Raw genomic sequence first — 57,037 nt, 5'->3', positions numbered from 1 at the left:
TCTTGGTCCCGAAACTGCCGGGTTGTACGTCGAGGCAACAACGACGGCTTCAAGATAGCCGACCTTGAGGATGCTTCCTACAATCGCATGCCCGGCCTCATGGATGCAGATCACTCGCCGATGAGCTCCCTCGATAGGGATAGGAACGGATAGCTCTGAAAGAAAGTCTCGGGCAGAGACAGGCTTTCCCCGCTTGCGTGCAGATCTGTGGGCCACCCTGACAAGCCGAGAAAGGTCAGCTCCGGTGAACCCCTTGGTCAACTTGGCGATCTCCCCAATGGTGGACTTCCGTAGCGCTGTGCCGACGAACGTCTTGAGAATTCCGATGCGCTCGTCTCGGGACGGTAAGCCGATAACAAACTGGGAGCTCAGGCGCCCTGCCCTGAGCAGCGCAGGATCGATCCTGGAAGGGTCGTTGCAGGCTCCGATGACGACGACACCCTCCAGACGGCTCGATCCGTCGATGCATTCGAGCAAGGCGTTTACGACCTCGGTCGAATAGTGGGCATGACGACTATCGAATTTGGACCGGTCTCCGATGGAGTCGAACTCGTCGATGAGCATGACGCAGGGCGCATTCTTGGCCGCCGTTTTGAAATCCGCGCGCATAGCCTTCAATAGATCACCAAGATGTCCTTTGGACTGCCATTGAGCGAGCGATGTCGGCAGGTAATGCGCCTTGCAGGTGGTGGACAATGCAGACGCGAACAAAGTCTTTCCGGTTCCCGGCGGACCGCTGAGCAGCATTCCCGTATCGATGTCGCTCCACCTGATCCGTCTCGACCGCCAGGCTTCGATGTCTTCCGCAAGGTCGAGCCCCCACGTCTTCGCGTCGCCATATCCGTACAGGTCTTCGAGATGGAGCACCGCGGGATCCGCAACCTCCGGGATCGTGGACGCTCTAACTGCAGCCAATTTCGCCAGAGCGGCTTCTGGAGACCTTCCCGGACGAAGCGCAGCGAACATGTCGTCTGCTGGAAAGGAAAGGAGGTCCTCGGCCTCGTGAGCCGTCGTCGCGAAACCGTTCCTTGCCCTCAAGGCCGCAGACAGATGCCGCGCGGAAATCATGCCGACCGGCACGACGTTATCGGCGGCGGCCAATAGAAAAGACGGTAGCTCACTGTCAGACCGGAGAACCACCACGAGCGACTTGTCCTCGAAGAGCTTTGTTCGCACTTTCAGATAGTCAACGGTGCCGCGCGGTCCGTCGTCGACGCTGGCGACATTGAACCGATCCTCGGCAAGGACGACTCGCTCCAGAGCCGTAGAAACGTGATCCAGTGAAAGTTCCGGGTGCAGGCTGAATACGGTCGTGCGATGTCGACGCTCGCCTAGAAGTCCGGCCCTCCGTGCCGCCTCCCGCATCAGAAAGATGTAGACGTAGTCTTTCAGCGTCGGATGAAAGTCGCGCCATCTCATAGCGAGGCTCTCCGCTCAAACGCTCGCAACGTCGTTCGCGCTCCGATGAGATCGTCGTCCATGTCGATCGAGATGTGCCGGCCGAGGACGAGCGATGCGATGCCAGGCATCGGCTGGATCTCCCGGAAAATCGAAAACGCCTCTGCCACGGTCATCGAGCCGCACTCCTCGAGCGCGGCGAGAACTCGTACTCGATCGCCGAGTGGCGCACGGTGTCGTCCGTATCGCAGGAGATCGCGCGCGTTACGAAGACGATTGCTGGTCCCGAAAGAGGCAGGGGAAACCGTCTGGTGATTCAAGTTCAATGCTGAAGCGGCGGCTGTCACATGCGTAAGATCGTTGTCGGAGACATCGACAAAGCATCCACGACCGTCCTCGTAGCAGACCAGGAAATCGGGAACATGGAAGCCCTGCGGCGTCGGCAGCTCGGCGGGAGTGCAAATCCAGGAAGCCACATCATCATCGAAATCGAGAAGGCATGCATAATCACGCGAAGCCTGGGTTCGAAAACGAGGCTGGCCGTCGTTTCGGACGGTCGCTGTGGGATGAAAGACCAAGGCCGACGTTCGCTCGTGAGCGAGTTCGAGTGCGCCCAACGACATTGAATGCGATCTGCTCATGACGAATACCTCACACATAATGATCGGTGCCGCCTGAAAGGCGGCTTCGAGGTCATTTCGTCTGGGGTATTCGGAGAGACTGGGTCATCGTGAACGAATAGTGAACATCCGAACGGACGTCAAGTGTGTATAATGTCGAGGTTAGAATTTTGCTACAATGATGTTCCAATCCGGCTTAGAGGCTTTTGCGGGTATGAGAAGCGGGTTAGGCCGGCAGAAGGTCGCAGCACGTCTTGCAGAGTATTTGTACCTCGGAAACGCTTGATGATTGATCGGTCCCTTGTGACGAAGGCACTGGCCTGTCCCCATCGGGTGATCCGGCCTTCATGTTATCGCGTGCTGGATCTGGCCGCTTCCTCGGGGTTGATGCCGATCCATTCTGATGCGGCCACATGGTAGCTTCGGGTGCTGGTGAAAAAAACGAAGGATTCAATTTTAGCCGTTTCCTTTTTGGGACAGCAATTCGCTGCGGTGTATGAGCCGTCGCAGGCACACGGAGCACTGTCTGATATGAAGGCCGCCACCGCTGAGATAGACGAGCGCACAGCCGCGCTGAGAAAGGCGATCCGAGCAGAGCAAACTGCGATCACGACCAGCCATCTCAATTTGGTGAGCATCGCGAGCGAGCTACGGGCTGTCCTTCCCGAAGACGACGTACGCAGCTTCTTGTCGATCGAATGCCTTGTTCCATGCGAGGACGTCCAAGGGATCTTCGATCTTGTAGAACTCGCTCGTGACCATGGGGACGCACTCAAACGCACAGCGACGTCGGTGTCTGCGATGAATGCACTGGCGGGGGCCTCGCCACAGACGCGCCAACTTGCCCTGATGCGCATCAATCTCGGACATATTGTTACAGCAGTTGACATCCGATCCATCGAGCGGCGCGCGCGCAAAGCAGAGCTATCCCTGGACGATTCGGCCGATCGACGTCGCCTAGCGTCGCTTCGGTGCGCTGCAAGAGCTACCGCTCCCCGTCAGATCGAAGCTCTGGGCGATCTGGTCTCTGACCTTATCATCTTGATTGACGAGTTCGTTGAGAGAGATATGCCAGATCCCCCTATGGCGGACGACGAGGTTGTCGATTTTAGTAGAGTTAGCATGCGGTTCCGCACCTCGTTTGATGTTATCCGGACACAAGCCAAAGGCCTGCTCGGCGAATTCGAGCGCATCTACGGAACTGACCATGCCGCGCCGGAAATGTGGAAACGTGCCGGACAGTTAAGTAATCGACGAGCTCTCGCCCGAGCCTACGAATCCTTGAAGCGCTTCGCCGCCGGACGTTTCGCCGATCGTGGAGGCATGTCGTTCGAGCTCGGTTATCCTTGGCGCACCGATCTCCGCGACGCGTTGTTTCATATTGCGCGTGCCGGGTTCGAGGTGACGGAGAGAGAACGCAGTGATATGGAGCTTCGGGTTCTTGAACTCTGCGCGGGCGCCGGCGGTCAGGCCATCGGTCTCCACGCGGCAGGGTTCGTTCCGACCATGCTCTACGAAAACAACAGGAACGCTGCCGCGACTCTTCGGAAGAACTGGAACTGGCCAGTCACGACGAAGAACATAAAAGGAATACCGATCGCCCGGTTTGCGTCGTCTCGCGGAATCGATCTCGTGGCAGGCGGCCTACCTTGCCAGCCCTTTTCACAGTCCGGCGACATGAACGGGCCTGACGACGGACGAAACCTGTTCGACAAGGCGGTCGAAGTTGTTCGGGCGGCCCGTCCTCGGGCATTCTTCTTCGAGAACGTGACTGGTTTTACGGGTGTCCGTTTCGGAGCATACAGGGCATCCTTGTTCAGACGTTTCAAGGCGAGCGGCTACGACGTTCAGCTACATACCATCGATGCGGCTCGGTTCGGTGTTCCTCAGAAGCGCCAGCGCGTCGTCATGGTAGGATTCCGTAGCAGCGCAGCAGCGCGAGCGTTTCAAATGCCAGTTCTTGACAAGCCCCTGGAGGTTACCATGGGTGATGCTCTCGGCGACATTCTGTTTCCCTACAGGTCGGGTGCCGGCCAAGCGACGACACCCTACGATAGCTGGGCAGACGCATGGCTCGACGTCCATGGGAAGAAGCTTGCCCCCACGGTGACCGGATCACCGTGGAACGCTCGTAATAGAATCAAGAAGCAGTGGGCCGCGTGTGGAATAGACACCAGGGAGCAGCATGAAATACAGCCGACTCCGGAGGAAACAGCCGCCGGAGCTCTGCCCCGCTTTACTCCTGAGGTCGCGAAGCGTCTTCAAGGATTTCCTGACCAGTGGGAGATTACCGGAGACTTAAGGTCGAAGTTCACCCAGTTGGGGAACGCTTTCCCGCCTCGCGCCGCTACGGCCGTCGCGGCTGCGATCCGATCCGCGCTGACAGGAGAGCAGATCGACCTGCTGTCGCTTCTCGAGCACCCACCGATGCCTTTGAGCGAGATCGGCGTGAAGAAATCGAGGCCGGCTATAGACCTGAATGCCTACACTCTCGCAGGGATTCGAAACTTGCGAGCGGATCCAGAAACTCCGTCCTATGAGCTCGAATATATCAAGAAAGTAGAGCGGCGTCTTCGTGACCGGGCTAGGAGAGCCGCGGTAGCCAAAAACAGACTTCTTCAAACCTGACGGCTACAGGTGCCTCAGACCCCCCTGTGGCCGGCGATGATCTAGTATGGCATCCCACACACCGGAGTAGTCTTCGTATTCTATCGTAGCGACGAGCTCCTCGTTTACTGTCAGATAGGCCGGCCACGGGTCTTCGTCCGAGAACAACAACTCGAACCTGTTGTCGTCTGCATCCGTAAAGGAATAGCTCTCCTCCATCGTGACCTCGTCGCGGGCTGCTATGATCTCCACGCCCGGCAAATCCCTAGTCGTCATGCAGACAGACTCGTAGGATATGGCGAAGAACTCCCCTTCAGCTATCTTGGGAAGGTTGCTCTCCTTTGGGCATAGCGGCAGTCTCTTGATCTGCCGCAGTATTCCTTTCGCGGTGCGTTCACGAGATCCGCGTTCGAAAATGGTCTCATCGTCGAAGCCCCAGAACCGCCAGCCGTTCGTTCCGACCTGGTGGACAGGCATGGTCGTGAAGCTATACGTGACCTCGTGCCAAGTCGCGGACGCCCTTCCAGAACGTTTAGGGCCGTCGACAGTAATCGATATGGGAAGACCCATGCCATCACTGGCCAGAAGTGTGAAATCAAGCGTGTCACCTCCGACTTTCACGCCACGCATTCGGAGGCCCCGCCGCTTCATCTCCGCTCCGAACTCGTTCTTGAAGTCAAGCATGATCTGTCGGTAGTAACCCATGGCGTCCTCCCTGGCTCGTCAGGGCATTCTGCTGTGCGGTCCTGCAATGCACAAAAGTCATTTCGAAGGATTCAGATTCCCACTTCAAGAAATGTTGACAATATACTCAAACTACTCCGCACTCATGCCATCTACAATTTTATTAAAATCAAGTAGACTCTAGCATGCTGATGTGTATAGATTGCATGACCATCCAAGGGGTAAGAACCGTCATGCAGACGATCATAATAGCTGTAAGGCTCATCCTGCATCCCTGAACCTACTGCTCAGGCTGAAACCCGACTTTTTCGAGGTTTGCCGACAGCGATCAGATCAAAACAGGGCGTTCACTCCAAGCGACATCGGTACCGCGTGCAAGCTATGTCGTCGTTGACGATGCTTGGCGAAAACCCCCCAAAACAAAAAAATACGACAGGGGGACCTGCGCGGTTACTATTTATAGTCTAAGTGGAATGCCGTGAACGTTAGGAGTACGCGCATGGCTCGCATCCAACATCAACTCAGGATCGGATCTACGACGTGCTTAACGGGCGTTGGAAGATCTTATCGCCTGCTATCCTGCGCAATAGCCTGACGGCTATCATCTAATTCCACCCCCAGTACGCAACTGCCACGCTACGGCCACAAGGCCGGGGATGGCGGACCTATGCCGACAATCAGGATCAGCAATACGGCATGCCCACTTCCTGCAGTACCCGTTAGAGGGCGCTCCCTCAACCAAAACTGAGACTTCGAATAGCGACCAAGGCACCGACGGGCATCTGCTCGAGGATCGGCTCCGTGCGTCCTAAGATCCAGAAAGGACTGACTATGACTTCATATCCGATGCCGCTGCTTGAAGACACCCTCGATCCACCCGTACTTCGTGAAATCATGCGGCTTCAGGCAGGCAAGACCGCATGTGCCGAAGCGGGATACCCGTCAACCGAGCTCGAATTCGTACCGCCGGGCGACCTCGTGGAAATCATGGCGCTGGGGCTTGGCTGGGAAGGAAATTCGGCGGCGCCGCACAGCCGCCATCTGGACTGGGACGGGCCGGGCACCGATTCAGACGGCTACTTCTACGAACCCTTTGCGCTACGCCATGTGCCGCCGAAACCAACGTCCCCCAGTTGGTCTGACCTACCGATCGTGAAGCGGCGCATTCTGTTGCCCGCTCTCGAAAGCACGGACCGTTGGTATCTTCGCGGGATGGACGACGGATGCTGAGAAAACACATGTCCCTGCAGTCGACTAGGAACACCTTTACCTGTTCCCGACGCCTAGCACGCGGGCCTCCCTGAGCCCCGTCCCCGATCTGATTTCTGAATCATCCAACGCGGCGCGAACGCTCGCCGCCGCGCCAGCAAACCTGTGCCTTTGACATGCCTGACAAGGAGACACCATGAGCAATCGAGATCCCATCTTTATGGACGGTCCTCTTTACCGCCGCCCGCAGCGAACTGTTCGCCGCGACCCAACGCTTCTAAGCCCGCGTGAAGTCGACTTCGCACATGCTTTTGCATCAGCGCGCTGGGGCTTTGGTGGCAGCACTCCGAAAGCCGCTTATCGCGGTTACCGCCAGGCATTGGCCGCGCGGAACAGGCAGCGTCCCAAAGCAAAACTCCGGCTCCTGCCCTTCAAGTTTTTCCTTCATGAGATCCATGGCCGTTCGGGCTCTGTGGCCTCTTGCGGCGGGCAGCATCTTGATGGGTTCCCGGAGGGCCAACGATAATGACGCGCATCCGCCAGGTCATCCGCTACCTCAGCGAACTCGAACGAGGATTCGACCGCACCCTCCTCCCGCTGCCGGCCGAGACCAACTTCCTAAAAGCCGACGGTCCTCTTTCCGGCCGATACCATACGTTCACGGTCGATGGAGATGACGAGGACGACTATGCGGGTCTCGTAGACCTCCCACAGGTCTGGCAGCCGACCTTGGAGCCGACGCCGAGCCGTTGGTATCCGGCGCGAACCAAAGGCCACTCGCGAGGCACCATCACAAGTCCGAAGACGCGCAAGGCGATCACGTTCTCGAGTACCTACGAGATGAACCTCGCCTACATGCTCTGCTCTTCCCGGCAAATCTCGCTCGTCGAAGACCAGCCCTCGGCGGTCCCTGTCATCCAGGAGGATGGTACGGAGAAGCATACCATCGACTACCGAACGACAATGGTGGACTCCGGCAACCGGATCGTTGTCGCCGTTCGCCCGACCTGGCTGCTCGACAAGGACGGCCTCCCGTACACGATCGACAGCATCAACCGGCATTCGCTCGACGGTTACGCCGATGAGGCGATCATCCTAACCGAGAGGGAGATCACCAACGATCGCGGATGGAACGGCAAAAGCATTCTGCGTGCCCTGCGGCACGCCGACATCGATGACAATGACAGGCTCCGCAACTACGCGTCGAAATTTCACGGAACGGTGTGCCTCGGCAGCCTGACCTCGATCTTCAACGACAAGGCGAAAGCAGAGAACGCTGTCTGGTGTCTTGTCCATGACGAGATCCTTCTTCCAGTGCGCCCGGACCTCAAGCTCATCGATGCGCCGTTCGTTCGCTTCAAGCACAATCATTGAAAGGCAGAACATGTCCGAAAACCTTAGAACTGCGCTCGCTCTTCAGCATGCTCCAGTATCACATGGAATGGTCCGCCTTCCCGAACACGCCAAGGTAACCGACCTGGGGATCGAGTACACCGTCCTCTCCTGCGACATCAACGGCGCAGTCCTGCGGCGGATGGACGAGACTAATGCCACCGTCGGTTTCACGCAGGCCGAGCTCAAACAATGCCTGGGACGACCTGCCAATCCGATGACCGTCGAGTTCGGCTTCTACTCGCAGAAGAAGGCCAAGCTGCGTCTCACAGGTTCTGCCAGCCTCAGCTCGCTTCGCCCTGCGGACCAGGAGGATGTCATTCGAAAGGAGTTCTTTGTCCGGAAGTATCTCCAACTGGAGGCCGACTACCGGGAGCGCCGTAGACGGGCCCGTATCGACGGCCTGCCCGCACCTCCGGCAGTCAGTACGTCGCGCGAAGCCCTGCTCCGGCTTGTTCCGACGATCGCACAGCAATGGCGCGACCTTCAGCTCCGCACGCAAGGGCGACCGACCGCCACCTATCGGTCAAGGGCGAAGGTGGCACTCTTCGAACCCAAACCCTCGACCCTCAAAGGGTGGATCAAGACCATGAGGGAGAACGACTTCGATCCAGTCTGCCTGAAGAATAGCTACAAACGCGACCGACCCGAGCATTTCACGCCGGACGAATTTCACTATCTGAACGAAGCGATCAAGGAGGCGTGCTCCACGACAAGGCCTAACCTTGCTGCCATCCACATGACGATGACGGAGAAGATGGAGGCGGCAAACAGGCTTCGTGGACCAGATGACCAACTTCGCATTCCTGTAGAAGAGACCCTCAGGAACCGCTACAACACGCTCCCGGACATGTGGCGCGAGCTCGGACGAGACGGCAAGGAGTCGGCACGACGGGATTGGCAGCCCGAGCATGCTGGCATCGATGTCATCCGCGCGCTGGAACGCGCCGAGTTGGACGACCACGAGATCGACCTTCAGACCCTTCTTGTGAAAGTCGGGATCTGGAAGACGCTGCCGAAAGCCGAACAGAAGAAGGTCAGGAGAACCAGGCTTTGGATCTCAGCCATGATCTGCGTGGCGACCAGGTGCATCATCGCTCTCCATGTCAGCGCAGAGCCGCCTTCGAAAAAATCCGCGATGACCGCTCTGGAAATGGCGACACGCGACAAGACCGACATTGCGCGCCGCCTCGGTTGTTCCTCGTCCTGGGCACAAGGCGGGACTATGGAGACCTTGGCGGTGGACAGCGCCGTCTACTTCGCCCACCGGCCGTTCCGCGTCGCGGTCAACGACGCAGGCGTCGATCTCTTCTTGCCACCTGCCGGTGAGGCCTCAATGCGAGGATTCATCGAGCGCTGGTTCCTGACCTTCTCGACGCAGATGTTCAATTACTTCGACGGGAGAACTTGGGGCTCATCGGCGGAAAAAGGCGACTACGACGCCGAGTCTCATGCCGCGGCCATGGCGGATCAGGTTGCCGAATGCATCATCCGCTGGGCGGTCGATGGCTACCATAATGCCAAGCACTCCGAAATGAACAACGCGACACCGGCTAATCGTTGGCTCGAGCTTGCCAGGGATCACGGCGTTCAGCCCGGCCCCACAGGTGCCATGAGAACCCATCTGTTCGGTACCTACGTCGAGAGGGTCATCAGCAAGAAAGGCTATCGTGTCGCCGGCCTCTATTTCCAGAGCAAGCAGTTACAGCAGATCAGAAGGAAGTCAAAGAAGGCGCAGGTCATCGGACGCGTCAACAACCACAACCTGGGTGCCATCTCCGTGCTGAGCGAACAAGGTTGGATCGAGGTGCCATGCGTCTTCCGCGAGCTCGAGGGGGTGAGCATCTGGCAATGGCTTGCGGCGACCGAGCGGCTGAAGCTGTTCAATGAGGATAATGCGAAGGCCTCGCGCCAGACTCTCCTCGACACGTTCTCGTGGCTAAAGGAGCAGGCCGAAATGGCGCGGCTCGAGGCCGGGCTGGTCAACCCGGTACTGACTGATGACGACTACCAGCGTTTCGAGCGGAAAATGGACCGTGTCTTCGACCTGGTCGACAGCCCGGTCAAGGGCGAACCGCGGCCGGAAGGCGAATGGAAACCGTCCGACGAGCTGTTCAGTGCACTGCGCATCTCCCCCGTGGTCTACGCCAAGAAGAAACAGAGCGTGAAGGAGGTCAGGGAGCAGGAAGAGACCTGGGGCCGTCCTGCCGTCGGAAAAATCTCGGGACCGCAAATGCAGCGGGAACCTGCTTCGGACGCAGACAAAGAGGGTTCGCCTATTCGGCGCATCGGCAACGACATCTTCGACAACGACTAGGAGTGAACGATGACCGAGTACGACAAAAACCATGACACCCGGCGCAGCCAGGCTGCCATCGACCGCGTACGGGGTCTGATCGGCGACAACCGTCTGGCCATCGCCGACCGCATCGCGGAACTCTACAACCACTACATCCCGCTGGATCGCGACCTGCTGCTGCGGGACGCGCTGATGGCGCTGGTCGCGAGTGTGACGACGCCGATCACGGGGAAGCCTGACAAACGACGGATCGTCGCCGTCTGTGGTCGTTCCGGTGCCGGGAAGACCACAGCCATCATGAAGCATATCGGAAATCTCAAAGCGATGTCGTCGTATGTCGACGAGGATGGCGTGATGATCCACCCTGTCATCTTCATGGAAGCGGAGTCGCCCTGTACGCCGCGTCTCCTGGCCATCAAAGGGCTGGAGGCCCTTGGGCACACTCCGCAGGACCGGATCCGTGAGAACGAAGCCTGGTTGCTGTTTCGCCGCTTGCTAAAAGTTCACAAGGTGATGTGGGTTGTCATCGATGAAGCGCAGAACGCTATCGAGACGGCGAACGTCCGGCAGGCGACAGTCATCGGGGACGCGTTCAAGTCTCTGACACAGATGCCGCAATGGCCCGTTCGTCTGATTCTGGCCGGGGTTCCGCCTCTGGCAAGCTTTCTTGCCCGCAAGCAGCTCTATAATCGTCGCACCGTCGTGCCGTTCGATTCCGTCGACGCCGACGGCGTGGTCAACGTGATCGCAAGCGTGGTGCGGACGATCGTCATTGAGCATGCAGGCATGGAACTGCGGATCCCCCTCGATGACGCGGCGTACCGAAACGACGACGAGGACGATACGCTCACGACGCAGGCATACCAGTTCCTGAAGCGACTGATGCATGCATGCGACAATGAATTCGGATCCGTCGTCCAGTTGGTCCGCGCCGCCGTGGAGTTGGCGATACTCGCCGACAGGGAATACGTGACAGTCGACGATTTCGTGAAGACCTACGCGTCCTTCTCCGGATGCAAGCCGAGCAAGAACGTGTTCGAGGCGGCAAACTGGGAGGACTTGGATCCGTCGATCGCGCTCCTTCGCGACGAGGACAAGGCATGGGAGGAAGCCAGACTGCAGTCTAAGGGAAAGCGCGCAACCAAATACGGAGTGCGCCCGCAATGAGCAGACTTGCAGAATTGCTCCCATTCAATGCGGGAGAAACCATCTCCAGCTACTGCTCCCGCCTCTCTGCCGCATGCGGTTACAGGCGCGCACGGTCATTTGGTAACGATCTGGGATTCCGCTTCCAAGGCCTTGCGGTTGGAATTCAAGCCGATATCGACAAGTTTGAAGACATCATCGACGTTCCGAGGTCGACGCTCGCGTCTGGCGTTGTCGCTGCTGACGAACGCATTACTATGATCTGCCGACAACAATTCACCAGGGTACTGGCGCAGCGGCAGCGGATCCGGTGCTGCCCGTTATGCCTGCGGGACGACGAGCTCGAGCGTGAAGGCCGTCGCGGCTTCCGCGCCTACGGCCGTCTATTGTGGCTGGCTACCCCAGTTCGCGTATGTCGGCGGCACGGGGTTCGACTTGTTACTTCCGAAAATACGGTTCGGGGCTCGTTCGTCCACGACTTCGCTGCCAATATCGCTGCCGAGGGTGACGGAATGAGCGCGCTGCTGTCGTCGGCCGTACCGATGGAGCCTGACGGCCTTCAGGGCTATGTCGAAGCCAGGCTGCAGGGAAGCGATAGCGGGTCCGCGTGGCTCGATAGCCTGCCTCTCTATGTCGCTGTTCGGATCTGTGAAGCCGTCGGCGCCTCTGAATTGCACGGCATCTGGTTTCATTCTACTAAGCTTGATGAGCGACAGTTGTCTATCTGCGCCGGAACTGGGTTCGATATCCTAAAGGGCGGCGAGGAAAGCTTCAGAACTTGGCTTCGAGGCCATTTTGTTCGGTTCGAGGGCAGAATCGGAAACACGGGCGGTTGCGTAGTGTTCGGTCGTCTCTACGAGCGGCTCGCTCACGAGACTTCGGACAAGGCCTATGATCCGGTCAGGCGCATCATGCGCGACATGGCTATGAGCAACCTTCCTCTTGGACCCGGTGACGATTTCTTTGGTCCCGTCACCGACCGGAAACTGCATTCTGTGCAATCCGCTTCCACCGAGCTGGGGGTCGATGCGAGACGGCTGCAAAAGATGCTGGTGAACTCGGGAAAGATTCCGATGGAGGACACCGCCAAGACGTTCGAACGCATATTACTCGAGGCAAACGAGATGACTACGTTCGTAAACGCCGCCCGAGAAAGCCTAAATGCCACCGAAGCGAAACGGCGCCTTGGGGCAGGAAGGATTCAGTTCGACATACTCGTCAAGCTCGGGTTCATCCAACCTTTTGGTGGCGACAGATGTGCAAAGGAGCTCCTCAACGTGGACCGTAGGTTCGCACCCGGCGAGCTCGAAATTTTCCTCGATCGGGTTCGGTCTGCAGCAACGATGGAGGTTGAGCCGGGAATGTCGAACATCGCCTCAACCATGAAGAAAGCAACCTGCACTTTCGCAGAGATAATGGAGCTTCTTCTCGCAAGGAGGCTGATGAAGGTTGCGCTTGCTGCGGGCGATGTCGGAATCGCTGCGGTTAGGGTCCACGCGGACGAGATTAAGGCGTTTACGATGAGGGAGCATCACGGATGCTTGACAATCTCCAAGGTAGCAAAACAATTTCCGGTATCTCACGATGTCATGAAAGCACTGATTGAAAGTGGGCGAATGCCGACTGTGGAGCGCATGAACTCTGTGAAGAGATACATGCAAAAGGTGATCGAGCCGCACGCTTTCTCCGCCTTTGTCGACGAGTTCGTGTCGTTGGCCAATCTCGTGACCGCTCGCCGGACGAAGCCTTCGAGCCTGGAACGCGCTCTCGCGAAAGCAGGCGTCGTGCCGGCCTTCTGGGCGGCTTCGAAACCGTTCTATCGAAGATCGGAGGTCGAAGCTGTCTGACGTTTGAAAACCAGAATTGTATATTGAAGCCGGGTTTCGACCCGGCTTTTTTCATGTCCACGTTCTTTGGCCAGATTTAGCGTTGGTTTTGGCCAGTCCTGGCTGGGATCGTCGTATCAATCATCGGATATTCAGGAAGTTACACATGCCTTGGCCAAAACCTTGGTTGGTTTGTCAACCGCTCAGCTTCGGAAGGCAAAAACACGGACCCGCTGATGGCGACATCGGCGGGTCTTTCCGTTTGCGCCGCGTCGCTGACCGGAAACCTTGCGCGCGGGAACATGCTCTCTTCGATCCGCGTTTCGTCGCACATGACGACAGAGCGGACATTGACCGAGACATATCCCCACACGCCGGACGGACGTTATTTCGTCGTTCGGGGTCGCCTGTGGAGGATGAGCAATCCGGCCCTTGCGGAAGACGTGCGGGCGTCGCTGGTGGCCGAACTGATGTCGGCGCGGCGCGCGGTCCGGGATGCCGGCAATGATCCTTATGCGAAAGAGGATGCGCGAGGGCGTGTCGATACGGCGAAGGTCGCGCTGGGCGAGCGGGGCCCTGTGTGGTGGACGGACGGCGCGCCGGACTACAATCGCTATCTCGCCAAGAACACGCCCTATGCCGACTGGTACGCCGGATTGGACGGGTAAACGCCTCCGTTGCCGTGCATCTCTTCGACGTACCCCAATCGGCCCAAACGCGGATCCTATCGTGATCTGCCGCAAAAACACGCGCTCACCCTAAAAATGGTGCTTTTGTCGGCAACAATTTACCAAGTCTTAGCGGGCACGGCGCATCAATGACGGCGAGCATGAAGAGCGGCGGATGGCGCACGCGCATGCGCGACCTTGGGAGGTCACATGCCGAGCCTGACTATTTCTCGCCTACTCGTGGTGTTCGGTGTCGTCGTCACGGGCGGTCTGGTCGCATCCATCGGATTGCAGACGGTTGCCCTGAAGGAGCTGAAGATCGGCGGTCCCGTCTATCGTGAAATTGCCAATGGCAAGGACCTGATCGCCGACATCCTGCCGCCTCCGCTCTACGCTCTCCAGGCCTATATGCTGGCCAACGAAACCATGGTCCATCCCGAGCGTGCCGGCGCCAATCTGGAGGCGATGAAGGCGCTGCGGCTGGATTTCGATGCGCGCAAGACATTCTGGGCGGGATCGGACCTCGATCCCCGGCTACACTTCGGCCTCGCCGAACAGGTCGTTACCAGCGGCGAAGCGTTCTGGTCCGTCGCCACGGTCTTCGAGGAGGCCAAGGCCAGAGGTGACGCTGCAGACCTGCAGCCGGTGATGGATGCCTTTTACGTTCACGATGCGAAGGTGCGGGCTTTTGCAGCCCTGGCCACCTCGACGCTCGCGACGTCCGTCGAGAATGCCGACTTCGCCGGCACGGAATATACCCTGATCGGGGCCGTCAGCAGCGGCGCATCCGTGCTGCTCTTCCTTGCGGGCCTGTGGTTCGTCCGTCGGCGGGCCATCAGGCCTCTCGTCAAGATCGGTGATGCCATGAGCGTGCTCTCCGGCGGCAACTACGCCGCGGAGGTGCCCTTCGCCCATCGTACGGACGAGATCGGCGCCATGGCGCGCGCGTTGACCGTCTTCCGTGCCGGCGCGATCGAGCGCCAGCAGATGCGGGCGGCGGCCGAACAGGATCGGTCGCTGTCGGAAGCCCAGCGCCTCGAACAGCAACGTCATCGCGAGCGGGAAGCCGACGAACTGCGCACCGTCGTGGAAACGCTGGGGGCGGGCCTCGGACGCCTTGCGGAGTGCAACATCCGCAACACGCTCGACCAACCTTTCGCCGATCGCTTCGAGCCGCTTCGCCTCGACTTCAATCAGTCGCTGGCCACGTTCCAGCTGACGCTGGAGCAGGTTCTCGGCAAGACGACCGAACTTTCCGGCAATGCCAGCGAGATGTATCAGGCAGCAGACGAGCTTTCGAAACGCACCGAGCAGCAGGCAGCGGCGCTGGAACAGACATCCGCGGCCCTCGACGAGGTCACCGCCACCGTCAAATCCTCGGCCGACCGGGCAGCGGAAACGCGCAGCCTCGTCGGCGCGGCCAATCGCAGCGCGACATCGTCCAGCCAGGTCGTGCGCGATGCGGTCGAGGCGATGCAGCGCATCGATGCCTCATCGAACCAGATCGGGCAGATCATCCATGTCATCGACGAAATCGCTTTCCAGACCAACCTGCTTGCGCTCAACGCCGGGGTGGAAGCGGCCCGCGCAGGCGATGCCGGACGGGGATTTGCCGTCGTCGCCCAGGAGGTGCGCGAACTCGCACAACGGTCGGCTGCCGCCGCCAAGGATATCAACGCGCTGATCCGCACATCCTCGAGCGACGTCTCCGACGGTGTGCGTCTGGTCGATCAGACGGGGCGCGCGCTTGCCGAAATCGCGCAATATGTGATGGAGATCGACGCCAAGGTCGAGGCGATCACGACAGGCTCGAAAGAGCAATCCGTCGGACTGCTGGAGATCAGCACGGCCGTGAACGCGATCGACCAAATGACCCAGAAGAACGCGGCCATGGTCGAGGAGACCACGGCCATCAGCAGCAACCTCGCCTCGGATGCGACCGCGCTATCGGAGATCGTCAACCGGTTCCAGCTCAATCCCGGGCGGCAGGTCGCGGCATCTACGACCCCCACGCGGCACCGGGCCGCATAGGCCGTCTCAGCGCCCGAAGCGGCGGGCGCCGAAGACGCACAGGATGACGCAGACGGTGATGCCCAGCATGTCGGCCGTGACCGGCTCGTGCAGGAGGGTTGCCGCCAGTGCCAGCGCGAAAAAGGGTTGCAGCAGCTGCAACTGGCCGACGGCGGCGATGCCGCCTTGCGAGAGCCCCCGATACCAGAAGATGAAGCCGATCAGCATGCTGAACAGCGAGACATAGGCAAGACCGAGAAGAGCCGGTGGCTCGATGCCGGCAAAACTCGCCGGCATCGTCAACAGCGCGAGGCAGAGCATGGGCGGCAGCGCCAGAACGAGCGCCCAGGATATCACCTGCCAGCCGCCCAGGGTCCGCGACAGCTTTCCCCCTTCGGCATAGCCGAGGCCGCAGACGATGATCGCCAGAAGCATGAGAAGATCGCCGAGCGGGGACGCGCTCAGCCCCTGCGCCAGCGCATAGCCGGCAACAAGTGCGCTGCCCAGCAGAGAGAAGATCCAGAAAGCGGGCTTCGGCCGCTCTCCGCCCCGGATGACGCCGAAGATGGCGGTCGCGAGTGGCAGAAGGCCGATGAACACGATCGAATGGGCCGAAGTGACGTGCTGCAGCGCCAGCGCGGTCAGCAAGGGGAAGCCGACGACGACACCCAGCGCGACGATCACCAGCGAGGCGATCTCCCGCGGTGCCGGCCATTTCTGGCGCAGCAGCAGAAGGAGCCCGAGGGCCAGCAGGCCCGCAATCGCCGCGCGGGCGACCGTGAGGAAGACGGGATCGAACTGCATCACGGCAAGCCGCGTGGCGGGCAGCGATCCGCTGAAGATCACCACGCCGATCATTCCGTTCAGCCAGCCGGCCGTTCCCCGATCCATCACGCACTCCTTCGACACGCCCGTCTCGTTGGGCCGGTGGGTCCTTATTGACCGGCCTGCCCGGCAGTGCCAGAAACGGTTCCGTACAGTTCATCAAAACTGTTGTGGTCAAGGAGCCTTACAGATGGAGCCGATCGCGCGTTCGCCGAGCCGCACGACGATGGTGATGGAGACGATCCGTCTGCGCATTGCCAGCCGCGCGCTGCTGCCGGGCGCGAAGCTGCCGTCGATCCGCAAGCTTGCGGCGGCGCTGAAGGTCTCCACATCGACCGTCGTGGAGGCCTACGAGCGACTGGTCGGGGACGGGACGATCCAGTCGCGACCGGGCTCGGGCTTCTATGTCGCGCAGCATGCGGGCGCGACCGCGATCCCCTTTTCGGTTGCCGATGCCGGACCGAAGCGGGATCGGGCCATCGATCCCTTCTGGGTGTCCCGCCAGTCGCTGGAAGCAGACGCACAGGATGCGAAACCCGGATGCGGCTGGCTGCCGCCGAGCTGGCTGCCGGAGGATGGCGTGCGGCGCGCGCTGCGCACCTTGTCGCGTGCCAAAAGCCCTGTCCTTTCGGAATACGGCTCTCCCCTCGGTCTCGCGCCCCTGCGTCAGCTCATCGGCCGGCGTATGGGCGAACGCGGCATCGACGCCTCTCCGGACCAGATCCTCCTCTCGGAATCCGGCACGCAGGCGATCGATCTCCTCTGCCGCCTGCTGCTGGAGCCCGGGGATACCGTGCTCGTGGACGATCCCTGCTACTTCAATTTCCATGCGCTCTTGCGTGCGCATCGGGCAAAGATCGTCGGCGTTCCCTACACGCCGACCGGCCCGGACATCGATGCCTTCGCGACGGCGGTCGCGGATCATCGGCCCCGGCTCTACATCACCAATTCCGCCATTCACAATCCGACAGGTGCGATCCTGTCGCCCGTCACGGCGCATCGGGTTCTGAAAATTGCCGAGCAGAGCAACGTCGTCATCATCGAAGACGACATCTTCGCCGATTTCGAGCGCAGTCCGGCACCGCGGCTCGCCGCCTTCGACGGGCTCGATCGGGTCATTCATATCGGGAGCTTTTCGAAGACGCTGTCTGCCTCGGGACGCTGCGGCTTCATCGCCGCAAAGCCCGAATGGATCGACAGCCTGACGGACCTGAAGATTGCGACGACCTTCGGCGGCGGCCGGTTGACCGCCGAGCTCGTGTACGGCGTCTTGAGCGACGGGAGCTACCGCAAGCATCTGGAGGTGCTGCGCCAGCGGCTGGCAACCACGATGCAGACCGTCTCGACACGGCTGCAAAACCTCGGCGTCACCCCGTGGCTCGAACCGCAGGCCGGCATGTTTCTCTGGTGCCGGCTTCCGGACGACAGGGATGCCGCCGACGTGGCGCGCAGCGCCCTGCAGCGGGGCCTCGTGCTCGCGCCCGGCAACGCCTTCAGCCTGTCGCAAAGCGCGACGACCTTCATGCGCTTCAACGTCTCGCAAATGCAGGAGCCGCATGTGTTCGACATTCTGCGCGACGTGCTGAGCGCGCCGCACGCTCCGAAGGATCGCCCCTGAGTCATCGCCTCCGGCGTGCGGCGCGCGGGATCACTTCCAGCTCGTATAATCCCCGGCCGTGCATCCGAACGGTGCGCGCTGGTCGCCGAAGCGCTTCTGCAGCTGGTCGCAGCCCCATGCGTTGACCGGTGCCGGCATCATATTATTGATGTCCATGCCCGGCGACTGGAACTGCGTGTCGGAGGCGAGGACATACCAGAGCCAGAAACCGACGATGCCGACCACCATGAGAAGCAGCACGCCGAGGACCATCTGCAGCCGCTTCCAGATCGAGACCGTCTTCCGCGGCGCTTCCACGAGCTGCGGGCGATCGTCGTGTTCGTCTGCCGCCCTCTCGAACGGCAGAAGGGCCTCCGCGCGCTCCGCATCGGTCATTGAGATCCGCATCAGACGGTCGTCGAGCAGCACGGGAAGAGCCGTGTTTCCGTGCCGGACGGCAAGAGCGACCGCCTTCCCCCCGTTCGCACCGACGATCAGCGGCTCCTCGCCGTTGCGCATCCGCGTATAGGCCGAACGCTTGGTCTTGTCGTCCGCGAGCGTGTCGTTGTAGGTGATCGACAGGATATCGCGCTTGCGATCGAAGGCGGCGGTTTCCACCGGCACGGGCACCAGCATCGCGGGATGCCGCAACTGTCGCCGGACGCGCCAGATTCGCAGGCTGAGAAAGATCATACCGATCCCGAGGCCTCCGAGGAAGAGCACGAAGAGCGTCAGCGTGATGATGCGGTTCCACAGCTTGTCGAGGCCGAGGCTCATCGTGGCGAGTTCCGGATGATCGCCCGAGATGACGAGACCGGTCTCGTAGTCCCCGACATGGAAATCGACGAACATGATCTCGACGTCGCTCGCGTAATCCTTGCCGCCATAGCTGTAGACAAGGCGGGCTTCGCAATCGGTGAAGATGGCTTTTCGGGTCGTGCAGCGCCCGTTCTGGACGTCGCCATCCTCGATGAGGATCGGATTCTGGCTGATGGTGAAATCGCGCAGCACGCCCGGGCCCTCCCAGACGAGCAGGAAAGCGCATAGCGCCAGAATGATGGGCGTCGACCAGTAATAGGCCCGCGGGGTGGAGATGACATCGGGTGCCAGTCCCAGCGGACGGCGGGGAAGCGAGAGTTCGGGCAAATCGAGACCTTTTCGTATAAGTCGCTTTCAGCGTCCATGGCACAGACGAAGCGCCCGGGGAAGATGTAGAGTTCCACTTACGCAAGGCCTCTGCCGCTCCTGGCCGGCATCGGCATCTCCATGGCAAGCACAGATGAGACTGGAAGATTTGCCGGCATGGCGCTACATCGCCGGGGAGATCGCGCGCGGGCCATGCCGGCGCCTGCCGAATGAAGGACCCTTCATGTTTCCTGCCAATCCCGACTGCGGAAAGCTGTTCGACGAGATGGACTGGTCGCGGACACCGCTCGGGGCTCGGGAGGACTGGAGCGTGGAGCTGAAAACGCTGACCAACGTCATGCTCGGTTCGCTTCAACCGATGCTGATCGTCTGGGGGCCGCAGCAGGTCACGCTCTACAATGACGGCTACGCCGTCATGTGTGGTCACCGGCATCCCGCGGCCTTCGGACATTCGTTCCGCGCGCTCTGGCACGACATCTGGGATGCCGTCGAACCCATCATCACCGCTGCCTATGACGGGCGGGGCACGTCGATGGACGATATCGAATTCACCATGCATCGGAACGGCTATCCTGAAGAAACGCACTTCGCCTTCTCCTACACGCCGGTGCGCGATCCCTGGGGCACGGTGCTCGGCATGTTCTGCGCCTGCACGGAGATCACCGCGCAGGTCATGGCGCGCCGTGCGGAGCGGACGCAGCGGGAGCGCTTCCGCCAGGTGTTCGAACTCAGCCCCGGCGGCATTGCCATGCTGGTCGGCCCGAACCATGTCTTCGACTATGCGAACGAAGACTATTACGCGATGATCGGCGTCGGTCGCGATATCATCGGAAAGACGGTGGCCGAAGCCGTGACCGAGGTCGTGCGCCAAGGGTTCATCGATATTCTCGATGGCGTCTACCGGACCGGCGAAAGCTTCATCGCGCGCGATCTGCCGATCCAGCTCAACCGTGGCCCGGACGGCGAGATGCAACATCGTCTGATCGACCTCGTCTACCAGGCGATGCGGCAGGAGGACGGCACGATCAACGGCATTCTCGTGCAGGCCCGCGATGTGACAGACCTCCGGGCGGAGGAGGCCAGCCGGGAGCTTCTCTCCCACGAGCTCGGGCACAGGCTGAAGAACCAGCTCGCCATGGTGCAGGCGATCGCCTCGCAGACGCTGCGCAATGCGCCCGACATTGCCTCGGCACGCCAGAGGCTCTCCGAGCGGCTGGCCGTACTCAGCGCCGCGCATGACACGATTCTGGAAGGCGGGCGCGGGACATCCACAGTGCGCCAGCTCGTCCAGCAGATGACGGACCTGCACGACGACCCCGCCGCACCGCGCTTCGTGACGACGGGGCCGAATCTCAAGATCGGCTCCCGACCCTCGCTCTCCCTGTCCCTCATCCTGCATGAACTGGCGACGAATGCCGTAAAACACGGTGCGCTCTCCGTGTCGACCGGCAGCGTCGATCTGCGCTGGCGCGTCGTCATGCCGGAGGCCGACCGGTTCGAGATGATCTGGACGGAGCGCGGCGGCCCGACCGTCGCAGAACCGCGCGTCAAGGGCTCGGGCTCCCGACTGATCTCGGCGGGCCTCAACGGCACCTCTGACGGGCATGTGGAAATGACCTATGCGCCCGAAGGCCTTCGCTGCCTCGTGACGGCCGATCTCGAAAGCTTCCAGAGGGAACATTGATGGCCCACCATCCACGCTCCGCTCCCGTCCTCGTCGTCGAAGACGACGGCCTGATCCGAATGGATCTCGCCGATCTCATCGTCGACATGGGTCTTGCCGTCATCGAGGCGGGAAACGCGGATCAGGCGTTGAAGGTCATGGACACCCTGCCCGCGATCTCCGCGCTGCTGACCGACATCGACATGCCCGGCTCCCTGAACGGGATCCAGCTCGCGCATATCACGGCAAGCCGCCACCCCGCCTGCCCCCTCGTCATCATCTCCGGCCGCTACAACCCGGCCGACGGCACGCTCCCGGAAGGCGCCGTCTTCCTGTCGAAACCGATCTCGGAGCGGGCGCTGAAACGCACGCTCGCGGCTGTGAAGCTGATCGAGGGTGACGCGGGATGATCTCTCGCCGGTCATCCCGGCCGCTGAACGCCCCTCGTTTTGCCACAGCCGTAGGGCGAAGACGCAAACGCGCCGGCGCCGCGAAATTCGAACGCCGTCGCCTTTCACCCTTGCGGCCCTGCCACCGAGCGTGTATTGCCCACCCATCGGCACGGAGTGTAGCGCAGCCTGGTAGCGCATCTGGTTTGGGACCAGAGGGTCGGGAGTTCGAATCTCTCCACTCCGACCAATTTCCCCTTCAGAAATGGCCTTTTGTGAGAGCGACGGTTTTTCCACGGCATCGCCGCGAGACCATGCAGGCTGCGCTGTGAACGGAAAATTCGGTCGAGGCTGCATCAAGGTCATTCCGTTTTCACCATTTGTGCGTTATGCCACAGGAAAGCCGGCTGAGCCGGCAATTGCCATGCTTGGAGTTTGAGGAATGTCCGCCAAGATTTATCGTCCCGCCAAGACCGCCATGCAGTCGGGCAAGGCCAAGACCAATCTCTGGGTGCTCGAATTCGATCAGGAAACGCCCCGCACGATCGATCCGATGATGGGATATACGAGCTCGGCCGACACCCGCCAGCAGGTCAAGCTGACCTTCGAAAGTGCCGAGGCCGCCGTTGCCTATGCCGAACGCAACGGCATCGAATATCGCGTCATCGCGCCGAAGGATCCGACCCGGAAGAATGTTTCCTACAGCGACAACTTCCGCTACAGCCGCATGCAGCCCTGGACGCACTGATACCACCCGCGCCGCCGACAGCGGCGCCACCGGCCCCTTAGCTCAGCTGGATAGAGCACCTGCCTTCTAAGCAGGTTGTCGCAGGTTCGAGCCCTGCAGGGGTCGCCAAAACTCAACAAAAACAAGGGTGTGATTCGCCGTGCGACTTTGGCGCGCCTTTCTCGCGATGCGACATTCGCATCCCGACAGGCTGCACCCCCCTCCAAAAGCTCTCGAACTCAGTCCGGCTTTGCCGCCGCGAGCTGTGGCGGCAGTGTAATGCGGGCGCCGGGGGTGATCGACAGGGTTTTGGCGGTGCCGGCGTTCAGTTCGACGACATAGGCGACGGGGACGCGGGAATCGATGATGGATTCGGATTGGGGAACGGCGTTTTCGTGGAGGGTTTCGACCTTGCCGTTTTTCGAAACGAAGAGCATGTCGAGTGGGAGGAACGTGTTCTTCATCCACATCATCACCGGACGCGTCTGGCCGAAGTCGAAGAGCATACCGTGATCGGCGGGCATCGCGCGGCGGAACATCAGGCCCTGGGCGCGCTGGTCGCTGTCGAGCGCAAGCTCCACGGTCAAGGCATGCGCCTTGCCATCGGTCGTGACGATCGTCAGCGGCGCCTTATCGAAAGTGACGTCCGCAGCGAATGACGGTCCGGAGGCCAGCAGCGTTGCGGCGATGAGGACGGCGCGGCCCGCGGCCCGGCGCAGGCTCAGCATCTCACGTCCGTCAATGTGCGCGGCCGGTGGGCGCGGGCACGTCGGGGTGAATTTCCGCGGCCATGAGACCCTTGTCGCCATCGCCGAAACGCACGAGAACCGTCTGGCCCGGGCGCAGCTCCGTCAGGCCGAAGCGGCGCAGGGTTTCCATGTGGATGAAGATGTCCTCGGTGCCGTCACCACGCGTCAGGAAGCCGAAGCCCTTTGTGCGGTTGAACCATTTCACGAGCACACGCTCGAGGCCGCTGGTCGGCGTGACCTGCACATGCGTCTTGACGGGCGGCAGCTGCGAGGGATGGATCGCGGTCGACTGGTCCATGGAGAGGATGCGGAAGGCCTGGTATCCGCGGTCGCGCTTCTGGATCAGCGCGACGATGCGCGCACCTTCCAGAACCGTCTGGTAGCCATCGCGACGCAGGCAGGTCACATGCAGAAGAACGTCCTGCATGCCATTGTCCGGAATGATGAAGCCGAAGCCCTTGGCGACATCGAACCACTTGATGACGCCGGTGATCTCGATGAGATCGAGCGCATCGCCGCCAAGCTCTTCATCTGGTGCGACATCTTTCGCCGAAATCCTGTCCACCATTGTCTGCCAGCCCCTCGAATACGCATCACGATTGCTGCGGTTAACTGATTCTTGAGCATCAGAATAACATCGTCCCGCCGCTTGTGGGCAAGTCCCCGGGACGAAATTTGCCGCTATCGGTAAGCTATGACTCCAGCCTTGTGTCTGGCTGGCGCAGCGCTAGATAGGAGGTGCAACAACAGGAGAGAGGGCTTTCATGCGCTATCTGCACACCATGGTTCGGGTTAAGGACCTTGATCAGGCACAGCATTTTTACGGCACACTGTTCGGACTGCAAGAGGTGCGCCGGACGGAAAACGAAAAAGGGCGCTTTACGCTGGTCTTCCTCGCCGCGCCCGGCGACGTGGATCACGCACAGTCGCGCCTGTCGCCGTGCCTCGAGCTGACCTACAACTGGGACACCGAGGACTACACGGGCGGCCGCAACTTCGGCCATCTCGCCTACGAGGTCGATGATATCTACGCCATCTGCCAGAAGCTGATGGATGCGGGCGTCACCATCAACCGGCCGCCACGCGACGGCAACATGGCCTTTGTCCGCTCGCCAGACGGCATCTCCATCGAAATCCTGCAGAAGGGCGCGCCCCTTGCACCGCAGGAGCCGTGGTCGTCCATGGAAAACACCGGCGCCTGGTAGGCAGGTCCGCGAGACCCTTTCTGTAAAGATCACCCTGCGACGAGATTCCGATCGCCGCAGGGTCACGGCGCAAGCTCCACGCAACGGGGCCGGCGCATAGCTCTCCCTGAAGATCTGCCCGGGCATGTGATTTCGGGCATCGGCCATGATGGCGCGGCCCTGACGCTTGCCATCGATCTCAGCCGTCGATCGGGAGATGCAGCGTTGCGATACGGCCCTTCGTCAAAACCCTTTCTCGCAAGCGTCGGCTGCGTGGTCTTCGCCGCCGTGCTCCTGACGGGCTGCGTCACGGGCAAGCCCGTCACGGATCAGCTGGTCGAAGGCGTCGTTGCGCCCGAAGTCGGCGAAACGGATGTACCGGTCGTCGCCTCGGGGCCCGCGTCACCGACGTCTCCGGCCGCGCAAGCTGCAAACGGCCCGTCCGCTGCGCAAATGGCCGCCCAGCCGCCGGCGCCCGCACAGCCGGGTGCCATTGTCATGCAGGGGACAGGACTGCAGGCGACGTCGAGCAGCATCTTCTCCGTCGGCGGCACGGCCGGTGCCTCGCCCGTTTCGGGCGGCGGATCCACGCCGGCGAGCCTTTTTCGCTCTGCACCGCAGGGTCAGACCACGTCACCCCTTTCCCAGCAACCCTTGCCGCTTCAGTCCACAGATGCGGGGTATCAGGTTCAGGGCGCAGCCACGTCTGCGCCGACGGGCGAGATGCCCGCCGAGGCTGCGCTGGCGACCCTGAAGCCCGGAACGGCGCCGCAGCCGGCCGAGGCGACGCGGACGGCGTCCCTCATCGGCCTGTTCGGCAAATCCCGTCCCGGGTCGGGCGAGGCCACAAGCGCGTCCGATAAGCCGGCTAACAACAAGGCGCTCTCCGGCATGGCCGGCATGGCGCCGCAGCAGGTGGCGGCGCTCAGCTACACCGCCCTGCCCGGCATCCGTGCGCGTTCGATGTTTGCGACCGTCGACGATACGGCCGAGAATCACGACGACACCAGCCCAGAGGTTCAGATGGCGTCGCTCTCCGGTCTGGCCCGGCTGGCCCCGAGCGGCCTTCTGCTGCAGACGGAGACGGTGGAGACCGGCTGCTTCAAGCCACAGCTGCTGACCATCCTGAAATCGGTGGAGCGGCATTTCGGTAAGAAGGTGCTCGTCACCTCGGGACGGCGCAGCCTTGCGCACAATATCCGGGTCGGTGGCCGGCCGCAGTCGAGACACCTGACCTGCGAGGCCGCCGATATTCAGGTGGCGGGCGTCAGCAAGTGGGATGTCGCAACCTTCCTGCGCGCGGCGGACGGGCGCGGCGGCGTCGGCACCTATTGCCACACGCAGTCCGTCCACATCGACATCGGACCGCGGCGCGACTGGAACTGGGCCTGCGGCCCACGAGATGCTTAGGCCGCTGATTTAAATCGATTATTTTGCACTATTGCCACCGTCGTCCACAGCGATGATATTTTTACGACAAAATGACATTTGCGGCTTGCGGTCCCCAAAACCGCTGACTATAAAACGCCCACCGCAAAGCGACTGCGCCCTTCGTCTATCGGTTAGGACACCAGATTTTCATTCTGGGAAGAGGGGTTCGACTCCCCTAGGGCGTACCACTTTGCGGCAAAACCCCTCCTCCTTCGTATCTGATTTCGCGCTTGAGCGCTTGCGCGCATCGCGTTGGTATTGCGCGAGAATCGTGCCGGATCACCTCCTTAGAAATTCGTCGCTTCGTGCGCTTTTCCTCTTGCCTCCGGGCGATCCTCAGCCTATAAGCCGGCCACCAGCGAATGCGCCCTTCGTCTATCGGTTAGGACACCAGATTTTCATTCTGGGAAGAGGGGTTCGACTCCCCTAGGGCGTACCATTTGGTCCCTACGCATTCGCAAAATCAATGCCTTAGCGGTGGCATTGGCTAACATCGGCTTCCGATTAGCCATTTCTCGTTGTCCCTTCGTTCTCACGCTGCACCGAACGTCTTGATGATTGCGGCGTTAGCCATTTTCTTCTGGTCTGCTGCCTTCACGTAAATCTCGACTTCTCCCAGGTTCTTATGGCCGGTGATAGACATGATCTCGTTGGCGCTGCATCCTGCCTCTGCGAGCCTACGAAACGATGCCTTCCTTAGCCCGTGGGGCGATCTGTGAGGCGGGAGGCCAGCGTCCCTAGCCGCTTCGATTATCCAGTTGGTGAAAGCCTTCTCCGAACGCGCCGCGCCTTGTGCTGTCACAATCAGGTTGAGGTGGCTATGCGTGATCAGGCCTAGCAGCTTGCGGAAATCCGCATGCACGGGAATGTTAAGCTCGACCTTCCCCCCGCTCTTCTGTGTCTTGAAGACGATGTGGTTGCCCTGGATATGCTGCCGACCAAGCCGAACCACGTCAGCCCGACGCAAGCCGGTGTAGAGCAAGATCTCGAATGCGAGCCGCTGGGGCGCACTCTCTGGCCAGTGTGCGCGGAAACGCTCGATATCCTCCTCTGTCCACGTCTCGTAACCGGTAGCCGTATGCTTGATGCGCTTCACCGCGCCCATGGGGTTGTCGGTGCGGAAAGCGGCCTCGAACGGGGTCAGCTTGACTTCCCCGAAGACGGGCTGCGTTGCCGGGCGGTCGCCGGTTTCCGATACCCACTGCGCCGTCAGGTTGGCGGTGCGCTTCGGCATCGTCACGTCTGCGGATGCGATCTGCATGACGCGGGCGTACTGACGAACCGGGGAGAAGTTGACGACGTTGCGGAGGAGTTCGGCAACGAACGTTTCCGGCACGAGGAAACCACCGGCAGCGTCGGTCGAGACTGTCAGGGCACGGACTTCCATATCGGACAGGCCACGGTCGCCACGGCGAAGATAGGTGCCGAATGCGCGGGTTTCGGCGCTGGGGCCGTCTTCCTGCGACTGCTGGCCTGGACGATTGAGGCGCGTTTCGAGCGCGGCGATGCGGTCGGCAGCGGCGCGGAGTTCCGTCTGGTGTGCGGTGTGCCGGGTTTCGGCAGCGGCGCGGATCTCTTCGACGGCTGCGGTAGCCGCTGCCAGCGGATCGGTGTTGTCGTCGGAGCGCGTTTCCAGCGGCAGGGCCGAACGCGTTTCGATGGCTTCATGCTTGGTCATATCAGTTCCTTTTCAGAGAGAGCGCGGCGAGGCGGCAGGCGGATACAAAGGCCGCTGCGCTTTCACGGCCTGTTTCGGGGTTGGAGATGCGGACGGAGGTGACGCCGGAGCCGGGGACGCTCGGCATGGCGACAAAGCTCACTTCGCGGAGACGGGCTTCTGTGATGTGTCGGACGCCGTTGGCACGGCTTTCGTCCTTCACGCGAGAGAAGCCGATGGAAAGGCCGGAGATGTCGCCAGCCAGGAGCATGGCGCGACTTCGCGTGCACGCTGCACTTCGAGATTGAGCTTGCCGATGATCTTCAGGCCATCGTTCTCGACGCGCACGGTGCGGACGGAGCCGACAACGGCGCTCGGATCGTGCGACCATAGAAGCGGGAGGCTCTTGCCATCCCAGGCAAAGGCCCGCTTGTCGAAGGTGGTGCGGTAACTATCCAGCGTATCGAAGCGGACAGCGGTGCCTTCGATGGTGCCGTCTTCGCCCGGAGCCGCAAAACGGACTTCGAGCATGTCGAGGACATCGCCAGCGGCGGCGCTGCGGACCTCAAAAGGGAAACGGGTTCTCATTTGGACTTCCTCCGGCGCGGGGTGGTTTTTGCAAGATCTTGCAAATCAGCTTCCCCAAACATCAGGCTCTGAACTGGTGACAGCGCGAGCGCGTACAGCTTGGAGACGGGCATTGCGGGGGTGTAGGCCTTGATCATGGCCGCTGCTTCCTTCGGGTCCATGCCGCCACCGATCAGAGAAAGTCGAATGATCTCAATGACTTCCGAGTATGCGAAGTCACCGGAGAAAAACCGCTTGGAGAGAAGGCCAATGCCGACGCCGGCCTGTCGTTCAAGCTCGACCACGAGTTCCGGGGTCAGGACGAATGCGTGATCGCCATCCCCGAAATAGATTTTCAGGGCTTCACTCATCGGTCTTGGTCTCCTCCAGCGCTGTCGGCTCCGGCTTGGTGGTCGAGGTGTAGGGATTGGAAAGCTCGTTGCCGGTTGCCAGCGGGGGGAGGTTTAATCCCGATCTGACCTCATTTGCGGTCATCACGCCCATGCTGCGATACTGGCCATAAGCGGTGGCGCGGGTGGCGAAATCGCTGCGGAGAAGCTGGTCAGGAAGGTGCTCGACAAACACGTTTTCACGGTCTTCCGGGGCAATCAGCTTCAGGGTCACTTCGGCTTCCCAACGGGCAAGCCAGGGTGCCAGGGAATAGGTCAGGAACTGCTGGCCACCTGTTTCGGCGTTCGCCCAGGTCTGCCGGCTGTAATCCATGAGGAGGACGGGAGGGACGCGAAGGAGGCGCGCGACCTCTGTGATCGCGAGCGCCCAGATCTCCATGAACTGTGCGTCCACGCTGGTGAAGGAAAGAGGAATGAACGAGCCGCCTTCCTCAATCACGGCAGTCGAAGAGGTGTTGCCGCCGCCCGTCGCTGCCTGCCAGGACGCCTTGATGCGTTTCGCAACCTCTGCACCGAGCTTCTGGGGAAAGCTGAGAATGCCAGAGGGACGGCCTCCGTTCGCGAAGAGACGGCAGGCATGTTCCTGCAACGTGATCAGCAAGCCCACGGCGTTCTTGGCTTCGAGGAGCGGGCTCCGGCCGGTCACGGAGTCCGTGGAGATCGAAGACGGGGCCCGGAGGTGCAGGATATCGGCGTAGGGGATATAACGCTGTCCACCGCCCTCTGTGAGGCGATAGCGGGGCTCGGAGGTGCGAGCGTCGATCTCGACAGAGACAGCGGTCGGGTGAATGCGGTGAAGCTCCACCGGCGCGCCAGCGCTGTCCCGCAAGATCAGGGCGTAACCCGAGCCGTAGTAAATGGCATCGGATGTCAGGAGTTCGCGAAGCTGCGCACCACGCGTCCAGGGGTTGGCATCGCCATTGAGGAGACGAAATGCCGGAAGGGTGTTGTCCCGTTCGCGGCCGGTCTCGGTGCGGCGGAACGCATGAAGGGGGAGGATGCCGACAGCTTCGGAGAGAGCGCGGACGCCGGCTGCTACGGCCGGGACGCGGGCTGCGGTGGCCGGGGTAACGCTTACACCTGCCAGGGAGGCAGACGCGCCGAAGATTTCAAAGTCGAAAATGGTCGGTTCTGCAAGGGAGCGTGTCTCTCCGGCGCTCGCCATTGCAACTTCTTGCACAGCCGAAGCTGTCTTCCGTCCGAAACCAAACATCGCCAAGTCCTGTTATCGCCTGGCAATCCATATTTCACACAACTCGATTGGGTGCAGCAAGTATTATTGGCACACGCTTCTACTGGTACACCGCATGTTCCGCGTTGATTTTTTGGGCTTTACAGTATGGGGGATCTGGACAAGGCCGGAAGGGTTCAACTCCGAAAGAAGGAATACCCAACATGCCGAGATACAGTGTTAGCCAGCGGAAGATTGTCACGTTCCAGGGCCATGTCGAGATCGAACTGCCGGAGGGTGTGGACCCCGTGCGCCACATCAACGAGGAAACGAATGCCGGGCGAGATCCTTTCACGGGTGCCTGGACGGAAATGGCGGCGTCAATGCTGTCTATCGACGTTGCCCCCATCGAAGAGCCGGTGCAGGATTAATCATAAAGATCCGGGGGGCTTCGGCTCCCCCATTCTACGATGAAGGACTAACGGATCAAAGATCCAAGCCTCTCAATATCTGCAACGTATGCGCTGGCTTTTTCCGATATCGACTGCGCATAGTTTTCCGCGTAATCGATAGCGCGTTTGCTCCCGTGCAGCTCAGCTTCGAATTGTTCGACCGGAAATAAGTCCGCCACCTCCATCATCCTTTCGAGTGCGGTTACTTGTCCGTCAAAGTATATTGTTAAGGTTGTGATTGTGATCTTATCGGGTAAACCAATTTTCGCTTCAAATTCGCTGAAAACAGGCCTTCGTATAGCCTCCGCAATCATCACCAACACGCTCTTCGTAACCGATATCTGCGTAGTTCTCGGCATACTAGCGTGGTCGAACTTCCCCCTCATCTCTTTGATTTGAAATCGTATTTCAATCGAAGACTGAATTGCTGCTTCTGCTAGATTTACGTTGCTACGGACATTTACACGAAAGTTGACACGCGCATGGTCGGCAGTCGATTGGATTTGCTTCGATAAAAAGTAGACGGTCGGGATAGCTGCGATAACCGCAGCCCATCCGCCGAGCGCGGAAACCCATTCTCGGAAACACTGTTCGCTGGCAGATCCGCAAAACGCCTCTCTGCCGTATAGAAGGCGGAAAAATACAACGACGATAACAAGGGCCGGCAAAAGCCAGCCCCATTGGTCCCACTGTTTTCGAAAATCCACGGCATCCCCCATATCCTTCCTGTCACTGTCAGTGCATGACCTAGGTCCGTCAAGGGGCGTGCTCGTACCGCTTGAGGACAACTAAAGCTTGGATACGACTTCGGCCTTGATGGCCTTCGACTGTTTCCAAGCCTCGTAGTATTCGGGATCGATCCGAGAGACGATCTGCCTCTGGCTTTCCGCGATGGCGTCAAAGATGACGTGCGGGCGATAGGACGGCCAGAACTTTGCGAAGCGGCGCTCGTACTTCTCCAGCGGAAGATCTCGGAGACGTTCATCAAAGGCTATCACGTCCTCGTAGGGAGCCATGACCGCCTCCTCCCCATCGTACATTTCACGGTGCGCCTGAAACCGTGCAGCCTCCCGCTGAAAGGCGATCTCCGCTGCCGAGGTCGAGATATTTGCAACAAATTGCACTGGATGGATTTCGGGGGAAACCTTCATAGGGGTTACAGCACCGGCAACCGGCTTAGACGATGCACGTTTGCCTTCGATGATCTCATCATCCGTCCATCCCCGTTCTGCCCGCTTACGGATGGTCGAGGCCGACACCTTCTGCAGCTTGGCTATGCGAGACGACGTGTAAGTGTCTCCCGTGCGGGAGTAGTTGAATACGAGCGTATCGCCCTTGTTGTTGTTCTGTGTGCGCTTGTCAGCCCAACGGACTTTCCCCGGTGCATATTCGGGGTCAGCGTTCTGGATGCGATCAAGCGTAGCGCCTTTCGCGGGCATAGGACCAACGATCCGAAGGAAGGATGCAAAGTCCATGAAGTCAGGATGGACGACAGCGCCCTTCGCCTTCTGTCGAGATAGCATGTTGCGGTGGCTGTTGGCCTCGCCCTGGTAGCGCTCTCGGAGCGCCATCTTGGACAAGGTTGCGCAATCCTCCGCCACCGAGGGCGATGCACCCTTCGGGATTTTCTTAGCAGCGTGACACGACATTTCCGGGTTACTTACGAGCGTGACATTTGCCTTCTGGGGGAGGTGCGCAAACGCCTGTGCTACAGCGCTTTCGGGGGTTTTCTTGGCGATTTTCTCATGTCGCGTAGGCTGAGAAAATTTGAGCTTAAGCATAGGACTATTGTTCACAGTTTGCTCCATTCCGGCCCTGAGGCCTTGCGAGATTTGTGAACAATCGATAGGGTGATCCTTGCAGTAGGTTTGCCCCTCGACTGTTCTCCCTAAGGCCTTCGACGTTTCCCGCGTCGGGGGCCTTTTCCGTTTGACGTTAGGCACGGGTTTTGGCTAATGGGAAGCGGTGGTGGACCGCAGTTTGCTCCAGGCCTAGCCGGGCCGGAAGTATCGGCGGTTAGCCAATCCTATAGATTTCTTTTTGGTATCAATGCCGGGGTTATGGTCCGTTAGCCAAGATAACCCATTGAAATCGCTGCATAGTGCGTCACCCCTAGGGCGTACCACCTGGCTCCCCTCACCTGAACATTCGACGTGAATTTCGCCCTGCAAAGGGTAGAGACCCGGTCTCATGGCCTTTCGACATGCGCTCACGCGGCCTGCCGTGACGTCGGGTCGATAGTGCCACGATTATTATTCCATACGATCGTCGAACCGTCTGCCGTCCGCCTATACGGCGCGGGCCGCATCGAGGATGCGCAGTTGGACGCGGCGCGTCCCCTGCCAGATATCGGCCGAGAGGCTTCCGGCGAGATGCATGGTTATTCCCCGCGACGCGAGAAGAAAGTCGCCGAGCGGCGTCTGGAAGGCGCGGAAGGCGATGGCGTCGAGTCGCGCGCCGTCCTGCCCCTCAAGCGTCACCTTGACATGGTCCGTTCCGATCTGGCGCACGTCGCGGATCCTGTGGGCGGGGATGGCGAAGATCGGCTGCGGATGGCCGGAGCCGTAAGGGCCCGCCTGCTCCAGCCGGTCGATCAGTTCGATGGTCGCGCCGGAGGCTGCCAAAGCGCCGTCGATCTTGACCGTCTCGGCGGCCACCAGATCATGGACGGTGCGGGCGGCGCGCTCCTCGAGGAAATGACGCAGGCGCCCGAGATTGGCGCGTTCGACGGTCAGGCCGGCCGCCATGGCGTGGCCGCCGCCCTTGACGAGAAGCCCCTCCTCGACGGCCGCGCGAACGACCTTGCCGATGTCGAAACCGGCGATCGAGCGGCCCGATCCGGTTCCCCGGCCATTGAGATCGAAGGAGATGGCAAAGGCCGGGCGGCGGAAGCTTTCCTTGAGACGGGCCGCAAGCAGGCCGACGATGCCGGGATGCCAGTTCTCCCGTGCCGTGACGATCACGGCGGCGCCGTCGCCATTGCCATATTCCGCCAGTACCTCGGCCTGAGCCTCCATCAGCATCACCTGCTCGATCGCCTGACGTTCGCGGTTCAGCTCGTCGAGGCGCGCGGCGATCGCGTCGGCCTCGTTGCTGTCGTCCAGCGTCAGCAGACGGCTGCCGAGTGCGGCATCGCCGATGCGACCGCCGGCATTGATGCGCGGTCCCACGAGAAACCCGAAATGGTACGGCGTGACCGGGCCGCTGAGGCCCGCCTTGCGGAAGAGCGCGGCAAGGCCGGGGTTCTTCATGTGGCGCGCAGCGATCAGCCCCTTGACGACATAGGCCCGGTTCAGGCCCTTCAGCGGCACCACATCACATACGGTCGCCAGCGCCACGATATCGAGATGGGACAGGAGATCGAAGCTGCCGGCCCGCAGGTCGCCCCGCTCGCGCAGGACGCGCAGCAGATTGACCAGTACCAGCATGACGACGCCGGCCGCGCAGAGATGCCCCTGACCTGACAGATCGTCCTCTCGATTGGGATTGACCAGCGCGACAGCCGGCGGCAGTTCGCCCGAGACCTGATGGTGATCGATGACGACGACGTCGATGCCGCGCGTCCGCGCGCGCTGCAGCGATTCGTGGCTGGTCGAGCCGCAATCCACGGTCACGATCAAGCCGGCGCCGTTGTCGATCAGCTTGTCGATCGCACCCGGGTTCGGGCCGTAACCCTCGAAGATGCGGTCCGGAATGTAGATTTCCGCCGTGACGCCGAAGTGGGTGAGCAGGCGATAGAGGATGGCGGATGAGGCCGCGCCATCGACATCGTAGTCGCCAAAGATGGCGACACGTTCCTGCCGCGCGATCGCATCGGCGATGCGGACCGCGGCTTTCCGGCAATCGGTCAGCGTGTCGGGGTCCGGCATCAGGCTGCGGATGGTGGGATCGAGGAACGCGATGGCGTCTTCCTGCTGAACACCACGGCCGGCAAGGACGCGAGCGATCAGATCGGGAAGACCGTGGACCTGGCTGATCGCCAGAGCCCGGTTTTGGCCCGCCTGGTCCAGCCGCGACGCCCATCTCTGGCCCGTGACCGACGTTTCGACGCCGAGAAAGGCCCGCGGAACCGGGTCCGGAAGCTCGCTCATACGTGCGCCTTCCCGTCGGACAAGGGCCGCGTGACCGACAGTTCGGACGAGGCAGAGCCGATCTCAGTAATCCTTCGGACGCTCGATGCGGATAACCTGCGGTTCGCCGACGAGATAGCCCTCGCCCTTGATTGCCGCCACGGCATCGCGAACCGAGTGCTCGGCCGTCGCGTGCGTGACGAGAATGATCGTCTGCGGCTTGCCGGTTTCCTGTGTGTGCTTGGAATGCTGCATGATCGATTCGAGCGAGATACCGTTTTCCGCCATGCGGGAGGCGACGCTGGCGAAGACGCCGGCGCGGTCGATGACCTTGAGCCGGATGAAATAGCCGCCTTCATGGCTCTGGATCTGCGCGCGGGTGTAAGGGATGAGCGCCGCGACCGGGCGGCCGAAGGCCGGAACGTGCTGGGCGCCGGGACGGCTCTTGGCGATATCGGCGATGTCGCCGAGCACGGCGGAGGCCGTCGCATTGCCCCCGGCACCGGGGCCTACCATCAGAAGCTCGCCGAGGATATCCGATTCGATCGCGACCGCATTGGTGACGCCGTCGACCTGGGCGATGACGGAATCGAACGGCACCATGGTCGGGTGCACCCGCTGCTCGATGCCGCCGCTGTCAGTGCGCTGGGCGACGCCGAGGAGCTTGATCCGGTAGCCGAGATCGGAGGCCGCCTGGATGTCCTCGATCGAGATATTGGTGATGCCTTCGAGGTAGATATCGTCCGCCGCAATCGCGGTGCCGAAGGCAAGACTCGTGAGGATCGACAGCTTGTGCGCCGTGTCGTTGCCCTCGATATCGAAGGCAGGGTCGGCCTCGGCATAGCCGAGGCGCTGGGCTTCCTTCAGGCACGCCTCGAAGCTGAGGCCTTCCTTTTCCATCTTGGTCAGGATGTAATTGCAGGTACCGTTCATGATGCCGTAGACGCGGGCGATGGTGTTGCCGGTCATCGATTCGCGCAGCGCCTTGATGACGGGAATGCCGCCGGCGACCGCCGCCTCGTAGTTCAGCAGAGCGCCATGCTCTTCGGCAATGCCTGCGAGCTCGATGCCGTGGGCCGCCAGCAATGCCTTGTTGGCGGTGACGACATGGATACCGCGGGCCAGCGCGGTCTTCACCGCAGAATAGGCCGGATCGCCCGCACCGCCCATGAGCTCGACGAACACGTCCATCTCTGCCTGCGCCGCCAGCGTTCCCGCATCGGCAAACCAGATGTCATCGGCAAGCGCGATACCGCGATCCTTGGCGCGATCGCGCGCGGTCACGGCAACAACCTTGATCGGCCGGCCGCAGGTCGTGGCCAACGTTTCGCGGCGTTCGGTGAGAATGCGGACCAGAGAGGCGCCCACGGTGCCCAAGCCCGCAATGCCGATTCTCAGCGCGTCTGCCATACTCATGATCCTAACTGTCTGAAAAATGTCCCGCCGACGCTGCGGCGGGAGGATGTGTCTTTGGTCTTTCGCGGACCCTGGAAGGGCCTAGCGGCGGGCGTTGAGCGAAATCACGTTGTGCAGCGTGTCGTCGGCGGTGGACAGAAACTTCTTCAGATTCCGTGCCGCCTGGCGGATGCGGTGCTCGTTCTCGACCAGCGCGATGCGGACATAGTCGTCGCCCTGCTCGCCGAAGCCGATGCCGGGGGCGACCGCGATGTCGGCCTTCTCGACCAGCAGCTTGGAGAATTCGAGCGAGCCGAGATGACGAAATTTCTCCGGGATCTTGGCCCAGGCAAACATCGTCGCTTCCGGGGGCGGCACCTCGAAGCCGGCCTTGCCGAAGCTTTCGACCAGCACATCGCGACGGCGCTTGTAGACGGCGCGCACTTCCGCGATGTCGGAGCCGTCACCGTTGAGGGCATGCGTGGCCGCGACCTGGATCGGCGTGAACGCGCCGTAGTCGAGATAGGACTTCACGCGCGTCAGCGCCGAGATCAGGCGCTCGTTGCCGACGGCGAAGCCGATGCGCCAGCCGGGCATGGAGAAGGTCTTCGACATCGAGGTGAATTCGACGGTGCAATCCATCGCTCCGGGGACTTCCAGAACGGACGGCGGCGGCGTGTCACCGAAATAGATCTCGGAATAGGCGAGGTCCGACAGGATGACGATGTCGTTGCGCTTGGCGAAGGCGACGACTTCCTTGTAGAAATCGAGCGTCGCCACATGCGCCGTCGGGTTGGACGGATAGTTGATGATCAGCGCGATCGGCTTGGGGATCGAATGCTTGATCGCCCGTTCCAGCGGCGGGAAGAACGTATCGTCGGGCTCCACGGAGATGGAGCGGATGACACCGCCGGTCATGAGGAAGCCGAAGGCGTGGATCGGGTAGGTCGGGTTCGGGCACAGCACGACATCGCCGGGCGCCGTGATGGCCTGCGCCATGTTGGCAAAGCCTTCCTTGGAACCGAGCGTGGCCACAACCTGCGTGTCGGGATTGAGCTTCACGCCGAAACGGCGTGCGTAGTAGGCGGCCTGTGCCCGGCGGAGACCGGGAATGCCCTTGGACGAGGAATAGCGATGGGTGCGCGGATCGCGCACGACCTCGCAGAGCTTGTCGACGATGGCCTGGGGTGTGGGAAGGTCGGGATTGCCCATGCCGAGGTCGATAATGTCGGCGCCGCCCGCTCGCGCGCTAGCCTTCAGGCGATTGACCTGTTCGAAGACGTAGGGCGGCAGACGCCGGACTTTATGAAACTCTTCCATCTCTCTGACCTTGTCCAGAACGCCTGCATCCGGCCGGATGCGCGTGAGGGCGTTCTCTTTGATGTAATTCGAACAGCGTCTCGGCAAAATGATGACGCGTTCTCCTGCAGTATGCCCGTCGCACCCTTTCCGAAACTGGCCTCTAGCACCGGAAACACTGCAACAGGAAGAGATCTGCAAACATCGCCGGACGTTCTCGACGGCCTGGAACGCTGCAGCACGACCGGAAACGCCTCATGGAAAAGGCGTGATCCACCCCTTGGTCGACGTTCTGGCTTTGCGTCCAAACGCCTCGAAAGGCAAGCCTTAATTGCGGATCTCGTTGAGCGTGTCCGCGCCGTGATGTTCGGCGAGCGCGTTCAGTTCCGCCAGCCGACGGCGGTATTCCGCCTCGGAGATCGCGCCGGAGGCGCGGCGGGCCGACAACGCGCTCAGCCGCGTCGAGACGCTCGCGGCCTCTTCGTTCGTCATCTGCGGCGCCGCGGCGGAAAGCTTGCCTTCGATGCGCGGATAGACATTCGTCGGCACCGGGCGCACCATGGTGGAAGTATAGGCCGGCGTACGATCGGCCTGCGGGGTCGTGCAGCCGACGGCGGCGGCGCAGAGCGCGCCGATCGTCGCAGTGCGCAGCATCGAAGTTCCCGACAGCAATTTCATGGTATCCCTCTACACCCAGATCGTCCGGCGGTTGCCGATTTGCGTGGCGCATCCCCGCCCCGCATGGCAACATGTGCTGGCACTTGTAGTGATATTCGGGCGAAATGTAAAAAGCCAAAACAAAGAGATATGGCGGGAGGATCTGGTGGGAGACGACAAGACGACCGGCAACGGCTCTAGCGCTTTTCCGGGCTTAGATCCGAAAGCCATCGAAGCCTATGTGATCAAGGATCCCGAAGCCCTGACCGTCAACCTTGCGCGCTCGCTGGAGCATGTCGGCAAAGCGGCGTCCGCCTGGCTTGCGCCGCGGGAAAGCGGCGAGAAGGTCGATACGATCGCTGATCCGATGACGGATCTCGTAAAGACCCTCTCCAAGGTTTCCGAATACTGGATGTCGGATCCGCGCCGGTCGTTCGAGGCACAGACGCATCTGATGACCAGCATAATGGGCATGTGGACGCGCAGCCTGCAGAAGGTCAGCGGCCTCGATGCATCTGTCGGCGAGACACCCGCAGCCGCGCCCGTGGCCGACAAGCGCTTTTCCGATCCGGACTGGGTCGCGAACCCCTTCTTCGACATGCTGCGTCAGGCCTATCTCGTGCTTTCCGACTGGGCGGAGACGATGGTGACGCGGACGGAAGGACTGGACGCGCACACGCGCCACAAGGCCGCCTTCTATGTGCGCCAGGTCACGGAAGCCCTCTCCCCATCCAACTTCATCGCCACCAATCCCCAGCTCTACCGCGAGACCGTCGCCGCCAATGGTGCCAATCTCGTCAACGGCATGCGGATGCTGGCCGAGGACATTCTCTCCGGCAAGGGCGATCTGCGCCTGCGCCAGAGCGACACGAGCAAGTTTGCGATCGGTGAGAACATCGCGCTGACGCCGGGCAAGGTGCTGGCGCAAAGCGAGGTCTGTCAGGTCATCCAGTACGATGCCACGACGGAAACGGTGCTGAAGCGCCCTCTCCTCATCTGCCCGCCCTGGATCAACAAGTTCTACGTTCTCGACCTCAACCCGCAGAAGTCCTTCATCAAATGGGCCGTGGACCAAGGCCACACGGTCTTTGTCATCTCCTGGGTGAACCCCGACGAGCGGCACGCGGCCAAGGACTGGGAATCCTATGCGCGCGAGGGCATCGGCTTCGCGCTCGACACAGTGAAGCAGGCGACGGGGGAAGACGAGGTCAATGCGGTGGGCTATTGCGTCGGCGGCACGCTGCTCTCGGCAACGCTCGCGCTGCATGCGCAGGAGGGCGACCGGCGCATCCGGTCCGCGACCCTCTTCACGACGCAGGTCGATTTCACCCATGCGGGCGACCTCAAGGTCTTCGTCGATGAGGACCAGATCGCGCAGATTGAAAAGCGCATGAGCGAGAAAGGCTATCTCGAAGGGTCGAGCATGGCGCTCGCGTTCAACATGCTGCGCGCGTCCGAGCTGATCTGGCCCTATGTCGTCAACAACTACCTGAAGGGCGTCGAGCCCTCGGCCTTCGACCTTCTCTACTGGAACGCCGATTCGACCCGGATGCCGGCCGCAAACCACTCGTTCTACCTGCGCAACTGCTACCTCGAAAACAGGCTCAGCCGCGGCGAGATGGTGCTGGCGGGCAAGACGCTGTCGCTGAAGGATGTGACCATCCCCATCTACAACCTCGCGACACGGGAAGATCATATCGCGCCGGCGAAGTCCGTCTTTCTCGGCAGCAGCGCCTTCGGCGGCGAGGTCACCTATGTTCTCTCCGGCTCCGGCCATATCGCCGGCGTGGTCAATCCGCCCGACAAGCGAAAGTACCAGTTCTGGACAGGCGGTCCGCCGGTCGGCGAACTGGAGGACTGGATCGCGAGCGCCAGGGAAACGTCGGGCTCTTGGTGGCCGAACTGGCATGACTGGGTGGCATCTCTCGACGGCGAGCGGGTTCCTGCCCGGCGGACGGGCGGCTCGATGAACTCGATCGAGGAAGCGCCAGGCTCCTTTGTCAGGGTTCGCGCCTGAACCAAGGGGCGGCGCCTGCTGGCGAGGCAAGTATTTCCGGAACTTCGACGGTTTGGGCTGTGGTTTTGCTCTCGCCTTCATTGCCGACACCCGTCCTTGCCTTTAGCATAAGCGGAAAGACGGTCCGAAAGGTGTGGCCAAGGGTCGTGACAGCGTCCCTGCGGTTCCCCCACAGACGGCAGACGACGCAGGACAGGCAAGCAGAAGAGGTTCGGCCATGGTCAACTACATCGAAGCGGCGGCCGCGCCCACGCGAAACACCGGGGTCATCCGGCTGCACACGGCGGAGGACTTCGAGGGCATGCGACGCGCCTGCCGCATCACTGCGCGGTGTCTCGACGCGCTGGTCGATATCGTCAAGCCGGGCGTCACCACGGATGCGATCGACCGGTTCGTCTTCGACTTCGGCATGAAAAACGGCGTTCTGCCCGCCACGCTCAACTACCGCGGCTATACCAAGTCGTCCTGCACCTCCATCAACCATGTGGTCTGCCACGGCATTCCCAATGACAAGCCGCTGCGCGAAGGCGATATCGTCAACATCGATGTCACCTATGTGGTGGACGGCTGGCACGGTGATTCGAGCCGGATGTATCCGGTCGGCGAGATCAAGCGCGCGGCACAGCGGCTGCTCGAGGTGACGCATGAATGCTTGATGCGCGGCATCGCCGCGGTGAAGCCCGGCGCGCGCATCGGCGCGATCGGCGAGGCGATCCAGACCTTCGCCGAGGCCGAACGCTGTTCGGTCGTGCGCGACTTCTGCGGCCACGGCGTCGGCCGCCTCTTTCACGATGCGCCGAACATTCTGCATTACGGCCGTGCCAGCGACGGGCCAGAAATGCGCGAAGGCATGATCTTCACGATCGAGCCGATGATCAATCTCGGCCGGCCGCATGTGAAGGTGCTGGCCGACGGCTGGACGGCGGTGACGCGCGACCGGTCGCTGTCGGCCCAGTATGAGCATGCCGTCGGCGTCACCGCCGATGGCTGCGAGGTCTTCACGCTCTCTCCGGCCGGTCTCGACCGTCCCGGCCTGCCGGACGCGTGATGGGCGCAAAACCTCCCTTCGATTTCGACGCCGACGCGCCGGAGCCAGCGGACGAACGCGGATTCTTCGCCGATCAGCCGGCACGCCGCACGGCTGCGTCGGGTGAGCGGCGGTTTGCGCCGAAGCCGGCTTTGAAAGATGCCGACGAGGCGCATTACCACGGTCATCGCGACAGGTTGAGAAGCCGCTACCGGGACAATGGCGACACGGCACTGGCCGATTACGAACTCCTCGAACTCCTGTTGTTCCGCCTGATCCCGCGCCGCGATACCAAGCCGATCGCCAAGGCGCTGCTCGACCGGTTCGGCACGCTGTCCGGCGTTCTCGGCGCACCCCCGGCCCTGCTGCAGGAGGTCAAGGGCATCGGCGAGGCCGTCGCGCTGGACCTGAAGCTCGTATCGACCATCGCCCATCGCATGCTGAAGAGCGAGTTGCGGGGCAAGAAAGTGCTCTCGTCTTGGTCGCAGGTGATCGAGTACTGCCATGCCGCCATGGCCAGCGAGACACGCGAGCAGTTCCGAATCCTGTTCCTCGACAAGCGCAATGCCCTGATCGCCGACGAGGTGCAGCAGACCGGAACGATCGACCACACCCCCGTCTATCCGCGCGAGGTCGTCAAGCGTGCGCTGGAGCTATCGGCCACCGCCGTCATCCTCGTGCACAATCACCCTTCCGGCGACCCGACGCCGTCGCGGGCGGATATCGACATGACGAAGACCATCATCGACACCGCAAAGCCGCTGGGCGTCTCCGTCCACGACCACATCATCATCGGCCGCGACGGTCATGCGAGCCTCCGCGGGCTGCGGCTGATCTAGAGGTCGTCCGGCGCACCGGTCCCAAGCTCGCGCAAGGCTTGCCGCCCTGTCGGTTTCTCGCCATTTTGCGTCGTTCACACAGTCTCCATGATTGACCTATAGGGCATTGACGCGCGACATTTGCCGCAACGCACAACGATTCATCCTCCTATCGGAAACATTCCATGATGCAGTATGACCTCATCGTCGTCGGCAGCGGCCCCGCCGGCCGTCGCGCCGCCATCCAGGCCGCCAAGCTCGGCAAGAAGGTGGTGGTGATCGAGCAGGGCAAACGCGTCGGCGGCGTTTCCGTGCATACCGGCACCATACCGTCCAAGACGATGCGCGAGACGGCGCTGAACCTCTCGGGCTGGCGCGAACGCGGCTTCTACGGGCGCGCCTACCGGGTCAAGGAACAGATCAGCGCGGAGGACCTGCGCCGCCGCCTGATCATCACGCTCGACCACGAGGTCGAGGTTCTGGAGCACCAGTTCGCCCGCAATCGCGTCCAGCATATCCGGGGGCGCGCGAGCTTCGTCGATCCGACGACCATGCAGGTCGTCAAGGAAGATGGCGAGGTCATGCAGATCACGGGGACGAGCATCCTCCTGGCGGTCGGCACGAAGCCCTTCCGCCCCGACTACATTCCCTTCGACGGTAAGACGGTGCTGGACAGCGACGAACTGCTCGATATCGACGAGCTGCCCCGCTCCATGGCCGTCATCGGCGCTGGCGTCATCGGCATCGAATATGCGACGATCTTCAGCGCGCTCGATACGGCCGTGACGATCATCGACCCGAAATCGACCATGCTCGATTTCATCGACAAGGAAATCGTCGAGGATTTCACCTATCAGCTGCGCGACCGCAACATGAAGCTGCATCTCGGCCAGAAGGCCGACAAGGTGGAACGCCTGCCGGACGGCAAATGCCAGATCACGCTCGACAGCGGTCGGGTCATCCTCTGCGAGATGGTGCTGTTTGCAGCCGGACGCATGGGGGCCACCGAATCGCTCAACCTTGCAGCCGCCGGCCTGCAGGCCGACACGCGCGGACGACTCAGCGTCAATCCCGAGACGTTCCAGACCGCCGTCCCCAACATCTACGCCGCCGGCGATGTCATCGGCTTTCCGAGCCTTGCCTCGACCTCCATGGAACAGGGTCGCATCGCGGCGCGCGTGGCCGTCGGCGCCATCGCCAAGGAGCCGCCGAAATTCTTCCCGTACGGCATCTACGCCGTGCCCGAAATCTCGACCTGCGGCCTGACCGAGGAAGAGGTAAAAACGCGCGGCATTCCGTACGAATGCGGCATCGCGCGTTTCCGCGAGACCTCGCGCGGGCACATCATGGGCCTCGATTCGGGCCTCCTGAAACTGATCTTTTCGCTCAAGACCCGCCGCCTTCTCGGAATCCACATCGTCGGCGAAGGTGCGACCGAACTCGTCCATATCGGCCAGGCCGTCCTCAACCTGAAGGGCACCGTCGAGTATTTCGTCGAGAACACCTTCAACTACCCGACGCTTGCCGAAGCCTACAAGATCGCCGGCCTCGACGCCTGGAACCGCATGGGCGACCTGAAGGGTACGGCGCATTGAGACGGCGTTGAAGCGCTGACCACGGACGAAGAGCGAAGAGCCCCTCATCCCGCTGCCGCGACCTTCTCCCCGCACGCGGGGCGAAGGGACTTCACGTGGGCGTTCACCGCCTGTCCCGCCAGCGTGATCTCGGAAAGAAACCGAAAGCGCGACCATGTCCCTCTCCGTGCCTACGGGGAGAGGGCCAGGGTGAGCGGCAGCCGCATTTGAGCGTTGCTAGCAAGCGCGTCAACACCCCAAACGAAAAACCCCGCCGGCGAAACCGGCGGGGTTTTCTATATTCAGACTGCGCGGCGATTACTCGGCGGCGCTGTCGTCTGTGGCCTTCTTCTTGGAAGCGGCCTTCTTCTTCGGTGCGGCGGTTTCCTCGCCTTCGGCAGCTTCGGCCTTGGCGGCCGACTTCTTCTTGGCAGAGGTCTTGGCCGGCTTGTCGTTGCCGTCCTCGTCGTCAGCCATCAGCTCTTCCTTGCTGACCGTCTTGTCGGTCACGCTGACTTCCGACAGGAGATGATCGACGACCTTTTCTTCGAAGATCGGCGCGCGCAGCGAAGCGGCGGCACCCGGGGTCTTCTGGAAGTAGTCGATGATCTGCTTTTCCTGGCCGGGGAACTGGCGAAGCTGATCGAACAGCGACCGCTGCATTTCTTCGTCGGTGACCGTGACGCCGGCCTTTTCGCCGATTTCCGAGAGAACCAGGCCGAGACGAACGCGGCGTTCCGCAAGCTTGCGGTACTCGACGCGGGCTTCTTCTTCCGTGGTTTCCTCATCGGCGAAGGTCTTGCCGGCCTGTTCCAGGTCGGTGTTAATCTGGCGCCAGATGTTGTCGAACTCGGCATCGACGAGGCGCTGCGGCGTGTCGAACTGGTACATTTCGTCCAGCTGGTCGAGCATCTGACGCTTGACCTTCTGGCGCGTCATCGAACCGTACTGGCTCTCGATCTGGCCGCGAACGATTTCCTTCAGCTTGTCGGCCGATTCGACGCCAAGCTTGGTGGCCAGTTCGTCATTGATCTCGACAGCGCCGGGGGCGGCAACCGACTTGACCTTGATGTCGAAGGTGGCTTCCTTGCCAGCGAGATTCGCTGCCGGATATTCGGCCGGGAACGTGACGGTGATCGTCTTTTCGTCGCCGGTGGAGGCGCCGACCAGCTGTTCTTCGAAGCCGGGGATGAAACGGTTGGAGCCGAGAACCAGCTCCGCGTCTTCGTCCTTGCCGCCGTCGAAGGCTTCGCCATCGACCTTGCCGAGATAGTCGATCGTGACGCGATCGCCATTCTCGGCTGCACCGGTCTTGTCTTCGAAGGTGCGCGCGCTTTCGGCGATGCGCATGATCTGCTCGGTGACTTCGTCTTCGGCGATATCGACCACTTCGCGCGTGATCTTGATGCCGCTGGCATCCTTCAGCTCGATGGCCGGGATGACTTCATAGGCGAGCGTGAATTCGAAATCGGCTTCGGCGCTCAGGATCTTCTCGGCTTCCGCCTCGTCCTCGGTCATCGCCACTTCCGGCTGGGTCGCAGACTTTTCGCCGCGCTCCGACAGGATCTCGGTGGGCTTGTCGCGGACCAGCTCGTTGACGAGTTCGGCCATGATCGACTTGCCGTACATCTTCTTGAGATGTGCAACCGGTACCTTGCCCGGACGGAAGCCGTTGATCTTGACCTTGTCCTTGGCATCGGCGAGGCGCTCATTCATGCGCGCCTGCATGTCCTTTGCCGGGATGACGACCTTGAGTTCGCGCTTCAGCCCATCCGCGAGCGTTTCGATAACCTGCATGTTCCAACCTTCATTTCACGTTGACAGGGCTCTGCCGTTGAATGCTTCAGGCGAGCCGATCCGGGTGCCGGGAGTGGCTTTACGCAAATCGAACGCCGTTTTGCAAGCAAAACAGCGCTGCCGCCGGGTCTATACCGACCCATTCGTCTATCTGGTGCGGGTAGAGAGACTTGAACTCCCACGCCTTACGGCACCAGAACCTAAATCTGGCGTGTCTACCAATTTCACCATACCCGCGTTCAGAAGCGGCTGCCTGGTCTCGACAGATGGGCGGGAGATACACTGTTCCTGCCGCAACCGGGTCCAGGCCTCCCGAGCGCGGCGTCTCTATAACACCCGTTCCCTGGGGATCAAAGGGAAAATGCGGTTTTTCCGGCGATCGCGCCTAGCGACGTCACCGCCGTCTTTCCCGGCTCTCCTGCTCCCTCAAGTCCGCGCGCATCGCCGAGGTTTGCGCAGGCCGCATGGGTGCGATGCAGCAAACCCCCTGCCTCTAATCGATTTGATTGGCTATATCAGCATCATGACAACGCGCCGGTGCGATATGCCGGCACTTCCAAAAGGAAACCGGACATGAACATCACCCGCTCTTTCTCCACATGGCGCAAGTATCGTCAGACCGTTTCGGAACTCGGCCGCATGAGCGATCGCGAACTGAACGACCTCGGCATCGGCCGCAGCGAAATCCTCAGCGTCGCGCGCAAGGCCGTTCGTTAAGAACGATCTGCCTGCAAGGCACTGGAAACGTGAACGCCCTTCGGCTCCGCCGGAGGGCGTTTTTCTGTGCGCGATCCGGTGTTTCGACGCCGCCATTCCGAACTGCCCGACCTTCTGTCAGTGGCTCGCTACAAAATTGGTCAGACAGATCGGATGCGTGCAAAATGTGCAGGCATCTGCACAAATGCATGGCAGATGCATAGTCTTTGCACTCCATCTTTCCAAATCACGGGCGTATAAGCAGCGTCAACGAGATGGCTCGAACGACGGCCTCTCCCCCTGATACCGAAGGATAAGACCATGAACCCCATTCGCATTGCCAAGAGCTGGATCAACTACCGCCGCACCGTTGCCGAACTCGGCAACCTGTCGAACCATGCCCTGTCGGACATCGGCATCACGCGTTTCGACATTCGCAACATCGCCTCGCGCTCCTACCGTTAATCGGCGGATCGACGAGACTGCAGGCCAGCGGCGCTCTTCGGGGCGCCGCTTTCGTTTGTGGCGGACGCAAGCATCGGGCGCCCTGCCCGCATGCGCCTGCCCTTCCGGGCCGCGCCGTTTTGTTCTATGAACGCGCCATGACGAAGCACAGCTCCTATTCCCCTATCCATGTCATCGGCGGCGGCCTTGCCGGCAGCGAAGCCGCCTGGCAGATCGCCCAATCCGGTATTCCCGTCATCCTGCACGAGATGCGCGGCGTGCGCGAAACCGAGGCGCACAAGACGGATCACCTTGCCGAGCTGGTCTGCTCAAACTCCTTCCGCTCCGACGACGCGACCAGCAATGCCGTCGGCGTGCTGCATGCCGAGATGCGGCTTGCTGGCTCGCTGATCATGGCGTGCGCCGACCGAAATCAGGTACCGGCAGGCGGTGCGCTCGCCGTGGACCGGGATGGTTTCTCGGCGGCCGTCACGAAGGCCATCGGCGAGCATCCCCTGATCGAGCTGACGCGCGAGGAGGTGTCCGCACTGCCGCCTGAGGCCTGGGATCTCGCCATCATCGCCACGGGGCCCCTCACGGCACCGGCCCTTGCCGAAGCCATCCAGGCACAGACCGGCGCCGACGCGCTTGCCTTTTTCGACGCCATTGCGCCGATCATCCATACCGAGACGATCGACATGGATGTCTGCTGGTTCCAGTCGCGCTACGACAAGGTCGGCCCCGGCGGCACGGGCAAGGATTACATCAACTGCCCCATGGACGAGGCGCAATACAATGCGTTCGTCGATGCGCTGATCGCGGGCGACCGGATCGGCTTCAAGGAATGGGAGGGCACGCCCTATTTCGACGGCTGCCTGCCGATCGAGGTGATGGCGGAACGCGGCCGTGAAACGCTGCGCCATGGCCCGATGAAGCCGATGGGTCTCACCAATGCGCACAATCCGACCGTCAAGGCCTATGCGGTCGTGCAGCTCCGTCAGGACAATGCGCTCGGCACGCTCTACAATATGGTCGGCTTCCAGACGAAGCTGAAATACGGCGCACAGGCTGACATCATCCGCATGATCCCCGGCCTGGAGCGGGCGGAGTTCGCCCGCCTCGGCGGTCTGCACCGCAACACCTACCTGAATTCGCCGATCCTGCTCGATCACTCCCTGACGCTCAAATCCCGTCCGGGTCTGCGTTTTGCCGGACAGATCACCGGTTGCGAAGGCTATGTGGAGAGTGCCAGCATCGGGCTTCTCGCCGGCCGGTTCGCGGCAGCCGAGCGCAAAGGAGAGGCGCTGCATCTCCCGCCACCGACGACCGCGTTCGGCGCGCTTCTCGGTCACATCACGGGCGGGCATATCGTTTCGGACGAGGAACCCGGCAAGCGCTCCTTCCAGCCGATGAACGTCAATTTCGGCCTGTTTCCGCCGCTCGATCCCGGCGCCATCGTCAAGCCGGAAGGCGTGAAGCGCTTTCGCGGCAAGGACAAAGCGATCGTTAAGAAGAACCTTGTCGCAAGCAGGGCGCTTGCGGACTGCGCCGCCTGGCTCGGCGACAGCAACGGACTGCTTCGGTCGGCCTGACCCCAGCCTGTCTGTCGGGTTCAGGAACTGAAGCTGCCGAGGATCCAGAGCGAGACCTCGGCGGCCGTCTCGGCATTGGCGAACTCGTAGGTTCCATCGAAAATCGCCGTATCGTTGAACGACAGGGCAAGGCCGCGGCCGCTCGCGGAATGGGTGATCCGAACCTTGCCGGGGACGATCAGATGGCAGAGATAGTGCCGCCCCTGCGACAGCACGATGCCTGCCTTGCCGTCATGCAGCCGGACGAAGAAGGCATGGCCATCCGCCGTCGGGTGGATGGCGCGGATCGCTTCATCGGGAAACGCACGGCCGAAATCGAGGATGGCCTGCCCCTCGTCCGGAACCGACAGATCCTCGGCCTCCTGCCGCTTCATGCGCTGGTAGATATAAGCCGCCGCGAACAGCGATGCGACGATGGCAAACCAGGATATCATCGCGTCTTTCCATTCTGAGGCCGCGATCAACGCGCATCGGCTTCTCGTCTCACGTGCAGGCACTCTCCCGCAACCTGCGCAAAGATATCTGTAGCGCGCGTGGCTTGCGCGAATGTCCCGCGCTACCAGCGACCGCTTCGGGCTGCTCGCCACATCCACCATTGCCGCCGCCATTGCGGTGGAACGATGGAATGGTCGAAAATATCCGCGCCCGCCGTCTCTGCGCGCGCGAAAACCTTGTCTGCCAGCGCCAGGGTCGCAAAGGCCGGCCGGTTCTGACGCGAGATGGACTGCGACGCCACCCGTGCTTTACCAAGGTGTTCCCGCCCGAGCCCGGTCAAAGCCTGCACAGCCCGTGTGACGGCCGGACGATCCTCTCCTTTCAGGAAGGATGTGCGGTCGAGCCCGGTGGCGGTCAGAAGGTCGGCCGGGAAATAGACCTGCCCGCGCTGGCGGTGGATGGGCGCGAGCATGAGGAGACCGGCAATCGTCTGCGCGACGCCGGCATGGCCTGCCGCATCGGCCGAGCCGCGCGCGGCTTGCGGGTCGAGGATGAGACAGGCGAGCTGGATCAGGGCAGAGGCGGTTTCGCCGGCATAGCCTTCCAGCGCGCTCCGGCTTTCCATCGGGTCGTCGTAAAGATCGAAGACGCGGGCGTCGATCATGTCGAGCAGCACGCCGATCGGCAGATGCGCATCGCGGATGGTGTGCAGCAGGGCTTCGGCGAGCGGATTGCCGTCCGCCTTGGCGCCGGTCGTGTCCTCCAGCGCGTCGCGCCACCATTGCAGGCGGATTTCGCCCGGAAGCGGATCGCGCACGACATCGCGGATACGGGCGATCTCGGCATGGAAGGCATAGAGCGCGGCGAGCGGCCCCTGTTTTTCCGGTGGTGCCAGCAGGCAGGCGAGGTAACGGTCGCGATCGCTCTCGCGGAGTGCGGCAAGGCTCGCGGAGAAATCCTGCGGGCCGGGGATGGTGTCGGGCGTTGCGCTATCGGACATGGGACTCGTTCGCGTCACACGGCGATGAGAGCGGCAGCGACGCTGCGCTCTTCGGCCAGCATGATATTGTAGGTGCGAACCGCAGCGCCGGTGCTCATCGGGTCGGAGGATATGGAGCGGCTGCGAAAGGCCGTCTTGAGATCGCCGGAGAGCGGGCGGATATTGGCGCCGGTCCCGACAAGAATGACCTCTATGTCGCCGGCCTCGGCGATCACGCGATCGAAATCGGCTGCCGTCAGAGGTTCGCCTTCTTCTTTCTCCCAGCCGTAAATCCCCGAGGGGAGCAGGAGGAGCGACCCGCGATGCGACATGCCGGCGAAGCGAAAACCGCCATTGCCGTAGGCATCGATCGGCGCGCGACCGGGAAAATGGGCGTTGCGAACTTCGATCGGTCGGCGCATCAGGCTGCTCCCTGCATGTCGCGTGCCCGGGCGCGGGCACGCTTCAGCCGGAAGAGGATCAGCACCGGCCCGGCGACATAGATGGAGGAGAAGGTCGCCACGGCCACCCCGAACATCAGCACGACGGCGAAAGGCCGGATCGTATCGCTGCCGAAGAGACTCAGCGCCGCGAGTGCCAGAAGCGTCGTCGCACCCGTCAGCACGGTGCGCGAGAGCGTCTGGTTGATGGCGGTGTCGATCAGGATCGGCAGGGGCATGCGCGGGAAGCGATTGAGATTCTCGCGGATGCGGTCATAGACGATGACGGTGTCGTTCAGCGAATAGCCGACGATGGTCAACAGCGCCGCCACGCTGGTGAGATTGAACTCCATGCCGGTGACGACGAAGAGCCCGATCGTCAGAATGACATCGTGCAGAGTGGCAACGATGGCACCGGCGGCGAACTGCCATTCATATCGTGCCCAGATATAGAGCAGGATGCCGAGCAGGGAGATGGCGACGCCGATCGAGGCGGAGCGGGTCAGGGTCTCCGAGACGGTGGGGCCAACGACCTCGACGCGGCGAAGCTCGTAGGCGCTGTCCAGTTCGTCGCGGATAAGGATCACCGCGGTCTGCTCGGCATTCTCCCCGCCATCGCGCGACTGCACGCGGATAACGGCATCGCGCGGAGAACCATAAGGCTCGACCGAGATGTCACCCAGATTGAGCTGGTCGAGCCGTGCGCGGATATCGCCGATATTGGCGTTGCCCTCGCGGGCCTGGACCTCGATGACGGAACCGCCCGAGAAATCGATCCCGAGATTGATGCCGAACAGGCCGAACAGCACGACGGTCAGGATCGACAGTGCGGCCGTGACCGAGAAGACGTAGCGGCGCGCGGCCATGAAGCGGAACGAGAGATGATCGAACATCGCGGTCTTGATGCCGCGCGGCAGACGCTTGCGCGGGCGCCGACGCTGCCATGCCTCCAGCATCACGCGGGTGAGCGTGAAGGCGGTGAAGAGCGTGGTGACGATGCCGATGGCGAGCGTCACGGCGAAGCCGCGAATGGCGCCGCTGCCGAGATAAAGAAGGATGATTGCGGCGATCAGCGTCGTGATATTGGCATCCACGATCGCGCCGAAAGCGCGCGCGAAACCGAGCTGGATCGCCTGGCGGAAATCGCGGCCAGCGGCCGCCTCCTCGCGAAATCGCTCGAAGATCAGCACGTTGGAATCCACCGCCATGCCGATCGTCAACACGATCCCGGCGAGGCCTGGAAGCGTGAGCGGCAGGCCGGTTGCGGTCAGGACCGCGACGATCATCACCACGTTGAGGACGACCGCGATGCTCGCGACCACGCCGAAGCGTCCGTAGAAGCCGACCATGAAGGCGATGATGATGACGGTGCCGACGGCGCCGGCGACGAGCATGGACTCGATGCTGTCCGATCCGCGGCCGGCGCCGATGGTGCGCTCCTCGGCAACGGAGATCGAGGCCGGCAGGGCGCCGGCGCGCAGGACGAGCGCGAGATCCTGTGCGCCCTCGGGCGTCATGTCGGCGACCAACCGCATGCGTCCGTCCGTCACGGCCTCACGAATGAGAGGGGTGGCGATCACCGAGCCATCGAGAACGACGGCCATGGTGGTGCCGGCAACCGCCTTGGTCGCTTCGGCAAAGCGGCGTGCACCATCCTCGGTAAAGACGAGATCGACCACCGGTGCGTCATTCTGCGTATCCGTCGTGGCCGTGGCGTCGGCGATATCGGCGGTCGTCACCGCCGGCTGGCGGCGAACGAGCGTGGCGACCGGCGGATCTTCCGCCGAATAGAGAACCTCGGAGCCTGCCGGCGGCGAGCCGGTCACGGCCTGCTCGACGGTCGTGGACATATCGACAATGCGGAAGGAGAACGCGCCGCCCTGCCCCAGAACGGTCTTCAGCTGTTCGGAATCATACAGTCCGGGAACCTGCACGACGATGCGGTCGGCGCCCTGGCGGCCCAGCCGCGGGGCAGCCACGCCGAGCTCCACGAGGCGCCGCTCGAGAACGCCGATGCTGTCGGCAACCGCGTCGGCGAGACGCGCATCGATGCCTTCGGGCGTCAGGGCGACCCGCGACTGGCCGTCGGTGGTCCCGAGGAAACGCAGCTCGCTGACGGCCTTGCCACCGCGACCGCGATCGACCACGCCGGTCAGCGGCGCCAGCACCTGCGGCAGGGTCGCTTCCCGGGCCGTATCCTGAAGGGAGAAAGTGATGTCCTCGCCGGTCCCCGACAGATCGGTATAAGCGAGATTGGCATTGCGCAGTTGCGCCGCCACGGCGTCCGTTGCGGCCTGCAGCCGGGTGCGGGCCACATCGTCGCGCTCCACCTTGAGCACGATCCGCGAGCCGCCGGACAGATCGAGCCCCAGCGCGACCTGGCGGGCTGGAACCCAGTCCGGCAGGCTATCGAGAAGCGAACGTGGCAGCACGTTCGGCAGGGCCACGACGAGGCTCGCGAGAACGACGAGCCAGACGAGGACAGTTCCCCAGCGTGAGGTTTGCGGCATGACGCTCCCGGCGCTTCGCAGTGGATCGATCGGATCGTCGTCTTTGCCGCAGGCGGCCCGTTATTCCTTGACGGGCTCGCCCTTGACGCGGACTTCGGTCACACCACTGCGTACCACACGAATCTTGATGCCGTCAGCAATTTCCACTTCGAGTTCACCGTCGTCGATGACCTTGGTGACCTTGCCGACAATGCCGCCGCCGGTGACGACCTGGTCGCCGCGACGAATGTTCTTCAAGAGCTCCTCGCGACGCTTCAGCGCCGTGCGCTGCGGACGGATGATCAGGAAGTACATCACGACGAAGATCAGCAGGAACGGCAGGATGGACATGAGAATGTCCGCGCCGCCGGCGCCGGTTGCACCTGGCGTCTGCGCGAAAGCTTCCGTAATGAACATCGATCACTCCTCAAATAACAACAATTGCGGCCGGATGGGCGGAACGCCCTTTCGCGGAATGGCCGCACTATAAGAATGGCCGCTGCGATTGCAACGCGCCGAACCCTGCCTCTCGCATAGTTTATCCCGACGCAGAAGGACTTTTCAGCCGCCGGATGACCTTTCCCCAGATCAAGACGCGTGTTAGCGCAGCCGGATCAGGTGCAAGCGCACCTCAAGGCACAGCGGACCGGAGGAGACCGACATGAGCGAAGCGACACTCGAACGGCTGATGGACGAGGTTCGCCGACTGTCGGCGGCGCTGGAGCGCATTGCAGGTCCCGCTCCTGCGATCAACGATCTGGGCGCGGCCGAATGTTTCGTCTGGGCGCCGGCACGGGCCCATCTGCAACCCGTTGCGCGGCCGAACCGGATCGACCTCTCCCTGATCCAGAGCGTCGATCATGTGCGCGACATCCTTCTCGACAACACGCTGCGCTTCGCCGAAGGCTTTCCCGCCAACAACGTGCTTCTCTGGGGCGCGCGCGGCATGGGCAAGTCGTCGCTGGTCAAATCCGTGCACGCCGCCGTTCTTCGTCGAACGGGCGTTGCGCTCAAGCTGGTCGAGGTCCATCGCGAGGATATCGCCACCCTGCCGCAGCTCATGGAGATCCTGAAGACGGCATCCGTTCCCGTCGTCGTCTTCTGCGACGACCTGTCGTTCGATCATGACGATACCTCGTACAAATCGCTGAAGGCCGTGCTCGACGGCGGCATCGAAGGGCGTCCGGGCAATGTGCTGCTCTACGCGACCTCGAACCGCCGCCACCTCCTGCCCCGCGACATGATGGAAAACGAGCGCTCGACGGCGATCAACCCGTCGGAGGCGGTGGAGGAGAAGGTCTCGCTGTCGGATCGATTCGGCCTGTGGCTCGGCTTCTACAAGTGCAGCCAAGAGGACTATCTCGCGATGATCGACGCGTACGCGCAGCACTTCGCCATCGCGATCTCGTCGGAGGCGCTGCATGCGCAGGCGCTGGAATGGAGCACGACGCGCGGGGGACGGTCCGGTCGTGTCGCGTGGCAGTTCATCCAGGATCTCGCGGGACGGACGCGCACGCGGATTGCCGACACCGACACGAATTCGCAAACGCAATAGGCAGCGGGCGTCTCATACGCAAAATCCCCGGCATGCCGGGGATCCGCTGATCGGGACGATCTGTGGAACGACGTGCCTATTCGAGGTAGGTCGCCGGATTGACCGCCGTTGCGTTCTTTCGAACTTCGAAGTGCACCTGCGGCTGGGTCGCGGTGCCGCTCATGCCGGATGCTGCGAGTGTCTGGCCGCGCTGGATCTTCTGGCCGCGCTGGACCTTCAGCTCCGAGGCGTTGCCGTAGACTGTGACCGTGCCGTCGTCGTGGCGCACGAGAACCGCGTTGCCGAGCTCCTTCAGGCTGCTGCCGGAATAGATGACCACGCCGTTTTCCGCGGCCTTGATCGGCGTGCCCTCGGGAACCGAGATGTTGATGCCGTCATTGCGGTTGCCTTCGACATTGGCGCCGTAGCCTGCAACGACCGCGCCGCGCACCGGCCAGCGATACTTGCTGATGCCGGTTGCCTTGGGCGCATCGGACCCATCGTCCTTGGCGGCGACCTCGTTGACCGACTGCTTGGCAACGGCCGGTGTGTACTCCGTCGGCTTGGATGCGTCGGCCTTGGCCTGCTCGACCTTCGCCGTCTTCGGCTCGATCTTCGGCGCGGCCGCCTTCGGCGTCACCGATGCCGTGGTGACCTCGTCGGTTTCCGGCTGGGCCGTGTTGCGGGCGACCGAGCTCGTCTTCGGCAGCTTCAGAGCCTGGCCGACGCGGATCGCGCCGCTCGTCAGGCCGTTTTCGGCCCGCAGCTGATCGACGGAGACACCATTGGCCTTGGCGATGCGGTTCAGCGAATCGCCGGCCTTCACCGTGTAGGTTCCGGCCTTGTCGCCTTCGCCGGTGACCGGCTGCTTGCCGGCCGTGGTGCCGTTCGCGGTTGAGCCCTTTTCACGGCTCTGCGTCTGCGTCGGCAGGATGGCGACATCGCGGTTTTCCGGGAGGACCGGCTTGTTCTTCTGCTTGTCGACGTCGAGGGCGGTCGCCGCCTGGGAAGCCGATGCCTTGGCCGCACTACCGGCGGCGCCATAGGTGGGGATGAGAATGCGCTGACCCGGCTCGGCGTCGGAGCCGCGCTTCAGGCCGTTGGCCTTCAGGATCTCTTTTTCCGGCACGCCGAAGCGGGTTGCGAGCGATGCCGTCGTATCGCCCTGGCGCATCAGCACAGCCGGAGCGTTGACGGTGGACCAGCCGCTGGACGGACGAACGGTCGCGGTATTGACCGGATCGGGTGTCGCCAGTGCCGGCGCCCCGCGGTGTGCAGAGGACGTTTCGGACGGGAACGGCTGGGCGCTCGGGCGGCGGGTCGGCTCGGCCGTCGGTTCGGCAAGCGTCGTCCGCTGAACGTTCATCGGCGTGGAGGCGACCCGCGTGCGGGACACCGGCGTTGCGCTGACCGGATCCGGGAAGGGCTGGCCGACGGCTGCCTGGCGGGTGTTCGACATGGGCGGCATGTTGCCGCTTCCATCGATATCGCCGCGAGGAACCGGCACGGACGCGCTGGGAATGGAATTTGTCGTCAGGTCGGACGAGCGTGAAAACAGCCCTCCGAACCGGGACGAGTCCGAACTGCAGCCACTCGCCGCGCTCGCCAGGAGAACGGCCATGCCCAGACGGATGACCGATGTATGAACAGATGACGAAACACTCAAACGCATGACGCTTACCTACTTGGAACACAGCCCCGATGTAGGTTTATTAAAACGTATTAGAGTTACCGGCGGGTTAAGACCCGGTCATCCTTTGTGGTTTTAACCCCGTAGCTGCCGATCGCGCTCTTCGAAATCCACAGGGAGATCAAAAGCTTTCGCGATAGAAGCGCTCGATCTCGGAATGCTCGGCGCGGCTTTCGGTGACGTCCTCGTACGAGACCGATCCGCTGTCCCAACCGAACATATCGCCGGTGATCATCACGCCCGGCGCATCGCCGGCCTGATCCGATGGCGTGGGCTTCTCACCATCCAGAAGCACGTCGACCAGGGTCTGGAATCCACCCGCCGCATCGAGGCCCGACTCGTCCTCGTATTCCGTGGAGCGCAACCCGGCGACGGCGGCGTCGCGCGTGCCGAAGTAGCGAAGACTGTGCTGATCGTCCGGCCGCAGATTGTCGTAATAGTCGATGAAGCCGCGATAATAGGCCTTGTAGTCACCCGTCTCGCCATACTTGCCGAAGGCCTGGTACTCGCGGGCGGCCAGCTGCGGCGAGAGCTTGTTGTTCCATTCGTCGCGCGTCAGCGGCGGATATTTTTCCTGGGCCCGCCGCGTTCGCGAGAGGAACAGCAAGGTTTCAGCGGAGAGGGAAACGCGGGAAGACGGATCGTAGTTTCCACCGATGACGACCGAAGGCGCCGATGCTTCACGGCTGTCCGCATCCGGCCGGGCCTGGACCGGGGAGCGCAGATTGCGGGGGCCGGTATCATTGGTCGCGGTGATCGTCTTGCCTGCAATCTGCATGGACATGCTCCTTGCGCCTAACGCCTCGGGAGCCTGCACCTCTGCAAAGCTCTGGGAGGTCTGTCCTTGGGGTAGATGCCAAGGCTTGCGCGAGGCTGGATCACGTTAACGCCGCGTTAACCATTTGAATTGCCAGAAGACTGTCGCCGGCATCCTCCATCGCTGCGGATGGTGCGATGCGTCGGGCGGGCAAAACCTCCCGTGATTCTAAAGGAATGCCGCCATTTTCGGGACGATCGGCAGATAGGGCGCCTCGAACAGATCCTCGCGGTCGAAGCGGCTCCCGGTCCGGGTGAGGCGCACCATGCGACATTCGGTTTCGCTGACCATGATGGGCACGAGCAGGACGCCGCCCGAGACGAGATGGTCGGAAAAGACGCGCGGCAGGCTGTCGAAAGCCGTCGTGACGAGGATGCGGTCGAAGGTGCCCTCGCCCACCAGGCCGGCGCTGCCATCGGCCTGCCGGACGATGACGTTGCGGATGCCAGCCTTGTCAAGGCTCGCCTGTGCATTGGTGACCAGCGTCTTGTAGCGCTCGTAGCTCAGCACGCGCTCGGCGATCCGCCCCATGACGGCCGCCGTGAAGCCGCTCCCGGTCCCGATCTCGAGGATGCGCTGCCCCGGCTTCACGCCCAAGGCATGCAGCGTGCGCACCGCGAAGTCGAAGCCTTCCATGAAGGATCCGCAGTCGAGCGGGACGATGCGGGACGACAGTGCCTCCTTCTGATAGGGGGCCGGCGCAAACAGGGTGCGCGGCGTTTCCTCGACGGCGTTCAGGAGGCCCTTGTTGGTGATGCCCTCGGCGCGCAGACGCAGCACCAGCGCGGCAAAGCCCTCCTGCTCCAGCAATCGTGTCGCCATCCGCCCGTCCTCCCCTTCATCGGCAACGCGGCGCCCGGCCGGGGCCGCGTTGCCCGCGCATCAACGCGCGGCTTCGATCCGCGTCAACCCGCCCATATAGGGCTGGAGAACGTCGGGCACGGTGACCGAACCGTCCTCGTTCAGGTAGTTTTCCATGACCGCGATCAGCGCGCGGCCGACGGCGGTGCCCGAACCGTTCAGCGTGTGGACGAACTTCAGCGCCTTTTCGTCCTTCGAGCGATAGCGCGCATTCATGCGCCGGCCCTGGAAATCGCCGCAGACGGAGCAGGAGGAGACCTCGCGAAAGGTGTTCTGCCCCGGAAGCCAGACTTCGAGATCGTAGGTCTTGCGCGCGCCAAAGCCCATGTCGCCGGTGCAGAGCGTGAGGACACGATAATGCAGGCCGAGACGCTTCAGCACCTCTTCCGCACAGGCCGTCATCCGCTCGTGCTCCTCGATCGACGTCTCCGCGTCCGTGATGGAGACGAGCTCGCATTTCCAGAACTGGTGCTGGCGCAGCATGCCGCGGGTATCCCGACCGGCGGACCCGGCTTCGGAACGGAAGGACGGCGTCAGCGCCGTGTAGCGCAGCGGCAGCTTCTCCGCCTCGACGATCTC

51 protein-coding genes and 5 tRNA genes (2 of these 56 only partly in view) are annotated in these 57,037 nt (G+C 62.0%); 27 read left to right on the top strand and 29 right to left on the bottom strand.

From position 1 onward, the window contains the following. Positions 1-1,419, bottom strand: partial view of an AAA family ATPase gene (locus LRX75_RS15615; RefSeq protein WP_231815666.1) — the 5' portion only. The gene continues 438 nt to the left of window position 1, outside the view; only the first 1,419 of its 1,857 coding nucleotides appear in the window; its start codon is at positions 1,417-1,419; the stop codon falls past the left edge of the window. After that, positions 1,416-2,039: a hypothetical protein gene (locus LRX75_RS15610; RefSeq protein ID WP_231815665.1), complete on the bottom strand. Its 624-nt coding sequence runs from the start codon at positions 2,037-2,039 to the stop codon at positions 1,416-1,418. The genes LRX75_RS15615 and LRX75_RS15610 overlap by 4 nt, the downstream gene beginning before the upstream one ends. A gap of 405 nt (positions 2,040-2,444) precedes the next feature. Between LRX75_RS15610 and LRX75_RS15605 the strand changes: the two genes are divergently transcribed. Further along, a complete protein-coding gene (locus LRX75_RS15605) occupies positions 2,445-4,646 on the top strand; it encodes a DNA cytosine methyltransferase (protein ID WP_231815664.1) in 2,202 nt (733 codons plus the stop codon). Between the two features lie 3 nt (positions 4,647-4,649). On the opposite strand, the gene LRX75_RS15600 is transcribed toward LRX75_RS15605, so the two are convergent. Continuing rightward, positions 4,650-5,330 (bottom strand): hypothetical protein, encoded by a 681-nt coding sequence (locus LRX75_RS15600; protein ID WP_231815663.1) that lies wholly within the window; start codon positions 5,328-5,330, stop codon positions 4,650-4,652. Positions 5,331-6,140: 810 nt separating this feature from the next. Between LRX75_RS15600 and LRX75_RS15595 the strand changes: the two genes are divergently transcribed. The 7 genes from LRX75_RS15595 (at position 6,141) to LRX75_RS15565 (ending at position 15,880) form a co-directional block, all read left to right on the top strand. After that, the gene (locus tag LRX75_RS15595; RefSeq protein WP_231815662.1) at positions 6,141-6,539 is read left to right on the top strand and encodes a hypothetical protein; all 399 of its coding nucleotides are present in this window, start codon (positions 6,141-6,143) and stop codon (positions 6,537-6,539) included. A 504-nt stretch (positions 6,540-7,043) separates the two neighbouring features. Continuing rightward, positions 7,044-7,892, top strand: a complete 849-nt coding sequence (locus LRX75_RS15590) for a hypothetical protein (RefSeq protein ID WP_231815661.1) — start codon at positions 7,044-7,046, stop codon at positions 7,890-7,892. A gap of 67 nt (positions 7,893-7,959) precedes the next feature. Further along, positions 7,960-10,227 carry a hypothetical protein gene (locus LRX75_RS15585; RefSeq protein ID WP_231815660.1) on the top strand — a complete coding sequence of 756 codons (2,268 nt, stop codon included), beginning with the start codon at positions 7,960-7,962 and terminating at the stop codon, positions 10,225-10,227. A 9-nt stretch (positions 10,228-10,236) separates the two neighbouring features. Continuing rightward, positions 10,237-11,376 carry an ATP-binding protein gene (locus LRX75_RS15580; RefSeq protein WP_231815659.1) on the top strand — a complete coding sequence of 380 codons (1,140 nt, stop codon included), beginning with the start codon at positions 10,237-10,239 and terminating at the stop codon, positions 11,374-11,376. Then, on the top strand, positions 11,373-13,202 hold the full coding sequence (locus tag LRX75_RS15575) for a TniQ family protein (RefSeq protein ID WP_231815658.1): 1,830 nt from the start codon (positions 11,373-11,375) through the stop codon (positions 13,200-13,202). Before LRX75_RS15580 ends, LRX75_RS15575 begins: the two co-directional genes overlap by 4 nt. Before the next feature lie 395 nt (positions 13,203-13,597). Further along, entirely contained in the window at positions 13,598-13,849 is a 252-nt protein-coding gene (locus tag LRX75_RS15570) for a hypothetical protein (protein WP_338110326.1), read from the top strand. Positions 13,850-14,059: 210 nt separating this feature from the next. Further along, on the top strand, positions 14,060-15,880 hold the full coding sequence (locus LRX75_RS15565; RefSeq protein ID WP_231815657.1) for a methyl-accepting chemotaxis protein: 1,821 nt from the start codon (positions 14,060-14,062) through the stop codon (positions 15,878-15,880). A 6-nt stretch (positions 15,881-15,886) separates the two neighbouring features. On the opposite strand, the gene LRX75_RS15560 is transcribed toward LRX75_RS15565, so the two are convergent. Continuing rightward, the gene (locus LRX75_RS15560) at positions 15,887-16,750 is read right to left on the bottom strand and encodes a DMT family transporter (protein ID WP_231815656.1); all 864 of its coding nucleotides are present in this window, start codon (positions 16,748-16,750) and stop codon (positions 15,887-15,889) included. 124 nt (positions 16,751-16,874) lie between these two features. Between LRX75_RS15560 and LRX75_RS15555 the strand changes: the two genes are divergently transcribed. Then, positions 16,875-18,302 (top strand): aminotransferase-like domain-containing protein, encoded by a 1,428-nt coding sequence (locus tag LRX75_RS15555; protein WP_231815655.1) that lies wholly within the window; start codon positions 16,875-16,877, stop codon positions 18,300-18,302. Positions 18,303-18,332: 30 nt separating this feature from the next. Here the strand turns inward: LRX75_RS15555 and LRX75_RS15550 are convergent, their stop codons facing one another. After that, positions 18,333-19,427, bottom strand: a complete 1,095-nt coding sequence (locus LRX75_RS15550) for a hypothetical protein (protein ID WP_231815654.1) — start codon at positions 19,425-19,427, stop codon at positions 18,333-18,335. A 223-nt stretch (positions 19,428-19,650) separates the two neighbouring features. Here LRX75_RS15550 and LRX75_RS15545 point away from each other — a divergent pair, with 223 nt between their 5' ends. The 5 genes from LRX75_RS15545 to LRX75_RS15525 all read left to right on the top strand — a co-directional run bounded on the left by LRX75_RS15545 (position 19,651) and on the right by LRX75_RS15525 (position 22,335). Then, on the top strand, positions 19,651-21,111 hold the full coding sequence (locus tag LRX75_RS15545) for a sensor histidine kinase (RefSeq protein WP_231815653.1): 1,461 nt from the start codon (positions 19,651-19,653) through the stop codon (positions 21,109-21,111). Continuing rightward, positions 21,111-21,500: a response regulator gene (locus LRX75_RS15540; RefSeq protein WP_231815652.1), complete on the top strand. Its 390-nt coding sequence runs from the start codon at positions 21,111-21,113 to the stop codon at positions 21,498-21,500. Before LRX75_RS15545 ends, LRX75_RS15540 begins: the two co-directional genes overlap by 1 nt. A gap of 152 nt (positions 21,501-21,652) precedes the next feature. Then, positions 21,653-21,729 (top strand) — tRNA-Pro (locus LRX75_RS15535). Between the two features lie 192 nt (positions 21,730-21,921). Continuing rightward, positions 21,922-22,227, top strand: coding sequence for an ETC complex I subunit (locus tag LRX75_RS15530; RefSeq protein WP_062468020.1), 306 nt, complete (start codon positions 21,922-21,924; stop codon positions 22,225-22,227). A 31-nt stretch (positions 22,228-22,258) separates the two neighbouring features. Then, a tRNA-Arg gene (locus tag LRX75_RS15525) sits at positions 22,259-22,335 on the top strand. Between the two features lie 110 nt (positions 22,336-22,445). On the opposite strand, the gene LRX75_RS15520 is transcribed toward LRX75_RS15525, so the two are convergent. Continuing rightward, on the bottom strand, positions 22,446-22,934 hold the full coding sequence (locus LRX75_RS15520) for a DUF192 domain-containing protein (RefSeq protein WP_231815651.1): 489 nt from the start codon (positions 22,932-22,934) through the stop codon (positions 22,446-22,448). A gap of 10 nt (positions 22,935-22,944) precedes the next feature. Then, on the bottom strand, positions 22,945-23,523 hold the full coding sequence (locus tag LRX75_RS15515) for a cold-shock protein (protein ID WP_231815650.1): 579 nt from the start codon (positions 23,521-23,523) through the stop codon (positions 22,945-22,947). A 196-nt stretch (positions 23,524-23,719) separates the two neighbouring features. Here LRX75_RS15515 and LRX75_RS15510 point away from each other — a divergent pair, with 196 nt between their 5' ends. From LRX75_RS15510 to LRX75_RS15495, 4 genes are all read left to right on the top strand, one after another. Continuing rightward, positions 23,720-24,160, top strand: a complete 441-nt coding sequence (locus LRX75_RS15510; RefSeq protein WP_231815649.1) for a VOC family protein — start codon at positions 23,720-23,722, stop codon at positions 24,158-24,160. Between the two features lie 126 nt (positions 24,161-24,286). Beyond that, on the top strand, positions 24,287-25,549 hold the full coding sequence (locus tag LRX75_RS15505) for a D-Ala-D-Ala carboxypeptidase family metallohydrolase (protein WP_231815648.1): 1,263 nt from the start codon (positions 24,287-24,289) through the stop codon (positions 25,547-25,549). A 134-nt stretch (positions 25,550-25,683) separates the two neighbouring features. Next, positions 25,684-25,758 (top strand) — tRNA-Glu (locus LRX75_RS15500). Between the two features lie 176 nt (positions 25,759-25,934). Beyond that, positions 25,935-26,009, top strand: a tRNA-Glu gene (locus tag LRX75_RS15495). Between the two features lie 93 nt (positions 26,010-26,102). Here the strand turns inward: LRX75_RS15495 and LRX75_RS15490 are convergent. Genes LRX75_RS15490 through LRX75_RS15475 form a run of 5 tightly spaced genes read right to left on the bottom strand, consistent with a single transcriptional unit; the run spans position 26,103 to position 29,417 of the window. After that, positions 26,103-27,248 (bottom strand): phage major capsid protein, encoded by a 1,146-nt coding sequence (locus tag LRX75_RS15490; RefSeq protein WP_231815647.1) that lies wholly within the window; start codon positions 27,246-27,248, stop codon positions 26,103-26,105. A 1-nt stretch (position 27,249) separates the two neighbouring features. Then, positions 27,250-27,498, bottom strand: coding sequence for an HK97 family phage prohead protease (locus LRX75_RS23425; RefSeq protein ID WP_420851210.1), 249 nt, complete (start codon positions 27,496-27,498; stop codon positions 27,250-27,252). Further along, the gene (locus LRX75_RS15485; protein WP_231815646.1) at positions 27,447-27,815 is read right to left on the bottom strand and encodes an HK97 family phage prohead protease; all 369 of its coding nucleotides are present in this window, start codon (positions 27,813-27,815) and stop codon (positions 27,447-27,449) included. Before LRX75_RS15485 ends, LRX75_RS23425 begins: the two co-directional genes overlap by 52 nt. Further along, positions 27,812-28,165, bottom strand: coding sequence for a gene transfer agent family protein (locus LRX75_RS15480; protein WP_231815645.1), 354 nt, complete (start codon positions 28,163-28,165; stop codon positions 27,812-27,814). Before LRX75_RS15480 ends, LRX75_RS15485 begins: the two co-directional genes overlap by 4 nt. Continuing rightward, a complete protein-coding gene (locus LRX75_RS15475; protein WP_231815644.1) occupies positions 28,158-29,417 on the bottom strand; it encodes a phage portal protein in 1,260 nt (419 codons plus the stop codon). Before LRX75_RS15475 ends, LRX75_RS15480 begins: the two co-directional genes overlap by 8 nt. A 182-nt stretch (positions 29,418-29,599) precedes the next feature. On the opposite strand from LRX75_RS15475, the gene LRX75_RS15470 reads away from it, so the two are divergent. Continuing rightward, positions 29,600-29,806 (top strand): hypothetical protein, encoded by a 207-nt coding sequence (locus LRX75_RS15470; protein WP_231815643.1) that lies wholly within the window; start codon positions 29,600-29,602, stop codon positions 29,804-29,806. Positions 29,807-29,853: 47 nt separating this feature from the next. Here the strand turns inward: LRX75_RS15470 and LRX75_RS15465 are convergent, their stop codons facing one another. From LRX75_RS15465 to LRX75_RS15440, 6 genes are all read right to left on the bottom strand, one after another. Further along, entirely contained in the window at positions 29,854-30,546 is a 693-nt protein-coding gene (locus LRX75_RS15465) for a hypothetical protein (protein ID WP_231815642.1), read from the bottom strand. A gap of 69 nt (positions 30,547-30,615) precedes the next feature. Further along, positions 30,616-31,608 carry a hypothetical protein gene (locus tag LRX75_RS15460; RefSeq protein ID WP_231815641.1) on the bottom strand — a complete coding sequence of 331 codons (993 nt, stop codon included), beginning with the start codon at positions 31,606-31,608 and terminating at the stop codon, positions 30,616-30,618. 507 nt (positions 31,609-32,115) lie between these two features. Continuing rightward, positions 32,116-33,918 carry a single-stranded-DNA-specific exonuclease RecJ gene (gene recJ / locus LRX75_RS15455; protein ID WP_231815640.1) on the bottom strand — a complete coding sequence of 601 codons (1,803 nt, stop codon included), beginning with the start codon at positions 33,916-33,918 and terminating at the stop codon, positions 32,116-32,118. A gap of 63 nt (positions 33,919-33,981) precedes the next feature. Beyond that, on the bottom strand, positions 33,982-35,307 hold the full coding sequence (locus tag LRX75_RS15450; RefSeq protein WP_231815639.1) for a homoserine dehydrogenase: 1,326 nt from the start codon (positions 35,305-35,307) through the stop codon (positions 33,982-33,984). A gap of 87 nt (positions 35,308-35,394) precedes the next feature. Continuing rightward, positions 35,395-36,612, bottom strand: a complete 1,218-nt coding sequence (locus tag LRX75_RS15445; RefSeq protein WP_062596454.1) for an LL-diaminopimelate aminotransferase — start codon at positions 36,610-36,612, stop codon at positions 35,395-35,397. Positions 36,613-36,918: 306 nt separating this feature from the next. Then, a complete protein-coding gene (locus LRX75_RS15440; protein ID WP_231815638.1) occupies positions 36,919-37,245 on the bottom strand; it encodes an SHOCT domain-containing protein in 327 nt (108 codons plus the stop codon). Between the two features lie 169 nt (positions 37,246-37,414). On the opposite strand from LRX75_RS15440, the gene LRX75_RS15435 reads away from it, so the two are divergent. The 4 genes from LRX75_RS15435 to sthA all read left to right on the top strand — a co-directional run bounded on the left by LRX75_RS15435 (position 37,415) and on the right by sthA (position 42,705). After that, positions 37,415-39,265, top strand: coding sequence for a PHA/PHB synthase family protein (locus LRX75_RS15435; RefSeq protein WP_231815637.1), 1,851 nt, complete (start codon positions 37,415-37,417; stop codon positions 39,263-39,265). Positions 39,266-39,482: 217 nt separating this feature from the next. Beyond that, entirely contained in the window at positions 39,483-40,313 is an 831-nt protein-coding gene (gene map, locus LRX75_RS15430; RefSeq protein WP_231815636.1) for a type I methionyl aminopeptidase, read from the top strand. After that, positions 40,313-41,131 (top strand): RadC family protein, encoded by an 819-nt coding sequence (gene radC, locus LRX75_RS15425; protein WP_231815635.1) that lies wholly within the window; start codon positions 40,313-40,315, stop codon positions 41,129-41,131. The genes map and radC overlap by 1 nt, the downstream gene beginning before the upstream one ends. Positions 41,132-41,295: 164 nt before the next feature. Next, positions 41,296-42,705, top strand: coding sequence for a Si-specific NAD(P)(+) transhydrogenase (gene sthA / locus LRX75_RS15420; protein WP_113152017.1), 1,410 nt, complete (start codon positions 41,296-41,298; stop codon positions 42,703-42,705). 297 nt (positions 42,706-43,002) lie between these two features. Here sthA and tig read toward each other — a convergent pair whose 3' ends face one another. Together tig and LRX75_RS15410 are read right to left on the bottom strand one after the other, a co-directional pair. Next, positions 43,003-44,481, bottom strand: coding sequence for a trigger factor (gene tig / locus LRX75_RS15415; protein WP_231815634.1), 1,479 nt, complete (start codon positions 44,479-44,481; stop codon positions 43,003-43,005). A gap of 152 nt (positions 44,482-44,633) precedes the next feature. After that, positions 44,634-44,718, bottom strand: a tRNA-Leu gene (locus LRX75_RS15410). A gap of 336 nt (positions 44,719-45,054) precedes the next feature. Here LRX75_RS15410 and LRX75_RS15405 point away from each other — a divergent pair. The 3 genes from LRX75_RS15405 (at position 45,055) to trmFO (ending at position 47,213) form a co-directional block, all read left to right on the top strand. Further along, positions 45,055-45,198 (top strand): DUF1127 domain-containing protein, encoded by a 144-nt coding sequence (locus LRX75_RS15405; protein ID WP_092933639.1) that lies wholly within the window; start codon positions 45,055-45,057, stop codon positions 45,196-45,198. Positions 45,199-45,498: 300 nt separating this feature from the next. Next, positions 45,499-45,642 (top strand): DUF1127 domain-containing protein, encoded by a 144-nt coding sequence (locus LRX75_RS23420; RefSeq protein ID WP_082477357.1) that lies wholly within the window; start codon positions 45,499-45,501, stop codon positions 45,640-45,642. A 137-nt stretch (positions 45,643-45,779) separates the two neighbouring features. Continuing rightward, positions 45,780-47,213: a methylenetetrahydrofolate--tRNA-(uracil(54)-C(5))-methyltransferase (FADH(2)-oxidizing) TrmFO gene (gene trmFO, locus LRX75_RS15395; RefSeq protein WP_231815633.1), complete on the top strand. Its 1,434-nt coding sequence runs from the start codon at positions 45,780-45,782 to the stop codon at positions 47,211-47,213. A 20-nt stretch (positions 47,214-47,233) separates the two neighbouring features. On the opposite strand, the gene LRX75_RS15390 is transcribed toward trmFO, so the two are convergent. The 5 genes from LRX75_RS15390 to yajC form a co-directional block, all read right to left on the bottom strand. Further along, positions 47,234-47,644, bottom strand: coding sequence for a hypothetical protein (locus LRX75_RS15390; protein ID WP_420851212.1), 411 nt, complete (start codon positions 47,642-47,644; stop codon positions 47,234-47,236). 125 nt (positions 47,645-47,769) lie between these two features. Further along, positions 47,770-48,648 (bottom strand): phytoene/squalene synthase family protein, encoded by an 879-nt coding sequence (locus LRX75_RS15385; RefSeq protein ID WP_231815632.1) that lies wholly within the window; start codon positions 48,646-48,648, stop codon positions 47,770-47,772. Positions 48,649-48,662: 14 nt separating this feature from the next. Continuing rightward, positions 48,663-49,049, bottom strand: coding sequence for an Mth938-like domain-containing protein (locus LRX75_RS15380; protein ID WP_231815631.1), 387 nt, complete (start codon positions 49,047-49,049; stop codon positions 48,663-48,665). Further along, entirely contained in the window at positions 49,049-51,577 is a 2,529-nt protein-coding gene (gene secD, locus LRX75_RS15375; RefSeq protein WP_231815630.1) for a protein translocase subunit SecD, read from the bottom strand. The genes LRX75_RS15380 and secD overlap by 1 nt, the downstream gene beginning before the upstream one ends. Before the next feature lie 60 nt (positions 51,578-51,637). Continuing rightward, on the bottom strand, positions 51,638-51,973 hold the full coding sequence (yajC, locus tag LRX75_RS15370) for a preprotein translocase subunit YajC (RefSeq protein WP_113152010.1): 336 nt from the start codon (positions 51,971-51,973) through the stop codon (positions 51,638-51,640). A gap of 244 nt (positions 51,974-52,217) precedes the next feature. Between yajC and LRX75_RS15365 the strand changes: the two genes are divergently transcribed. Next, entirely contained in the window at positions 52,218-53,111 is an 894-nt protein-coding gene (locus LRX75_RS15365; protein ID WP_231815629.1) for an ATP-binding protein, read from the top strand. A gap of 76 nt (positions 53,112-53,187) precedes the next feature. On the opposite strand, the gene LRX75_RS15360 is transcribed toward LRX75_RS15365, so the two are convergent. The 4 genes from LRX75_RS15360 to serS form a co-directional block, all read right to left on the bottom strand. Further along, the gene (locus LRX75_RS15360; RefSeq protein WP_231815628.1) at positions 53,188-54,762 is read right to left on the bottom strand and encodes a peptidoglycan DD-metalloendopeptidase family protein; all 1,575 of its coding nucleotides are present in this window, start codon (positions 54,760-54,762) and stop codon (positions 53,188-53,190) included. Positions 54,763-54,901: 139 nt separating this feature from the next. Beyond that, positions 54,902-55,558 (bottom strand): biotin biosynthesis protein BioC, encoded by a 657-nt coding sequence (locus LRX75_RS15355; RefSeq protein ID WP_231815627.1) that lies wholly within the window; start codon positions 55,556-55,558, stop codon positions 54,902-54,904. Between the two features lie 207 nt (positions 55,559-55,765). Then, complete coding sequence (locus LRX75_RS15350) at positions 55,766-56,419, bottom strand: protein-L-isoaspartate(D-aspartate) O-methyltransferase (RefSeq protein ID WP_231815626.1); 654 nt, start codon at positions 56,417-56,419, stop codon at positions 55,766-55,768. 60 nt (positions 56,420-56,479) lie between these two features. Continuing rightward, positions 56,480-57,037 carry the final stretch of a serine--tRNA ligase gene (gene serS, locus LRX75_RS15345; protein ID WP_231815625.1) on the bottom strand. Its footprint extends 726 nt past the window's final position, so only the last 558 of its 1,284 coding nucleotides appear in the window; its start codon lies beyond the right edge, outside the window; the stop codon is at positions 56,480-56,482.

The organism is Rhizobium quercicola (genome assembly GCF_021168455.1).
GTDB lineage: Bacteria > Pseudomonadota > Alphaproteobacteria > Rhizobiales > Rhizobiaceae > Ferranicluibacter > Ferranicluibacter quercicola.
Note: the sequence above shows the minus strand (reverse complement) of the source record. Positions and strands in the feature narration are given on the sequence as shown.

Coding starts and splice junctions, on each gene's coding strand:
- LRX75_RS15610 (WP_231815665.1), bottom strand. CDS start 2,039: ATGAGCAGATCGCATTCAATGTCGTTGGGCGCACTCGAACTCGCTCAC.
- LRX75_RS15600 (WP_231815663.1), bottom strand. CDS start 5,330: ATGGGTTACTACCGACAGATCATGCTTGACTTCAAGAACGAGTTCGGA.
- LRX75_RS15595 (WP_231815662.1), top strand. CDS start 6,141: ATGACTTCATATCCGATGCCGCTGCTTGAAGACACCCTCGATCCACCC.
- LRX75_RS15590 (WP_231815661.1), top strand. CDS start 7,044: ATGACGCGCATCCGCCAGGTCATCCGCTACCTCAGCGAACTCGAACGA.
- LRX75_RS15585 (WP_231815660.1), top strand. CDS start 7,960: ATGGTCCGCCTTCCCGAACACGCCAAGGTAACCGACCTGGGGATCGAG.
- LRX75_RS15580 (WP_231815659.1), top strand. CDS start 10,237: ATGACCGAGTACGACAAAAACCATGACACCCGGCGCAGCCAGGCTGCC.
- LRX75_RS15575 (WP_231815658.1), top strand. CDS start 11,373: ATGAGCAGACTTGCAGAATTGCTCCCATTCAATGCGGGAGAAACCATC.
- LRX75_RS15570 (WP_338110326.1), top strand. CDS start 13,598: ATGAGCAATCCGGCCCTTGCGGAAGACGTGCGGGCGTCGCTGGTGGCC.
- LRX75_RS15565 (WP_231815657.1), top strand. CDS start 14,060: ATGCCGAGCCTGACTATTTCTCGCCTACTCGTGGTGTTCGGTGTCGTC.
- LRX75_RS15560 (WP_231815656.1), bottom strand. CDS start 16,750: ATGGATCGGGGAACGGCCGGCTGGCTGAACGGAATGATCGGCGTGGTG.
- LRX75_RS15555 (WP_231815655.1), top strand. CDS start 16,875: ATGGAGCCGATCGCGCGTTCGCCGAGCCGCACGACGATGGTGATGGAG.
- LRX75_RS15545 (WP_231815653.1), top strand. CDS start 19,651: ATGTTTCCTGCCAATCCCGACTGCGGAAAGCTGTTCGACGAGATGGAC.
- LRX75_RS15540 (WP_231815652.1), top strand. CDS start 21,111: ATGGCCCACCATCCACGCTCCGCTCCCGTCCTCGTCGTCGAAGACGAC.
- LRX75_RS15530 (WP_062468020.1), top strand. CDS start 21,922: ATGTCCGCCAAGATTTATCGTCCCGCCAAGACCGCCATGCAGTCGGGC.
- LRX75_RS15520 (WP_231815651.1), bottom strand. CDS start 22,934: ATGCTGAGCCTGCGCCGGGCCGCGGGCCGCGCCGTCCTCATCGCCGCA.
- LRX75_RS15515 (WP_231815650.1), bottom strand. CDS start 23,523: ATGGTGGACAGGATTTCGGCGAAAGATGTCGCACCAGATGAAGAGCTT.
- LRX75_RS15510 (WP_231815649.1), top strand. CDS start 23,720: ATGCGCTATCTGCACACCATGGTTCGGGTTAAGGACCTTGATCAGGCA.
- LRX75_RS15490 (WP_231815647.1), bottom strand. CDS start 27,248: ATGACCAAGCATGAAGCCATCGAAACGCGTTCGGCCCTGCCGCTGGAA.
- LRX75_RS23425 (WP_420851210.1), bottom strand. CDS start 27,498: ATGCTCCTGGCTGGCGACATCTCCGGCCTTTCCATCGGCTTCTCTCGC.
- LRX75_RS15485 (WP_231815646.1), bottom strand. CDS start 27,815: ATGAGAACCCGTTTCCCTTTTGAGGTCCGCAGCGCCGCCGCTGGCGAT.
- LRX75_RS15480 (WP_231815645.1), bottom strand. CDS start 28,165: ATGAGTGAAGCCCTGAAAATCTATTTCGGGGATGGCGATCACGCATTC.
- LRX75_RS15475 (WP_231815644.1), bottom strand. CDS start 29,417: ATGTTTGGTTTCGGACGGAAGACAGCTTCGGCTGTGCAAGAAGTTGCA.
- LRX75_RS15470 (WP_231815643.1), top strand. CDS start 29,600: ATGCCGAGATACAGTGTTAGCCAGCGGAAGATTGTCACGTTCCAGGGC.
- LRX75_RS15465 (WP_231815642.1), bottom strand. CDS start 30,546: ATGGGGGATGCCGTGGATTTTCGAAAACAGTGGGACCAATGGGGCTGG.
- LRX75_RS15460 (WP_231815641.1), bottom strand. CDS start 31,608: ATGCTTAAGCTCAAATTTTCTCAGCCTACGCGACATGAGAAAATCGCC.
- recJ (WP_231815640.1), bottom strand. CDS start 33,918: ATGAGCGAGCTTCCGGACCCGGTTCCGCGGGCCTTTCTCGGCGTCGAA.
- LRX75_RS15450 (WP_231815639.1), bottom strand. CDS start 35,307: ATGGCAGACGCGCTGAGAATCGGCATTGCGGGCTTGGGCACCGTGGGC.
- LRX75_RS15445 (WP_062596454.1), bottom strand. CDS start 36,612: ATGGAAGAGTTTCATAAAGTCCGGCGTCTGCCGCCCTACGTCTTCGAA.
- LRX75_RS15440 (WP_231815638.1), bottom strand. CDS start 37,245: ATGCTGCGCACTGCGACGATCGGCGCGCTCTGCGCCGCCGCCGTCGGC.
- map (WP_231815636.1), top strand. CDS start 39,483: ATGGTCAACTACATCGAAGCGGCGGCCGCGCCCACGCGAAACACCGGG.
- radC (WP_231815635.1), top strand. CDS start 40,313: ATGGGCGCAAAACCTCCCTTCGATTTCGACGCCGACGCGCCGGAGCCA.
- sthA (WP_113152017.1), top strand. CDS start 41,296: ATGATGCAGTATGACCTCATCGTCGTCGGCAGCGGCCCCGCCGGCCGT.
- tig (WP_231815634.1), bottom strand. CDS start 44,481: ATGCAGGTTATCGAAACGCTCGCGGATGGGCTGAAGCGCGAACTCAAG.
- LRX75_RS15405 (WP_092933639.1), top strand. CDS start 45,055: ATGAACATCACCCGCTCTTTCTCCACATGGCGCAAGTATCGTCAGACC.
- LRX75_RS23420 (WP_082477357.1), top strand. CDS start 45,499: ATGAACCCCATTCGCATTGCCAAGAGCTGGATCAACTACCGCCGCACC.
- trmFO (WP_231815633.1), top strand. CDS start 45,780: ATGACGAAGCACAGCTCCTATTCCCCTATCCATGTCATCGGCGGCGGC.
- LRX75_RS15385 (WP_231815632.1), bottom strand. CDS start 48,648: ATGTCCGATAGCGCAACGCCCGACACCATCCCCGGCCCGCAGGATTTC.
- LRX75_RS15380 (WP_231815631.1), bottom strand. CDS start 49,049: ATGCGCCGACCGATCGAAGTTCGCAACGCCCATTTTCCCGGTCGCGCG.
- secD (WP_231815630.1), bottom strand. CDS start 51,577: ATGCCGCAAACCTCACGCTGGGGAACTGTCCTCGTCTGGCTCGTCGTT.
- yajC (WP_113152010.1), bottom strand. CDS start 51,973: ATGTTCATTACGGAAGCTTTCGCGCAGACGCCAGGTGCAACCGGCGCC.
- LRX75_RS15365 (WP_231815629.1), top strand. CDS start 52,218: ATGAGCGAAGCGACACTCGAACGGCTGATGGACGAGGTTCGCCGACTG.
- LRX75_RS15360 (WP_231815628.1), bottom strand. CDS start 54,762: ATGCGTTTGAGTGTTTCGTCATCTGTTCATACATCGGTCATCCGTCTG.
- LRX75_RS15355 (WP_231815627.1), bottom strand. CDS start 55,558: ATGCAGATTGCAGGCAAGACGATCACCGCGACCAATGATACCGGCCCC.
- LRX75_RS15350 (WP_231815626.1), bottom strand. CDS start 56,419: ATGGCGACACGATTGCTGGAGCAGGAGGGCTTTGCCGCGCTGGTGCTG.